The sequence below is a fragment of the Lysinibacillus sp. KU-BSD001 genome, assembly GCF_042920265.1.
Taxonomy (GTDB): domain Bacteria; phylum Bacillota; class Bacilli; order Bacillales_A; family Planococcaceae; genus Lysinibacillus_B.
Map to the genome: position 1 here is coordinate 1 of NZ_JBDQZI010000008.1, position 57,671 is coordinate 57,671.

The window sequence follows — 57,671 nt, forward strand, 5'->3', positions numbered from 1 at the left end:
TTAGAATACTCGAAGAGTACTTTTACTTAAAATAAGACTATAAAATACCCCTAAAAATATTAAAAATACAAAAGGCCTTCAGAATGAGACCATTCTGAAGGCCTTTTGTCGACAATCTGAAAGTTAGAAGGATAAACTACATTATCCTTCTAACTTTTTTATTACATGGGGAAGTAGCGTATCTTGTTGACCCGTTCTTTAACCAATAAATGAAATTCTCTTAATAATTTTTCAATAGGTTTCTTGAATTTAGCACGTGTAATAATTTGCTGTGCTTTTAAAAGATATGCTATATCATCATCTAGTTCTTTCGGTAATCCGACTTTAACCCAGATATCTGTTAAAGACCAATAATCTTTTTGAATATCAGATTCATCCAGACTTTTTAAAATATGAGTGAGTAGAAAGGTGGCTTTATTATGGTTATTAGATTTAATTAAATGAGCAAAGGCATTTATAAATTCATTAGGTGTTAGAGTCTTTTCTTGAATAATAGCATCTGCTAGTGTGCTATGTATTTCAATCAAGGTTTTCGCATTTATATTTTTTTCGCCTAAGTTTTTTACTAAAGGATTACAATTATACAAGTTTTCTATAGGTTCAATCCAGTAACCCTCTAAAGTACGGAATTTTTCAGGTTCATCACGAAAAGTCGGGGTTGTCATTAAAAATAGTACCCTCGACTGTGGTCGAGGGCAAATTTTCTTCATCGCTCATTCATTTTAAGGATTACTTTTTTTTGAAAAATCACTCCAAGTTATAGTGTTAAATAAAATAAATAGCCTTTATTTTTTAGGTTAATTTGAAATCTTTGTGTAAATATATTATTCAATAAACACTATCTGTATCTTGAGATATACCGACATAATACCAATAGGTACCGACACAATACTGACAGATACCGACACAATCCCGACAGATACCGACAATTTTACTGTCGGTTGTAATGTCGGTTGTACAAATGATAGACTCAGAGTACCTCGAGGGTAAATGAATTGCTATAGTAATAAACAGATTTGATAGTTTGTCTGGAAAACAATTAAGATATGTAAGTTTTCGCTACTATACTAAAATGCACAACTTTCAAATTCTTTATATGGTCAACCCCAAGTTACGGTGATGAACCTTTTAAAGATAATGGACAATATAATTTTCTCATTGCTGAGAGTTCACAAAACAGCGTTGTGTCACCATTTCTTTTAAAGAAATACATAAAGCAGAGCCTTAGGAGGTGATTAGGTAAGTGGATAATTAGCATTCTTTTGAATGCTCAAATTTTTTATATCACGATCTATATTTTTAACACTTTAACAATTATATCGGGAGGTAATTAAATGACTATGAATAAGATTATCAGTGGGATCGTAAGTAGTATGGTAATATTCACTTGCTTGATAATACCTTCAAATGCTTTCGCAAGTGGAGAACAATTGTTTGACAATACAGAGAGTTTCAAAGTTGTATACGATACAAATGCCGAAATTGAACAATTACAACCTGTTGAAATTAATTTATCAGAGGTGATAGACCAATCATCCTCAAATAAAAATTTTACAATTGAACATGAAATAAAAGAGAATGAGCATACACAGCTAAAATCCGCAAATACAAGAGCTTCTATAGATGGTAGTGTGAGTGATTATCTATTAGAAACCGGTGATGCAAAAATTTACAGTATAACAGTAAATCCATCTATTTTGTTACAAGCTAGATTAACACAGCCTAACAATAGTAATTTAGACTATGACTTATACATCTTTGATTCGACTGGAACAACCATTTTAGATGCTTCTGAAAATTACACGTACATAAATTCTGACGGTACATTAGATGAATCAGTGGGTGTAATTAACCAAAACAGCGCAGCAGAAACATATTATCTGTATGTGCATTCCGCTAAAGGTGGAAGTATTAATGAAGCTTTTACATTGGACTACGCTATTAGTTATCCATACGACAATTTTGAAGCAGATGAACACCCAAGTGTAGCTAAACATTTTACTTTTGGGATTGCAGGGGCATACATCGATTCAAGAAATATTAGTTCATCTATAGATAGTGATTGGTACGTTATCAATGTACCGTCAACTAGAAGTTATGATGAGATTAATTTAAGCGTATCCACGTTATCAAGTAATGACACTAAAGTTGAAGTATACACGGATCTCTCCAATGGAAACTTTCAAATGAAAAAGGTACTATCGAATGCAGGTAATTTGCCTGTTACTACAGGCAAATTCTACATTAAAGTTTCTTATGACGGAAGTAACTTTAATCAAAACGATGTGCAAAACTATACATTAAGCTTAACTCCAGTATTAACTCCGCAGGATATCGTAATTACTGGGTACAATTCGGAGATGGGTCCGAATGATTATCCATCTGGATATTATTATGGCAGGCATTACAGAGCAAAAGGTTTTTTAGATATGATTGGGTATGTAACGACTACTGATGCTGAGACCGGCATTGTATATGGAGTTCCGTATACAAACGTAACTGGTCATTATATAAACGAAGCATGGTCTGGTTCGGCGGCAAATAATATAAGAACCGGGACAAGTACGACAGATAGTACTGGTAAGTTTGTTGTTAACGTAGCATTACCTCCAGCAGTTGGTTCTATTTCCCAATACATCACAGTATCTACACATTACTATGATTACTGCGGAATTTTATTATATACTTCGAATAACTCGAGTATCCAAACACAAGACTTCATATACCACTTTGCATACTCAGCTCGATAATCGCCAAAAATATTGTTGCAAGTCTTCTGAGGACGGGCTAATAGTTAATAGTATAAACAATTACCATAAAAGTGCCGTTTCAACGTACACTGCTTTGAAAGCAGCTCAGAGTAGTCGTATTGCAAAAGAAGAAAAAGAAAATAAAGAGCTAGCGAAATCTATTGAAAATATTATTGTAGAATTATCAGAAGATACATTAGCGAAATCAAGAGAAAGTAAATTTCAAGTTTTAGATGGAGAGTGGGGACAACGGCTAGAAAGTTACCATCTTCAAAACCAAAATATTTGGGAATTCAGTTGAATGAAAGACTAGTAAATAGTCTGGACGGTTCAGATGGAAAAGTTATAGATGTTGCCCATAGTATCATCAATGACAATTTATTAATCCGCGATGGTGCCACAACTGAAGAAGAAAGAAAGGCGTTAATTTCCTTAGGGTTGGAGAAAGCAAAATACTTATAGGAAAACTATATGACAAAAGAAAAAGCAACCGATTTCCTGAGTGCTATGGAAGAAATCGCGAAAATTGCGGTAAATGGGGGCAAAAATCAAAACGGCGTCATTCAATATTATATTCCCCGGGGACCATTAGTAGGGGCGCCTAATGATAATATTAACGAATTTGACGTGATGAAAAAGAAAGATCCCGCGGCTTGGCATGAATACAGTAACTTGATGAATAAAGCGGTAAAAAGCGGCGATACAGAAGGCATGATTTCAGCCATGATGCATGCATTAAACTGGAGCAAAAAAACGCACAAAGAAAATCCTCAGATCTTTGATGAGCAGATCAAAAATTATTCGGATTGGAAAGAACAAGTTGCCAATAGTAAGATACCAGATTTATTTTCAGAAATAGATGGAACCACTAAAGAAAGCTTTTTGATCAGTGCTAATCAATTGAATAACTTCATAAAACAGGAGACACTCGAAAGGAATATAAAGGTGTTTTTCAATTACCTGAGTTAATTTTAATTCGAAAACTGTAATTGAAAATAGAATCTAAAAGAGTAATTTCAGGTTACCATATTGTCATAACAAATTAGTAAGACCTGAATATAAAGTGCATATCAGCAAAAATCCGTTGGCCTTTAAAAGACAGGCTAACGGATTTTTCATAACACGATTATATTGAATTCCTATGGGTTTTACTTTTTTCCTTTCGTATATTTAATTCCTCGGATTTCATTTCGTCATGGGTAACGGTTATTTTCTTCGTTCCCTGAAACCGTTTAATCTTTCCTTGCTCGCTCTCCAATACCGGTTTAAAATGACGCAATTCCTCTTTCCCATAAACATAAACACCGACCATATGATTTTCAGATTCAGCGACACGAAGAAACGAAGACTTTACCTCCCTGTTCTTTAACGATTTGTTCACTTTATATATGCATATATATAGAGTATTTTTACTAGGATTAGAAGGATATGTGTTATACTTACCTATACATGAACTAGAACAATAGAGGTGTTAACATGAAAATTTCGACGAAGGGTCGTTACGGGTTAACGATTATGATTGAATTAGCAAAACATTATGGAGAAGGACCGATTCCATTACGTCAAATTGCAGCAGAAAAAGAATTATCAGAAGCGTATTTAGAGCAGTTAGTATCGCCGCTTCGTAATGCGGGACTTGTCAAAAGTGTGCGCGGTGCATACGGCGGTTATATGTTAGCGAATGCACCTACGGAAATTACGGCAGCAGATGTCGTTCGTGTATTAGAAGGGCCGATTCAGCCAGTGGAAGGCATTGAAAATGAGGAAGCACCACAGCGCGAGTTATGGTTACGCATTCGTGATGCGGTAAAAAATGTATTAGATACAACAACACTAGAAGATTTAGCGAAGTATACGGACAATACAATCCACGAAGGCTATATGTTCTACATTTAAGGTCAGCATTAAAGGAGTTTATAAACAAATGAATACAATCTATCTGGATCATGCGGCAACAACACCAATGACACAAGACGTCATCGCTCGTATGACAGAAGCGATGGCGCATGTGTATGGCAATGCATCAAGCATCCATGCAGCAGGTCGTGAAGCGCGTAAGCATTTAGATGAAGCAAGAGCTGTGCTCGCACAATCCATTCATGCAAAGGCAAACGACATTATTTTTACGAGTGGTGGGACAGAAGCAGATAATATGGCGATCTTTGGTACTGCAGTTGCCCGCCAACAAGAGGGCAAACATATTATCACAACACAAATCGAACACCATGCCGTTCTCCACGCTTGTCAAAAGCTTGAAAAAGAAGGTTTTGATGTTACATATTTGCCGGTGGATCAATCGGGTTGTGTACGTGTAGAAGATGTGGCGTCTGCGCTTCGAGAAGATACGATTTTAGTGACAATCATGTATGGGAATAATGAGGTAGGGACGATTCAACCGATTCAAGCTATTGGCGAATTGTTAAAAAATCACCAAGCGACATTTCATACAGATGCGGTACAAGCGTACGGCATTGAACATTTAGATGTAGAAGCACTTGGTGTCGATTTATTAAGTGTTTCAGCCCATAAAATTAATGGACCAAAAGGGATTGGCTTTTTATACGTAAAACAAGGTGTGAAACTAGCCAATTTATTATTTGGTGGTTCACAGGAAAAAAAGCGCCGTGCGGGTACAGAAAATATCCCTGCAGCACTTGGTTTTGCGACGGCTATCCAGCTTCAAGTAGCAGCGCGTGAAGTAAATCGCGCGAAATATCAACGCTTTAAACAGCTGCTAATCAAACAATTTGACGAAGCGAAAATTTCGTATAAAGTAAATGGTGTACTAGATGATGCATTACCACATGTACTGAATGTTTCATTTGCGGGAACAGATGTGGAATCGTTTTTAATTAATCTTGATATGGCAGGCGTGCTTGTATCGAGCGGTTCTGCATGTACAGCTGGTTCTATTGATCCTTCCCATGTATTAGTCTCGATGTTCGGTGAAGGGGCAGAGGAATTACGTAGCTCTATTCGCTTTAGCTTCGGACAAAGATTAACAGACGAAGACGTCATAGAAGCAGGCAAACGAACAGCAAGCATTGTGAAGCGGCTCGTGAAATAATAAAATGTTTAGTAACAAAATAAAGACTGCGCGCCTTTTACGCGATTTTGTCTAAGAAAAGGTGAAGAAACAATGGTAGAAACAAGAGATCCGTCTCAAATTCGTGTCGTAGTAGGCATGTCGGGCGGTGTAGATTCATCTGTAGCGGCGTATTTATTAAAACAGCAAGGCTATGATGTAATCGGTATTTTTATGAAAAACTGGGATGATACAGACGAAAACGGTGTTTGTACAGCAACGGAAGATTATGAAGACGTCATTGCTGTATGTAACCAAATCGGTATTCCGTATTATGCTGTTAACTTTGAAAAACAATATTGGGATAAAGTATTTACGTACTTCCTAGATGAATATAAAGCGGGTCGCACACCAAACCCAGATGTCATGTGTAATAAGGAAATTAAGTTTAAAGCATTTCTAGAACATGCAATGAATCTTGGGGCAGATTATTTGGCAACAGGTCACTATGCACGTGTAGAAGAGCGTGACGGTGAAGTAGTCATGCTACGTGGTGTCGATAACAATAAAGACCAAACGTATTTTTTAAATCAGCTATCGCAAACACAGCTGTCTAAAGTGATGTTCCCAATCGGGCATTTACCGAAACCGGAAGTGCGTAAAATTGCGGAAGAAGCCGGTCTTGCTACAGCGAAGAAAAAAGACTCTACGGGCATTTGTTTTATTGGAGAGCGTAACTTTAAAGAGTTCCTCAGTCAATACTTACCGGCACAGCCAGGTAAAATGGAAACCTTTGATGGGGAAGTAAAAGGAACACATGACGGTTTAATGTACTATACATTAGGGCAGCGCCACGGCTTAGGGATTGGTGGTGACGGAGAGCCTTGGTTCGTTTTAGGCAAAGATTTAGAACGGAATGTCTTATATGTAGGACAAGGCTTCCATCATGATAAACTGTATTCTGAGGCGTTAACAGCAGTGAAGATGAGCTTTACATCAGATGAGCCAAAACCTGCGAAATTTAGCTGTACAGCAAAATTCCGTTATCGTCAAACTGATTCCCCAGTTGAGGTGGAAATGCGCGAAGACGGGACAGCACTGATTACGTTTGCGGAGTCTCAACGTGCTATTACGCCAGGGCAAGCCGTTGTCTTATATGACGGCGATGTATGCCTAGGTGGCGGTACAATTCATGAAGTAATCAAAAATAATGAAAAGCTTACGTATGTAGGGTAAATAGGAAAAAGACAAAGTCAAATTTGGCTTTGTCTTTCGTTATGAGGTGAACTAGATGGTAGTGGACTATAATGAAGTAGGAATTAAAGCATTTCAAGAAAAGCGTTATGAGGATGCAGCACAAGCATTTAACGATGCAATTGAACAAAACCCACATGATGCAGTAGGGTACATCAACTTCGGCAATTTACTTGCGACAATGAATGATGTGGAGCGTGCGGAGCGCTTTTTCCAAAAAGCGATCACGGTAGATGAGCAAGCAGCGACGGCTTATTATGGATTAGCGAATTTATATTACAATGCAGAACGCTTTGTGGAGGCAGCAAAGCTTTATCAAAAATCAATTGAGCATGGGATTGAAGGAGCGGATGCCTACTTTATGCTGGCGAAAAGCTTTGAGCGTGAAGGAAATCAGAAGTTAGCTTTACCATATATGCAACGCGCAGCCGAACTTGCGCCAAATGATGTGGAAATTCGTTTAGGTTATGGCATTTTACTTTGTACACTTGAAATATTTGAACAAGCAAAAACAGAGCTTGAATTTGTGATTGAGCAAGATATGAACAATGCGGATGCACACTACAATTTAGGTGTCCTTTATGCGGTATCGACCGATCAAATTGAGGATGCAAAGTATCATTTGAAGCAGGCGTATACATTAGCGCCAGAATTTGATCAAGCACGTTACATTTACGACATGCTGTGTCAACGTCAAAACTAGATTATATGTGTTGTGGTATCATAGTGAGTTTATACTAGAACAGGCTAAGCAGGAGGAGAGGTTTGGAAAGATTTTACTTTTCGGACCTCTCCTTTTTTAAGCTTATTTTTACAATTCTGTAACAATTTATTAGGGGATTATTGTAAAGATAATTGTTCAAATCATACTTTAATACTAAGGGAACGATTGTTTAAATTTAACAAATAGTTGATATATAGGCAATTTTAAGGAGTGTATACGAGATTTATATCAAGTGCAAAATAAAATATCAGTCTTTTCATTCAGGTAAATGTGACGGTTTATATTACAAAATTGTAAAGATTGCACTCGAATTGTTGAAAACAATACAAATTTCTAAAAGAATTTGTTACAATTTTTGAGGTTTAAATATAGCAAACATTATTTTTTCGGAGGCACAGTCCATGTTTAGTTCAAAAAGACAAGATCCATTTTTTACAGCGCTTCATAAAATTGCGTTAAATGTACAAGAGGGCGTTCACTACGCAGACAACTATCGCATCGATACGGTAGCAGATTTAAAAGAAATCTCAGTAAGAATGAAGGAATATGAAACAGCTGGCGATAAATTAATTCATGAGTTAATCGTCATGCTAAACAAATCGTTTATGACACCGATTGAGCGCGAAGATATTTTAGCTTTAGCTATTCGCATGGACGATATTTTAGATGAAACAGAAGGTACCGTTGCACGTTTTGATATGTATTCATTTACAGAAATTGATCAATCAATGCGTGATTTTTTAGGTTATATTACAAAAGCAACGGACGAAATTGTAAAGGCGATGGAGCTGTTAACAAAAAGAGAATTATTAGGTATGCGTGAGCATGCTATTTTAGTGAAGGATTATGAGCGTCAATGTGATGAAATCCAACGTTCATCCATTAAGCAATTATTCTTAAATGAAAAAGACCCGATTCGTTTAATCAAGTTTAAAGATTTATATGAGCGATTTGAAGAGATTGCAGATCACTGTCAAAACGTAGCAAATACGATTGAAACAATTATTATGCGTAACGCGTAATTAGCAGGAGACTTACGATATGGATACAATATTACTCATTACGATATTAGTTGTCATCTTTGCTCTAGCATTTGACTTTATTAATGGCTTCCATGATACAGCAAATGCGATTGCAACGTCAGTTTCGACACGTGCACTAAAGCCACGTGTGGCGGTGATGATGGCAGCAACAATGAACTTTATCGGCGCATTAACATTTGTTGGAGTAGCCAAGGCGATTGCTAGCGATATTGTGGACCCGTTTGCATTAAATGCATTTGAAGGCGATGTGACGGGCTCTATCGTTATTTTAGCCGCGTTATGTTCAGCGATTACGTGGAATTTACTGACTTGGTACTACGGGATTCCATCAAGTTCTTCCCATACATTAATTGGCTCCATTGCTGGTGCGGCCATTGGTGCTGCAGGCTTTGGGATTTTAAATTATGAAGGGTTCTTGAAAATTTTGCAGGCGTTAATTATGTCGCCGTTCATCGCTTTAGCGGTTGGTTTTTGTATGATGACGCTATTTAAAGTGCTATTTAAAAACATGCCTTTATACAAAACAAATAAAGGCTTCCGTACGATGCAAATTGGTACAGCGGCCCTACAATCCTTTACGCACGGTACAAACGATGCGCAAAAAGCAATGGGGATTATTACGATGGCGTTAATTGCTGGTGGTCTCCAATCGGGTGACGAAGTACAAAACTGGGTACGTGTAGCGTGTGCCTTAGCAATGGGACTTGGTACATCAGTCGGTGGTTACAAGATTATTAAGACAGTTGGCGGTAAAATTATGAAAATTCGCCCGATAAACGGAGCAGCTGCGGATCTTTCATCTGCAACGGTTATTTTCGGTGCGACATTAATTTCATTACCTGTGTCGACAACACATGTTATTTCTTCTGCTATTATGGGTGTTGGTGCAGCACAACGCGTAAAAGGTGTACGTTGGGGTGTTGCACGTAAAATGGTGTTCACGTGGATTATTACCATTCCGATTTCTGCTGTAATGGCAGCCATTTTCTACACGATTTTAAATTTGATCTTTTAATTAATCGGCTATTCTGTAAAGAACAATTACAGAATAGCCTTTTTCATTTTGTAAGTTAGAATGAACGCACTTCTTTATGTTGTTTGTACGACAGGTTCTTCTTCTGCAGTTGGTGGTTGATTGCCCGTAAGCAAAGACCCTTTTTTTAATGAAATCGTTAATGCCATGACCCCATAAATGACCCCGCAGCCGAGTAACATCCAAATTGCCCCTGTGTAAGACCCGTTCATTAAATCGACTAAGTAACCAATTAAAATCGGCGCGAAGAAACCGGCAATTTGTCCACCAGATTGTACAATACCAACCGCCGAGCCGCTTATTTGCTGAGAAAACACTTTAATTGGCAATGTGGTTACAAGGACAATAGCAGTACCTGTAAAAATCGGTAAAACGGATTGATAAAATACAAACATACCGGCGCTTGAAGCGTTAAACATGAAATAGACGATAATTGTTAAGCCTACTCCACAAAGGACGCCAAGTAATTTTTCTTTACCAACAAATACTTTGTCTACTAAATAGCCTGCAAAAATAATAAAAGCGATACTTGTGACAGCAGGGATCATTTGTAAAAGACCGAGTGAAGTTAAGTCTAACCCGTGTACAGATACTAAATAGGTCGGAACCCAAGAGGCAGTCCCCCAGTTAATGGCATATACAGCAAAGGATGCGATAAAGAGACTCCACAGTAGCGGTATTTTTAAGATTTGGCGATAAGGAATTTTTCCTTGTGATTTCCGATCTGCTGCCTCATGAACCGTTATGGGCTGCTCTGGATTATCGACATAAACAAATTTTGGTTTTAATAGGAAGTAGAATAAAGCCCCTACTGCTACACCGACTACCCCGAATGCATAAAACAGTGTACGCCAGCCTAAAGTTTGTAAAGCCGTTGTCGCAATAATGGGTGTAATGACCCCAGCAACTGCTGCGGCCGTTAATAAAAGTGACATCGCTCGTGAACGGTTTTCCATTGGGTACGACATCGATAACATCTTTGCACTGGCTGGAATAAAGGCCCCTTCGCCAAGACCGAAAATGAAACGAATGACTAATAAGGAAACGAGTGACCAAGCAAGACCGCTTAATCCTGTGAAAATAGACCATGCAATAATACAGCAAATTAATGTAATACGAGCCCCAAACTTATCTGCTAAAAAACCCCCAGGCATTTGCATTAAAGCATAGCCTAAAAAGAAAGCACTTAAGACAAATCCTGTTTGTGTAGCCGTTAAAGCTAAATCTTGCGAAATAGGTAAAATCGCGTAATTAATAAAAAACCGATCCATACTAGCCAAAATATATCCAACAAAAAGTAAAAATAAGATTTGCTTCCGATTCGTTGCAATTGTTTCTTTCATGTATTCATCTCCTTTTTCATTAATCGCTTGCCTTATATTCATAATTATTCTGAAAATTCAATCTATTGCAATGTAGGTTTTTACAAAAGTCAGCTTTGGAAAATAGATGTTTTTACACTGTATGCAGAGAAAAATTTTATAGGTATAGCAAATAGAAGTGAGAGGATGAGAAGAAGTCTATGACTAGTAAGAAAAGATGTAGTGATAGGGGTAGACAATAATTATTTAACGATCATAAAAACGCTATGCCCATTGTAGGACATAGCGCTCATTTTTATTTTGTAGCAATGGCAGCTGCCGCTTCTGTACTTTCGAATTCTTTCTCTGACTTAGAGACAACAACACAAGCAACACCGTTACCGATTAAGTTCGTTACAGCACGTGCTTCCGACATGAAGCGGTCAACGCCGATTAATAAGGCAATCCCTTCAACAGGTACCATTGGGAAAGCTGCTAGTGTAGCTGCTAATGTGATAAAACCAGAACCTGTTACACCAGCTGCCCCTTTAGAAGTAATCATTAATACGCCTAAAAGCGTTGCAATTTGAATCCAAGTTAGTTCAATACCATAGGCTTGTGCAATAAATAATGCAGCCATGGATAAATAAATGGATGTGCCGTCAAGGTTAAATGAATACCCTGTTGGTACGACTAAACCAACTACTTGCTTTGAACAGCCTAATCCTTCTAATTTACGCATCATAGATGGTAGAGCGGATTCAGAAGAAGATGTACCGATTACTAGGAAAATTTCATCTTTAATATAACCGATGAATTTAAAAATATTAAAACCGAAGTAACGAGCAATCGTACCTAATACAAATACGATAAATAAGAACATCGTAATATAGACAGCCGCCATTAGAAGACCTAACGATTTTAATGAACCTAAACCGAAGTTACCGATTGTGTAAGCCATTGCACCGAATGCCCCGATTGGCGAAACTTTCATCACAATACCAACAATTTTGAATAAAATTTCAGACACTTGCTCGAAAAATGTAATAACAGGTCGAGACTTTTCGCCAAGTGATGCTGCAGCAATACCAAATAAAATAGCTGCAAATAATGTTGGCAATAATTGTCCATCTGCTAATGCGCCGATGAAGTTTTCAGGAATGATATTATAAATAAACGCCATTAAGCCTTGATCTGTTTCTTCTGCTGCTGTTGTATATTTAGAAATATCTGCATCCGCTGCTTTTGACGTATCGATCCCTGCACCTGCATTCACGATGACAGCAACGGCAATACCGATAGCAAGGGCGATTGTAGAGACGATTTCGAAGTAAAGCAATGCTTTCCCTCCGATTTTACCGACTTTTTTCATGTCCCCCATACCACCAATACCAATCACAACCGTTAAGAAGATAATTGGGGCGATTAACATCTTGATTAGCTTGATGAACATATCCGCTAAGATTTTTAAGCTTGCGCCAAATTCAGGCCAAATTGTTCCGACGACAATCCCGAGAATGATTGCAAGGATTACTTGAACTGTTAAATTTTTAAGCCATTTCATGGATGGTAAATCTCCTTTTCTATTTGTTTTTAAATTTTCTATTTTGTTATCGCTTTCATGGGTCTATCATAGCGTAAAGTTTTCAGAAAAGAAGATTTAGTATTTAAGAATCATATCGTTTATTTTGTTCATTTCGCGGAGGGTTTTTGATAAAAGTTGATTTATCAACATTTATTCTGTTATGCAACGCTTTAAAAGCTTCAAATTTTGTTATAATACAATCGGAAAAAGAGAATAAAAAACTACACTTTCCGACAAAAAGTGTAGTTTTGTTCATTTTGTTTAATTGCTTAATTTCACTTGTTCTATTAATAATTGATAGTAAGAATCGTTTATTTCATGCTTGTAACTGTCATAAATCTGTCCCAGTGCATCTTTCCATATACGTCTTTCGGCTGCTGTTAAGGAATGAATGGAAATACCGTCTGTTTGTGCTAGTTCTTGAAGGCTGGCTGCGTTCATCTTTGTGCTTGTTTCAAACTGCCAGTCACTCATTTCTTCTAACGCATCTGTAATATGTTGCTGAATGTCTGGGTCTAAACTGTTCCAAAATGTTTCATTCATCATGATGGCATAGCCCATAATGCCGTGGTTCGATAGTGTAATATGCTTTTCATATTGATGAAAACCTTTTGAATACAAGTTTGATAGCGTATTTTCTTGTGCTTGGATGGCATTGTTTTCAATTTCGTAAAACACGTCACCAAATGTTGTAGTAATCGGTGTTGCACCAAGAAGGCTAAACTGACGATGAATCATATCGCTATCCATGACGCGAATACGCAAGTTTTGAAAATCATTCAGTTGAATAATGGGCGAGTCATTGGCGGCAATTTGCTTAAAGCCATTACTCCAAAAATGAAGCCCTTTGATATGCAATGGGGCAAGTTGGTCAAGCAGCTGGTCTTTTAGAGGACCTGTTAATACTTGTTGTAATTGTTGATCTGTTTCAATGATAAACGGTAAATCAAGTACTTGCCATGACGGTAAATAAGTTGTCATCTTTGAGAAGCTCGGTGCAATCATTTGAATATCATTGTTTTGCAATGCTTCAAATTCATTATCATCATTATATAGAATGCCATTCGGATACACTTGCACGATAACACGCCCATTTGTTTTCTCTTTGACAAGCTCAGCAAATTTTGTGGCAGCGAGCCCTTTCGGTGTGTTTTCAGCGACAACATGGCTAAAATGAATAATAATTTGCTCCTTTAATCCATTTTGCTCATCATCAAAAGGAAGTGTAGCGATATTCATCACATTTTGCCTGTGCCCTATAAAAGAGACTAGTATTACAACGGTTAAAATGACACCGGTAAAAAAATATTTCATTATGCATCACCATATTCATCAAGACTTTGTAAGAGCTCATAATGAGCAAATATTAAAATATATATTATGATTTAAGTAACCGTTGCTTTCCGCTCCGGCACTCGCTTTCCACGGGCGAGATCAAGCCTCCTCGTTGCTCATGCTTCGCTCCTGCGGGGTCTTGATTGTCTCGCTTTTCCCGTAGGAAGCTTTGCTCTGTAGCGAAAGGCCCATGCCGTCAGCTACACTCTCGCGCCTTCGCTACAAGCAACTATTGTTCAGTACAATAATTGTTGGCTCAAAAATAATGAAAAATCCTCATTAATTACAAGTAAAGGCTAGACGGACTATAATGTGCAAATGGAAAGAAAATAATCTCTTTTAGAGAAGAGAAATATTTTTCTAAAATATAGAGAAGTATTCACTTTTTGCCGTAGCGCGCCATCGCCACAGGAGCCAAGATTCTCTTTGCGACGAAAGCGTAAGCGTCAGGAACAGCAACAGGAGATCCAAACAGGCCGCGCCTGTTTTAGCTCCTGTGTAGGCTGTGGCAAAGCGCGGAGGCTACGATTATGCTTTCGTTTAATATCTGTTACTATCCTAATGGTATTTTTAGAATGTATTTTTGCTCATTACGAGTAACAGTATACCTTGCAACATTATAACAAAAAAGGGGAGAAATCGATGCGAAAGCTCACGATGAACACTAAAATTTTATTAATGACTTTCTTTATTATCATTGTTTCCTTTTTTATGGCAGGGATATTTGTGTTAAATAACTTATTAAGTGAACAAGAGGAAGACTATAGTCAGCGTGCGATGCTCATTGCACGAACAGTGTCAAATATGCCTGAATTAACGAATCAGCTCGTCAATGAAAACAAAGAACAGGCAATGAAAACCGTTAATCAGATTGTGGAAGAAATCCGCGTTATTAATAAAGCGGACTATATTGTTGTCATGGATATGGACAGAATGAAATATTCCCATCCATCACCAAATGAAATTGGTCAACGAAGCCAGTCAGAAGATTTAAATGCTGCATTTAATGAACACTATTATATGTCAAAAGCAAGAGGCGAACTCGGTACCATGATTCGTTCATTCGTCCCGATGCTGAACGAAGAAAAAAGACAAGTGGGTGTTGTGGTCGTAGGGTACCAAATGCCAACTTTACTACACATTTTTCAAGATTACTTTTTAGAGATGATCATTACGGTGTTATTATCGATTATTTTTAGTATGTGGGGCGCTCATTTACTAGGTCGTCATATTAAAAAGCAAATGTTTGGCTTGGAGCCAGAAGAAATTTCACAACTGTATGTAGAAAGACAGGAGACGTTCAACGCCATGCATGACGGCATTATTGCGGTCGATAATGAGATGAATATTACGATTTTTAATGAAAAAGCGAGTGAAATTTTAGGGGTAGATTGGCATTCGAGCAACTACATAGGTAAAAAAATTTATGAGGTATTCCCTGATACACGCCTCCCTGAAATTGTGGAAAGTGGTAAGCCCATTTACAACCAAGAAATCTATATTAATAAACATAGTATTTTAAGTACACGTATTCCGATCCAAGTAGCTGAAAAAAATGTAGGGGCAGTGGCCATTTTTAAAGACTTAACAGAAGTGAAACAGCTAGCAGAGGAATTAACAGGGGTAAAAGCATTTGTACAGGCACTTCGCGTACAAACACATGAGCATAAAAATAAAATCCATACGATTACAGGGCTGTTGCAATTAGGGCATATCAAACAGGCGATGGATTATTTAATGGAAGTAAAAGAAAATGAGGAATCATTAACGAAATTTTTGAATGAGCGTTTTCATAATGAAAATATTTCAGGTTTATTGCTTAGTAAAATAGGACGGGGAAAAGAGCTAGGCATTAAAGTAGAAATTGATGAAGAAAGTTATTTTAAGCGATTCCCCAAGCATTTAGATTATCATGATTTTGTTGTGTTATTTGGGAACTTAATCGAAAATGCTTTTGATGCGCTAGAAGGTGTATACCGTGAAGAAAAACATATTGGCATTTCAGTGGACGAGCATGATCATACACTTGCGATATTAGTAAACGATAACGGCATAGGGATGAGTGAGGAAGTACAAAAGCAAATATTTGAAAATGGTTTTTCCACCAAAGCAAAGGAAAACCGTGGGATTGGCTTGTATTTAATTCGTGAGATTGTGACAAAAGGGAACGGTACCATTGAAGTAACGAGCGAAGAAGGAAAAGGGACAAGCTTCTTACTATTATTTGAGTTAGGGGATGATGTAGTTGGGGATGATTAAAGTATTGCTTGTAGAAGACGATCCGATGGTGCGCGAGGTGAACCGCCAATTTATCGAACGTGTAGAGGGGTTTCACATTATCGCGATGGCAGCGAACGGGGTAGAAGGGTTTGAAAAAATTAAACAACTACAGCCTGATTTAGTATTGATGGATATTTTTATGCCTGAACAAAATGGTGTGGATACGTTGCGGAAAATTCGAAAGGAAAATATTCCGGTCGATGTGATTTCGGTGACGGCGGCAAATGATATGCCAACAATCCAAAATATTTTGCATCTAGGTGTATACGATTATATTATGAAGCCTTTTACATTTGAGCGAATGGAGCAAACGTTACAAAATTACCGCCAATTTAAACAAAAAGTAGAAAATACACAAGGTATGACACAGCAAGAGCTCGATGCATTGATGAGAAAAGGCAATGCGACAGAACGAGTAGAAGAACCCCAAACTGTACTGACTGAACTACCTAAAGGATTTAACCGATCCACATTAGATAAAGTGTTGAATTATATAAAAGAATGCGAGGCAGGTGCCTCCGCAGATGAGGTTGCGGCGGCTATCGGCGTAGCGCGTGTAACGGCTAGACGCTATTTAGATTTTATGGAAAAGCGTAATTTAATTAAAGTCGATGTTCAATACGGTAGTGTCGGTCGTCCGATTAATCAATACTTCGTTTAAACAAAACGAGCAGAGTCACAAAGACGCTGCTCGTTTTATCCGCTTTATTTACAATAATCGACTACGGCATTATAGGCTAAGTCACCGCCAAAAATATCGAGTGCGCTACCGATTGTGACGTGAAGTTTTCCACGCCCGATTTGCTCAAATTTTGTTAAGTCTTTAAGTGAACGGACACCGCCAGCATAAGTTGTTGGGATGGTTGTCCATTGTGCTAAATCCTGTACAAGCTCCTCTTGCATGCCGCTGCGTTTCCCTTCTACATCGACCGCATGAATTAATAGTTCGTCGCAATATTGTTCAATCATACGAATCGATTCCGCGTTCACTTCAAAGTCGCTGAATTTTGTCCACTTGTCTGTGACAACAAACCATTTATCATCGCGTTTTCGACAACTTAAGTCAATGACCAGTTGATTCTTTCCAACCGTATGCACGAGCTTTTCAAGACGTTCCATATCAAGGCGCCCATCATGAAAAATATACGATGTGACGATGACGTGTGAGGCACCTGCCTGTATATATTGGAGCGCATTATCCGCTGTAATCCCACCGCCAACTTGTAAGCCTCCAGGGTAAGCGTGGAGTGCTTGAAGGGCGGCTTGTTCGTTGCCAGATCCAAGCATAATGACATGACCGCCTGTTAATCTATCTTTCGCAAACATGTTCGCAAAATAAGATGAATCATGTTCTGATGTGAAGTTTTCGACAACCGCCACATCGGCGTGCCCTAGTGTACTGCCTACGATTTGCTTTACTTTGCCATCATGCAAATCGATACAAGGACGAAATTGCATACTTTCTCACCTCTTTTGCATAATTATTCTTTTTCTATCATAACATTGTTCCTTTGCAAAATGGGTAATAATTGTTGTAAACGGAAAGAATGCTTCAAATTTCAAGGACACATAGCAGCACGTATGATAAAATATGTACTCATAATGAGCAAAAATACATTCTAAATGTAGCGAAGGAAGTGGCTTGAGGCTCGCCCATGGAAAGCGCGTGACGTAACCAAATGTGCGGTCAAGTACACATTTTGGTGAAGAGCCAATATATAAGAAATTACGAAAAGGAGCGAGGATGGATGGCGCAAAACCTCGATTTGTTTGAAATCAATAAACTGTTTATTTTAGGCCGTCCAATCGTGTCGATTTTTCATAACCCATCCAATATGTATTCGATTGTGCGTGTGAAAATTCAAGAAACGAATATTGATTTTAAAGAAAAAGAAATGATCGTTGTCGGGTATTTCCCGCAACTAACAGAAGATGAAATGTACCGTTTTACAGGTGTGATGAAGTCACATCCAAAATACGGCTTGCAGTTTCAAGTAGAAACATTTCAAAAGGAAGTACCTGCAACAGAAACAGGCATTGTTCATTATTTATCGAGTGATTTATTCCCTGGCATTGGGCGTAAAACAGCAGAAACCATTGTAGAAAAACTAGGTGTTCACGCTTTGCAGACAATTATGGACGATCCGCAAGCATTGGACGTAGTGCCAAGATTATCTGCAGATAAAAAGTCACAAATTCGCGCGGCTGTCGAACAAAATCTTGGACTTCAGCGTGTCATGATTCAGTTAAATGAATGGGGATTTGGTCCACAGCTCGGTATGAAAATTTATCAAGCTTATCGCGAGGAAACCATTTTACTACTAACAGAAAATCCGTATCGATTAATTGAAGATGTAGAAGGAGTTGGATTTGGACGAGCAGATGAACTCGGGGCAAAGCTAGGGATTACGGGAAACCATCCTGACCGGATTAAAGCGGCTATTTTACATGTGTTGACGCATGCTGCACTATCAGAAGGGCATGTCTATTTAGATGCAGAGCATGTATTACCGAAAGTAAAAGAGATGCTTGAGCAAAGCCAACGAGTCGAAATCCCGTATGAAGCGATTTCCAAAGCCTGTATTGAAATGCGGGAAGAAAGCAAAATTTGTGGGGAAGAAACGAGGCTGTATCTTCCGTCCTTGTACTTTAGTGAAGTAGGGATCGCCTCTAAAATTCTTGATTTAGTGAAAGAAAATAACAAGCATGCGCACTTTTCAAAAGATGAAATCCGTAAAGCGATTGGCGAAGTAGAAGAACAATACAATGTTACATACGCTCCAACACAGGCACAAGCAATTGAAACAGCGCTTAACTCAGCTGTTATGATTTTAACGGGTGGACCAGGTACAGGAAAAACAACGGTGATTAAAGGGCTTGTAGAAGTATATGCAGAACTTCATGGGCTACCGCTGGATCCAAAATATTATGCACAAAAAGAAGAACCATTCCCGATTGTATTAGCAGCACCAACAGGACGTGCAGCGAAGCGTTTAGCCGAATCAACAGAACTTCCTGCCATGACAATTCACCGTTTACTCGGGTTTACAGGTCAAGAGGATAAAGATGAAGAAGCTGGTCGTGAGATTACAGGACGTCTCGTCATTATTGATGAGATGTCGATGGTTGATACATGGCTTGCTCATCAACTCATGAAAAGTTTACCTGAAGATGTACAAGTTGTGTTTGTAGGGGACCAAGATCAATTGCCGCCGGTTGGACCGGGACAAGTATTAAAAGATTTGCTTGCATCCAAGCAACTGCCCATTGTGGAATTGACCGATGTGTATCGTCAAGCAGATGGGTCTACCATTATCGAAATTGCCCATCAAATTAAAAAAGGGATTGTACCGGATACATTAACAACAAAAACAAGCGATCGCTCCTTTATTCAAGCGGGGGGTGAACAAGTCGCAAGCGTTGTCACACAAATTGTGAAAAGTGCCGTTAGTAAAGGGCAGACGATTCGGGATGTGCAAGTATTAGCACCGATGTATAAAGGGCCTGCTGGGATTGATGCGTTAAATAAGCAAATCCAAGAGCTTGTGAATCCGAATGACGGTACGCGGAAGGAACTCGTCTTTGGGGATACGGTGTACCGGATTGGTGATAAAGTGCTACAACTTGTTAATCAGCCTGAGAGTAATGTATTTAATGGTGATATGGGTGAAGTCATTTCGATCATTAAAGCAAAAGAGACGATTGAGAAGCAAGATTTACTCGTCGTCGATTTTGATGGAATTGAAGTAACGTATCAGCGAGCAGATCTAAATCAAATTACATTAGCGTATTGCTGCTCGATTCATAAGTCACAAGGATCTGAATTTCAGACAGTCATTATGCCCGTTGTGCGGGGCTACTCAAAAATGTTAAGACGCAATTTACTATATACAGGCATTACGCGAGCAAAAAGCTTTCTCATTTTATGTGGGGAGCCAGATGTGTTAGCAAATGGGTTAGCTCGAACGGATGATTTAACGCGTTTGACAAGCTTAAAGGCACGTCTTAACCCTATGACGATGGAGGAAGTGGAGGCTATAGTAGAAGAAAACGTAGAGAAAGCAACTGAAACGCAGCCGATTAAAGAAGTACAAAACACACTACAATTGCAGCCAGTGTTAAATGTAGAAACCGCACCATATATTCATCCGATGATTGGCATGGATGGTGTGTCGCCATATGATTTTATGGATGAAAACAGTTAGAGAATGGAGCAAAAAATTCGTCTAACTAAATGTGGTCTTATTTGATTATTCACAATAGAGTGTTTTGGGTTCGTTATTTTTAATTCCTTTAAATATACAGAAAAACAATTATGACCACTTGTCGTAATTGTTTTTTCTTTTTTAGGAGAGAATATGTTAATCGGTGTTGTGGAATGACTAAGTGACGTGTGTGAATAAGCTTTTTCTTAAATTAATTAACAGCATGAATATTCATTTTTGATAAATATTTTAGAATTCATTGTTATTTTACATCATTTTTTTGATTTGATAACATGGGTTGTAGGTCGTATGTTGTCGTATGTCAATATATTCAAAAATCAATTTAGTAAGAGAAGGTGGAACTATGAATATCATCTGGGGAATTGCAGGGATTCTCATTATTTTTGGAATCGCTTTCGCATTATCGAGTGATCGCCGATCCGTTAAGTGGCGTACAATTGTAGCGGGTTTAGCCATTCAAGTAACATTTGCATTCATCGTATTGAAATGGGAAACTGGTCGCCAAGCGCTCTTGTGGTTATCTGACGCTGTTCAAAAATTAGTGAGTTATGCCTTTGAAGGCGTCAATTTCGTATTTGGCAGTTTAGCTGATGTAGAGGCATTTGGATTTATTTTTGCGGTCAATGTACTAACCATTATTATTTTCTTTTCGTCCTTAATTTCAGTGCTTTATTACTTAGGGATTATGCAATTTATGATCAAATTAATTGGTGGTGGTTTATCCAAACTATTAGGAACGAGTAAGACGGAATCTGTCAATGCGGCAGCTAATATTTTTGTTGGGCAAACAGAGGCACCGCTTGTTATTAGACCATTTTTAGGAAGGATGACGAAATCGGAGTTATTTGCCGTTATGACAGGTGGACTAGCATCGGTATCTGGCTCCGTGTTAGTTGGTTATTCTTTATTAGGTGTACCACTTGAATATTTATTAGCGGCGTCATTCATGGCAGCGCCAGCAGGCTTAATATTAGCAAAATTAATGTTACCTGAAACAGAGGAAGTGGATCATACTGATTTTAAATTAGAGCGTGATGATGAGTCAGCAAACGTCGTGGATGCTGCTGCAAAAGGTGCAGGTGACGGATTAAAGTTAGCTGTTAATGTTGGGGCCATGCTACTTGCGTTTATTGCTTTAATTGCATTATTAAACGGTATTCTATCAGGTATCGGTGGTATATTTGGTTTAGAAAACTTAACGCTTGAAAATATTTTAGGGTATGTTTTTGCACCGCTTGCTTTTGCAATCGGTGTGCCTTGGGAAGAGGCTGTAAAGGCCGGTTCATTCATAGGCCAGAAATTAGTATTAAATGAGTTTGTCGCTTATTCAAACTTCGCACCTGTCATTGATACATTGTCTGCAAAAACAGCCATGATTGTGAGCTTTGCACTTTGTGGTTTCGCAAACTTAAGCTCCATGGCCATTTTAATTGGTGGTCTCGGCCAAATGGCACCAGAACGTCGATCAACAATTGCAAAACTAGCATTAAAAGCTGTCATCGCAGGTACACTTGCTTCCTTACTATCTGCTTCGATTGCGGGTATGTTTGTTTAATTCGCAACGGGACAAGCGGTGCTGATTTAGTTAGGTAGTAGATAAGATTGAAAAGAGTCTTGCTTTCGTTTATAGCAAGACTCTTTTCGTCGTTATTTAATGGGACCGTTATTAATAGTAGATAATACATCATTCACTGCAAAAATTTTACCACGAATATCCGTAATACCGAAACTTGTTAAGCGTGCGGAATGCATCGTTAAATACTTTTCTGCACTTTCCTTTGTTTCAAATAAATAAACGCCACCCGCTTCTTTTGCTGCAGCATCTTCTGTCCAAATCTTCCAAATAAGTCCTTCTTCCTCATTAATACTACGTGCTAAATCTTGAAAGGCTTGTGACATTTCTTCACCAAAAGGGCCGTCCATTTTAAAATCCACTTGTAATAAATAAGCCATACTAACACTCCTTTAGCCAAATTATTGATAGTATAACAGAAGTCAGCTGTTTTATAATATTAGTGTATATTTTTTTCTCTCTTTCATTGACACTATAAGTGCCATTTTATATAATCAAGAGCAGAATAATAATCAACACATTGATGGAAAAAGTACGTTGATGACACGTGTTTGAGAGAGAGGTTTCTTAGGCTGCAAAAACCTCCACAAGTCGCAACCGAAAGCTACTCCAGAGTGCAGCTAATTCCTGCCGTTCACTTACGTTACAAGTGCTAGAGATGCAAGGCGTTTGTCGTTTTGTGAACTAGGGTGGTACCACGTAGATATAATCATCTCCGTCCCTTATTTAGGGGCGGGGATTTTTTTTATTTGCGGATTGGAAAAATGTCATGGATATGCCTATCAAATCATCATATGTAGAAATTCAAGGAGGAAACAAACAATGAAAGCTTCAGAAATTCGTCGTCTGTATTTAGAATTCTTTAAAGAAAAAAATCATCATCATGAACCATCAGCACCACTTGTGCCAATTAATGACCCATCATTATTATGGATTAACTCAGGGGTTGCGACATTAAAACCATATTTCGATGGTCGTATCATTCCAGATAATCCACGTATTACAAATGCGCAAAAATCGATTCGTACAAACGATATCGAAAACGTGGGTAAAACTGCGCGTCACCATACATTCTTTGAAATGTTAGGGAACTTCTCAATCGGTGACTACTTTAAAAAAGAATCGATTCATTTTGCATGGGAATTTTTAACGGATAAAAAATGGATGGGCTTTGATCCAGAAAAATTATCGATTACATTACATCCAGAAGACCAAGAAGCGTACGATGTATGGCATAACGAAATCGGCATTCCAGAGGAGCGTTTAATTCGTTTAGAGGGGAACTTCTGGGATATCGGGGAAGGTCCATCTGGTCCAAACTCAGAAATTTTCTATGACCGTGGGGAAGAATACGGTGTAGGTACACCTGAAGAAGAAATGTACACAGGTGGTGAGAACGAGCGTTACCTGGAAATTTGGAACTTAGTATTTTCACAGTTCAACCATAACCCAGACGGCACATATACACCACTACCAAAGCAAAACATTGATACAGGGATGGGCTTAGAGCGTATCGTTTCTGTTGTACAAAACGTACCAACAAACTTCGATACAGATCTTTTCATGCCAATTATTGAAAAAACAGAAGAATTTGCAAATCGCAAATACAAACGTCCACATGAAGTGAACTTATCTGAAATTTTTGGTTCAACAGAAGATATTAACACACCATTTAAAGTGATTGCAGACCACATTCGTACAGTGGCATTTGCTATCGGTGACGGTGCCCTTCCATCAAATGAAGGGCGCGGCTACGTATTACGTCGTTTACTGCGTCGTGCAGTACGTTATGCAAAACAAATCGGCATCGAAAAGCCATTTATGTTTGAATTAGTGCCAACTGTTGGTGAAATTATGCAAGACTTCTACCCAGAAGTAACGGAAAAGTGTGCGTTCATTCAGCGTGTCATTAAAAACGAAGAAGTACGCTTCCACGAAACACTTGATGGCGGTCTATCTATTTTCAACGAAGTAGTAGAAAGCCAAAAAGCGAAAGGTGAAACAGTGATTCCAGGTACGGATGCATTCCGTTTATACGATACGTACGGTTTCCCAATCGAGTTAACAGAAGAATACGCAGAAGAAGTAGGCATGACAGTTGACCATGAAGGCTTTGAAGTAGCAATGGAAGCACAGCGTGAACGTGCTCGTAATGCACGTGCAGATGTTGACTCAATGCAAGTTCAAAGTGAAGTGCTTGCGAACTTAAAGCAAGAATCAACTTATATTTATAATGCAATGGAAGCGCGCGGTACAATCGCGGCAATCGTTGTAGGTGGTCAAGAAACGAACACAGCATCTGAAGGTGACGAAGCATTAGTCATTTTATCGAACACACCATTCTATGCGGAGATGGGTGGTCAAATCGCGGATACAGGTGTCATCGAGGCGGATGGCTTTAAAGCAATCGTTAAAGATGTACAAAAAGCACCAAATGGTCAGCCTCTTCACACAGTTGTAGTGGAATCTGGTGAAATGCACGTTGGTGACGAGATGACAGCATCTGTTGATCGTGAAAAACGTACGTTAATCCTGAAAAATCATACAGCAACTCACCTGATGCACCGTGCATTAAAAGATGTGTTAGGTGACCATGTTGCACAAGCGGGTTCATATGTAGGTCCAGACCGTTTACGTTTCGACTTCTCTCACTTCGGTCCAGCGACAAAAGAGGAGCTGGCACAAGTAGAGCGTGCGGTAAACGAAAAAATTTGGGAAGATATCGAAGTAATCATTCGTGAAATGCCAATCGACGAAGCGAAAGCGATGGGCGCAATGGCGCTATTCGGTGAGAAATACGGGGATGTTGTGCGTGTCGTAGCAGTATCGGATTACTCCATCGAGCTTTGCGGTGGTTTACACGTAGCACGCTCATCTGAAATTGGCTTCTTTAAAATTGTATCTGAAGGTGGTATTGGCGCAGGTACTCGCCGTATCGAAGCGGTTACAGGTAAAGCAGCTTACTTCGCTGTAAAAGAAGAAGAAGCAATTCTTGCTGAAGCGGCAAGCCTATTAAAAGCAAACCCTAAAGATGTAGCGACTCGTGTAGCTAGCTTACAGGCGGACTATAAAGAATTACAACGTGAAAATGAATCCTTGTCACAAAAAATTGCGAATGCACAAGCGGGTGCAGTGCTAGATGCAGCACAAAAGATTGGTGATGTCACAGTACTTGCGACAAAAGTAGAAGCAAAAGACAACAATCAACTTCGTCAAATGATGGACGATTTAAAAGAAAAAATGGAAAAAGCGGTTATTGTATTAGGCGCTGCTGCAGATGATAAAGTAATGCTTTGCGCTGGTGTAACGAAAGATATCGTCGGCGGTGATTACCATGCGGGGAATATCGTGAAATCAGTGGCAGAACAATGTGGCGGTAAAGGTGGCGGTCGTCCCGATATGGCGATGGCTGGTGCAAAAGAAGCGTCAAAACTTGAAGAAGCATTAAATTCTGTGTATGATTACGTTAAATCCATTTAATTAAGGGAAAAGTTCGGTTATAATGAGAATAAGTGGAGATGGATGTATGCATGTATGTCCATCTCCTTATTTCTGAAAGCGAGGTGCGGATTCTTGAGTTCTTTTGATCAAACAATGAAATTTAATTTTCCAGAAGAATCAATGGAAGAAGAAGTAAAACAAGTTATGTTAAAGGTGTATTCGGCACTAGAGGAAAAAGGGTATAATCCAACCAATCAAATCGTCGGTTATTTATTATCTGGTGATCCGGCATACATCCCTCGCCACCAGGACGCACGTAATTTAATTCGCAAGCTCGAGCGTGATGAGATTCTTGAAGAGCTCGTAAAATTTTATATTAAGAAGAATACCGAGGCGAACAAATGAGAATTATGGGATTAGACGTTGGCACGAAAACTGTCGGCGTTGCAATTAGCGATGCGCTTGGCTGGACAGCTCAAGGAATCGAAACTGTGAAAATTGATGAAGAAGCAAGCGAATTTGGCATTGAACGCATTAAAGCGCTTGTAAAGGAGTATGCTGTAACAGAGTTTGTTGTCGGCTATCCGAAAAACATGAATAACACAGTGGGCCCGCGCGGTGAAGCTTCTGAAAACTATAAAAAGCTTTTAGAGGAAACGTTTGGGCTACCAGTAAAGCTTTGGGACGAGCGTTTAACAACAATGGCTGCAGAACGTATGCTAATTGAAGCAGATGTTAGTCGTAAAAAGCGCAAACAAGTCATTGATAAAATGGCTGCTGTCATGATCCTCCAAGGATACCTTGACAGTAAAAACTAAATTGATTGAGCAGGCTCAATCAATTTAGTTTTATGCCCTGAAAACGAAGTGGCAGGGGTAAAAGTTTTATGCTCCGAAAGCGGAGTGACACGGGCGAAAATTTTCTGTGCCGAAAGCGAAGCGACAGGCACCAAAACTAATATGAAAGAGGTTTTACTGTATGACACAACAACCTGAAGAACGTTATTTAACAGTAGTAGATGAAAATGGCGAGGAGCAATTATGTGAGATTTTAGACACAGTTTATTCTGAGCGCTTTGATAAAAACTACGTATTATACTCATTAGTAGGTTCTGAAGACGAAGATGGCTTTGTCGAAATCCATGCGTATGCATTTGTACCATCTGAAAATGGTGAAGATGGGGAATTACTACCGATTGAAACAGATGAAGAATGGGAGTTCGTCGAAGATTTCTTAGCGCAACGTGAAGATGAGTTAGGCGAAGAAGACGCAGAATAATAAGATGTAGGGGGAGAGGGGCACTCTCCTCCTTATTTTTTCAAAAGATAAGAAAGTATAAATTTTTCTAGTTTAAAGAGTGTCTAGCGCAAGCGGACCAGCCCCTCGTGACGTTTCGAAAATCTCTTCGTGTGGCAAACACACTGTGAGCCTTTCTCCAACGCATGTCGGGGCTAGAGTGGGCGCTTGCGCTTTTCTTATTTAAGGAGGTTTTTTATATGGATGAACAAATTTTTATTTTAACAAATGACGCAGGCGAAGAGCAGCGCTGTCGTGTCGTATTTAACTTTGAAACGGATGAGCATTCCTATGTGCTATTTACATTAATTAATGAAAATGGTGAAAGTACTTCAGATATAACAGCACTACGTTACGAATTAGATGAAAATGGCGAGATGGCTAGTTTCGAGGATTTAGAAACGGAAGAAGAGTGGGCGATGGTAGAGGAAGTATTAAATACACTTGTCGCTGAGTTTGACCAAGATCAATTAAACTTCTTCACAGTAGCTGGTGAAGACGGAGAAGATATTGTATGCCAAGTGCTTCATCGCTTTGAAGCAAACGGCAAAAACTATTTATTTTATGGATTAGCAGATGATGAAGAAAAAACAGAAATTTTCGCCTCGGCTTATGAAGCAGATGAAAACGGTATGATTATCGACCTTGTACCAATTGAAACGGAAGAAGAATGGGCAATGGTAGAAGAAATGCTTACTTCTTTAACGGATAAAGAACAATAAATTGTATAGCTTGATCATACTAAAAAGCGTAGCTCAGCAGTTTGGAGCTACGCTTTTTTTATATTAATTTATAATGAGTAAATATCCAAATATATATTACCATTTGAGTAACCGTTGCTTTTCGCTCCGGCACTCGCTTTCCACGGGCGAGATCAAGCCTCCTCGTCGTTCGTACCTCACTCCTGCGGGGTCTTGATTGTCTCGCTTTTCCCGTAGGAGTCTCGCGCCTACACTACAAGCAACTAGTGTTTCATAAATAATCGGTTGCTAAAAATAAAGAAAGATGCTCATTCATTAAGGTAGAGGCTAGCAATTATACTTGCAAATAGAAAGAAATTGATTTCTTTTAAAGAAAAGAAATGTTTCCCAGTATATCGAGAAGTAATCATTTTTTGCCGTAGCGCGCCATAGCCACAGGAGCCGAGATTTTCTTTGCGACGAAAGCGTAAGCGTCAGGAGCAGGAACAGGAGCTAAAACAGGCCCCGCCTGTTTTAGCTCCTATGTAGGCTGTGGCAAAGCGCGGAGGCTACCATTATACTTTAGTTTTATCATACTAGTATTTTTAGAATATATTTTCCTCATTACGAGTATGAACTTATGTTTTATTTGTCTCTCTACTAAAAATCTTGTATCATATTGAAAGGGAAAAAGGGGGGGAACCCGTGGATAATGAAGCAAAAAAACAAGAAATGCTTGAAAAAATGAGAGAGCGCAAAAGCGAGGTTAAAATCGTGCGTAAAATTGTATCAATTGTAGCACTTATCTTTTTATTAATTGTAGCGATTGGCGGCTTTGCGGCTTATAGCTATATTACATCAGCGCTTAAACCACTTGATCCAGAATCAACAGAAGAAATTGCCGTTGAAATTCCAATGGGGTCAGGGGTCACATCCATATCCGAAGTTTTAGAGAAAAATGGCATTATTAAAGATGCACGTATTTTTAAATACTATGCAAAGTTTAAAAATGAATCACAATTTCAAGCTGGTAACTATCAAATGACAAAGGCGATGACACTAGATGAAATTATCGAAAGCTTAAAAACAGGAAAGGTTTATCGTGAGCCGCTTTTTGCGATTACGATACCTGAAGGGTTAAACCTGGAGCAAATAGCTAATGTGATTGAGAAAAAAACAGATTTTACAGCAGAAGAGTTTATGACAAAAGTAACCGATAAAGCCTTTATTGAAATGATGATGGCGGAGTATCCGAATTTATTAACAACAGATATTTTAGGTGAAAATGTGCGTTATCCACTGGAAGGGTATTTATATCCAGCGACATATCCTTTCTATGAGGAAAAACCAACAATCGAATCCATTATTGAAACGATGATTGCTGCGATGGATACGATGGTGATGAATTATAAAGCGGGCTTTGAGGGACTGGGCATGTCTGTGCATGAGTTTGTGACATTTGCTTCTTTACTCGAGGAAGAGGCGACAGCTCAAACGGACCGTGAAACGATTGCGAGTGTATTTTACAATCGTTTAGATATTGATATGCCTCTGCAAACAGACCCAACTGTGTTATATGCTTTAGGTGAGCATAAAGATCGTGTGCTATATGCAGATTTAGAAGTAGAGGATCCGTATAATACGTACAAGCATAAAGGTTTAACGCCAGGGCCAATTTCTTCACCAGGGAAAATATCGCTAGAAGCAGCGATTAGTCCAAGTGATACACAATATTTATATTTCCTTGCAGATAAAGAAGGGAATAACCATTTTGCGAAAACGTATGAAGAACATTTAAGCAATGTAGCGAAATATATTCAATAGCACCCAATTGGAAATAGAAGGAGTCGAGTAAAGATTATTCGCATTCCTTCTATTTTCGTGCTATTATTAGTAATGATTTTTTTAGATATCTAGGTATTCGTATTAGCCGTATGTCGTTATGGCTACGTCGACTGTGCTTTTCTTAGTGGATTAGAAAGTATAAATTTTTAAGGGAATCCATATAAGAAAGAATACGCTGTTGACTAGTTTAATCGACAGGTGTCTTTCTAATTAAACTACTGTATCGATTGTCTTGAAGCAATGGAGCAGGGTAGTCTTGATTTCTTCGCACAATGTGAACCTATCACCAGAAAAGGTCCTTTTATTGGTCCTTCTTTTTGTATGCCTACCTCTCTCATCTTCAACAATCCCTACAAACTGTCAAAGTGAATGGTAAGGAGTTTTTGGATGGAATTATCAGATGCTTATATTCATTCCTTCATTCAACCACGTAATGCACTACTGCTCGAAATGGAGCAGTTTGCAGCAGCACATCATGTACCGATTATGCAGCTCTCTGGTATTGAAGCGTTAAATCAATTATTGCGTATTCAACAGCCAAAGACGATATTAGAAATTGGTACAGCGATTGGTTATTCAGCGATTCGGATGGCACAAGCTTTGCCAGATGTGCAAATCGTCACAATCGAACGTGATGAGGCACGTGTAGCGCATGCCCGTGAATTTATTGCCCGTTCTGAAGCAGCTGAGCGTATTACGGTGATTGAGGGAGATGCGTTAGAAGTAGATGTTGAACAAGTTCAGTCTACGTATGACGCGGTTTTTATTGATGCAGCAAAAGGGCAATACCAAAAGTTTTTTGAGAAATATGCACCGCTTGTACCATCGGGCGGGGTATTATACATTGACAATATGTATATGCACGGTTTATCTGATTTAGATATAAAAGAAGTGCCGAGAAGAAAAAGAACAATGATTCGCAATTTAAAGACGTTTACCGATTGGATTATGCAGCATCCGGACTACACGAGCGCATTTTTCCCCATTGGTGACGGCTTGCTAATTTGTTTGAAGAGGTGACAACAGTGAAAAAACCTGAATTATTAGTAACACCGCAATCTGTTGAACATATCCAAGACTTACTAAAAGCTGGAGCAGATGCGTTTGTAATTGGTGAACAACAATTTGGCTTACGTTTAGCTGGAGACTTTACCGTAGCCCAAGTAGAAGAAGCAACAAAAATCGTGCACGAAGCTGGAAAGAAAGTGTACGTAGCCGTGAATGCTTTATTCCATAACGACCGCTTAGAGGCGTTAGATAGCTATTTAAAAGAAATGCAACGTATCGGTGTTGATGCGTTATTATTTGGTGATCCGGCTGTTGTGATGGCAGTACGTGAGTTAGGTATTACGATTCCGCTTCACTGGAATCCAGAAACGATTGCAACAAACTGGTTCCAAGTAAATTATTGGGCGGAGCGTGGCGCAACACGTGCGGTACTTGCCCGTGAATTGTCATTTGAAGAAGTAACCGAAATTAAAGAAAATGCCAAGGCGGAAATCGAAGTACAAGTACACGGCATGACTTGTATGTTCCAATCAAAGCGTTCACTTTTAGGGAACTATTTCTTATATCGTGATCAAGCGATGGAAATCGAAAATCGCAAAGAAAATAAAAACATGTTTTTACATGATAAAGAGCGTAAAAACAAATACCCGATTTACGAAGATTTGAACGGTACGCATATTTTTTCACCAAATGATATGTGTATCATTGACGAGTTGGGCGAATTATTTGAAGCAGGCATCGATTCTTTAAAATTCGATGGCGTATTGCAGTCGTATGACTACATTGTTAAAGTAACAAGCTTATATCGTCAAGCGATCGATGCGTATTTCGATCAAGGCGAAGAAGCATACGAAAATATTAAAGACGATTTACTTTCACAAATTGAAGAAATTCAACCAGCATTACGCCCGCTTGATACTGGCTTTATCTTCAAGGAAACAGTGTACTAGAAAGGAGCGGCGAATATGTTACAGTTAATTCAAAACGAAAAAATTCGTGAAACAATTGATGGCAAGACAGTCATTACGAAAAAGCCTGAGCTTTTAGCGCCTGCTGGAAGTCTTGAAAAATTAAAAGTAGCCGTTCATTACGGTGCTGACGCTGTATTTATTGGTGGTCAGGAATTCGGTTTACGCTCGAATGCGGATAACTTCACAATCGAAGAGATGGCTGAAGGTGTGGAGTTTGCGAAAAAATATGGTGCGGTCGTATACGTGACAACAAATATTTTCGCGCATAACGAAAACATGGAAGGTCTGGAAGAGTACCTACAAGCAATTGAAGGAGCAGGCGTAACGGGCATTATCGTAGCGGATCCACTAATTATCGAAACATGCCGTCGTGTTGCACCAAAGCTTGAAATCCATCTTTCAACACAGCAATCACTATCCAACTGGAAAGCGGTAAAGTATTGGAAGGATGAAGGTCTACACCGTGTTGTACTCGCACGTGAAGTCGGTGCAGAGGAAATGCGCAAAATGAAAGAGGAAGTCGATATTGAAATCGAGGCATTCGTACATGGTGCGATGTGTATCGCTTACTCTGGCCGTTGTGTACTATCCAACCATATGACAGCGCGTGACTCGAACCGTGGTGGTTGCTGTCAGTCTTGCCGTTGGGACTATGACTTATATGAAAATAAAGACGGTGAGGAAGTAGCGTTATTTACTGAAGGCGATGCACCGTTTGCGATGAGTCCAAAAGATTTAAAATTAATTGAATCGATTCCACATATGATTGAGCTTGGTATTGATTCGTTAAAAGTGGAAGGGCGTATGAAATCCATTCACTACGTAGCAACAGTTATTTCTGTTTATCGTAAAGTGATTGATGCATACTGTGCAGACCCTGAAAACTTCCAAATTAAAAAAGAGTGGTTAGAAGAATTATCGCGCTGTGCCATCCGTGCAACAGCTTCTGCATTCTTTGAGTCTGAGCCAAGTTATAAGCAGCAAATGTTCGGTTTCCATGCATCAAAACCAAAATGGGATTTTGCAGGACTTGTGCTTGATTATGATGCTGCAACACAGATGGTAACAATGGAACAACGTAACTACTTTAAGCCGGGCGATACAGTGGAGTTCTTTGGTCCAGATATCGAAACATTCCAAATGACAGTAGGCCAACTTTGGGATGAAGAAGGCAATGAGTTAGATGTCGCGCGTCATCCACTACAAATTTTAAAATTCAAAGTAGATCGACCGCTTTCGAAATTTAATATGATGCGTAAGGAGAACAAAAAGTAATGAGTAAGCGTCCAGTAGTCATTGGCATTGCCGGTGGATCATGTTCAGGAAAGACAAGTGTGACGCGTGCCATTTATGAAGTGTTCCGTGATCATTCCGTTGTCGTGATTGAGCAAGATTATTACTATAAAGATCAAAGTCATATGACATTTGAAGAACGTTTAAACACAAATTACGATCATCCGTTAGCGTTCGATACTGACTTATTAATTGAGCATATTCATACGTTATTAAATCGTCAACCAATCGAAAAGCCGGTATATGATTATGTGCAGCATACACGCTCTACAGATGTGATTAATGTTGAACCGAAAGACGTGATCATCATAGAAGGAATTTTAGTATTAGATGATGAGCGCCTTCGGGAATTGATGGATATTAAACTATTTGTAGATACGGATTCCGATTTACGTATAATTCGTCGGATTGAGCGGGATATTAAAGAGCGAGGACGTACAGCAGATTCCGTCATTGAACAATATTTAACAGCCGTTCGTCCAATGCATAATATGTTTATTGAACCGACAAAGCGTTATGCAGATGTCATTATCCCTGAAGGTGGAGATAATGGTGTGGCAATCGATTTAATGGTTACAAAAATTAAAACAATTCTTGAAACTGATTCGAATGTATAATATGATGGATTGGTATTGACATTATTTTTCATTTCATTATATTTGTATAAAGACAAAGTAATGATTCATAAACATACACATAAAATTCGATTACAAGCATGAAACATAACGCATGTCTTTTTGGACGTGCGTTATCATATACATAGCTAGTAGTCGGGTTTTATGCTTATGTAGACGACTATTTTAAAAAGAAAACGATTGCATTTTAAAATTTAAGGTGTATAGTAATGTTTTCAAGCATGATGAAGGAGTGAGTATTTTGTCGAACGAAAAACAATACCCAATGACGTTAGACGGGAAAGCAAAATTAGAAGAAGAATTAGAATTTTTAAAAACGGTTAAACGTAAAGAAGTAGTAGAGCGTATTAAAATCGCACGTTCTTTCGGTGACCTTTCAGAGAACTCAGAGTACGATTCAGCTAAAGAAGAGCAAGGTTTTGTAGAAGGTCGTATTTCAACGATTGAATCGATGCTTCGTAATGCCTTAATCATTTCTGACGAACAAAATGATGATACAGAGCTTTTAGTATCACTTGGTCGTACGGTAACATTTGACGTATTAGAAGATGGCGAACCAGAGGGCGAGCCAGAATCATATAAAATTGTCGGTTCTGCAGAAGCAGATCCAGCAGAAGGCCGTATCTCAAATGACTCACCAATGGCAAAAGCATTAATGGGTCATAAAGTCAGCGACAAAGTAAAGCTGACAACACCAGGCGGAGATATGGAAGTAGTTATTTTAGAAATTAAATAATAGTAAAAAGTTGTTTCTGTCGTTAAGCAGGAACAACTTTTTTAATGCTTGATAGGAGCAATTATTTTCAGTAGGAGAGTTAAGCTTTCTAATAGGCAACAGTTGTGAGTATTGATAAAATAGTGAGATGTAAGGGGGAGCTACATGGATAAAAAGGAAATGAAGTATTTAAACCGTTCTCAAGAAAATACACGTACGAAGAGACGGAAAGAAGATAAAATGAACCGTGTTTTAAATTATTTAATTGCACTTGTTTCGGCGCTAATTGTGATTAGTTTATTTATAATTTTTACAATGCAGGATGATGATGAGGTAGTTGAAGAAGTACAAACGGAGGAAACGTCTTCAGAAACAGAAAACGAATCTTCTAGCGTAGTAGATGAAACGGAAGAAACAACGAAAGAGCCATCAGAGCCAAGTAATGTGGATGAACCAGAAGTGCAAGAAGAAGAGACGTTAGAAAATAATCCCCAATCAAACGTCGTCAATGCATCAGACAATCCACTTGTTGATGAAGTCTGGACAAGTGAAACATGGCAGCCATATGCGACGGCACAAACAGGTGAGCATCGTTCGACTTTTGACACAAATGATATTGACTATCAAGAAAAATTAGGGGCTATTTTTTCCGTTGTACCGATCAACGAACAAGAAGCAATCATTTGGTCGGTCAAAAATAATGGGAATGCACAATCCGCTATCGCTGTCATTTCATCAAATGATAAAGTGCAAAAATACCGCGTGGCGATTGAATGGGTAGAGCAACAAGGTTGGAAACCAATACAAGTTGAGGTGCTAAATACGCTCGATGGGACATATTAACTTGACATAGTTTGCTTCGATTGATTATGTTAAGTAGAGTGTTTTGAAATGGAGGAAATGACGAATGAAAATTGCTGTAATCGGTGCAATGGAGCAAGAAGTAGAGCTTCTACGTAACACACTAACAAATACAGAAACGCAAACAATTGCAAATAGCGAGTATACAACAGGTACTTATGAAGGAAAAGAAGTCATTCTTCTTAAAAGTGGAATTGGTAAAGTGAATGCAGCCATGTCTACAACAATTTTACTGGATACATTCAAGCCAGATGTTGTCATCAATACAGGCTCAGCAGGGGGCTATGATCCAGCGTTAGAAGTAGGGGCTGTTGTGATTTCAGATGAGGTACGTCATCATGATGTCGATGTCACAATTTTCGGCTATGAGATGGGGCAAGTGCCTCAACTGCCGGCTGGTTTTCAAGCGGATGCAAAATTAATGGAAGTCGCGAAAGAGGCGGTTATGGAAGTAGGGGAGCACCAATATGGTGTTGGTTTAATCTGTTCGGGTGACTCATTTATGAATGATCCTGTCCGTGTTGAGAAAGTACGCGAATACTTCCCACAAATGAAAGCGGTTGAAATGGAAGCAGCGGCAGTGGCCCAAGTTTGCCATCAGTTTGGCACGCCGTTCGTTGTGATTCGCGCATTATCTGATATTGCGGGCAAAGAGTCCAACATTAGCTTTGACGAGTTTTTACCAGTCGCAGCGAAGCACTCCACAGCGATTGTATTAAAAGCGATCGAAAAGCTTTAGGTAAGAAAGGTAAAGTGTTAAAAAACTCACAGTCTTTTTTTCTCTGACATGATACGATGATATCAATTACTGCGCCATAAAGCGGGATAAAATGAGTGCGTGGAGGAGGCATAAAGCATGGTTTTTTTAATGACAATAGCAATGGGAATTACAGCCGTACTAATGTTACTCATTACGGCAGATGTAGCAGAAAGTAAATATTAAAAAAAAGCGCGTTTAAAGCCAAAGCTTTAAATGCGCTTTTTAGGTTTGTTGATGCTTAAATTGTTGATACAGTTTGACAAGTGCTCGTTTTTCAATACGAGATACATAGCTTCTTGAAATAGAAAGCTGATTAGCAATTTCTTTTTGTGTTAACGGTCTGATGTTGTTTAACCCGTAACGTAACTTAATAATTTCAAGTTCTCGCGCATCCAATACTTGTAAATATTTATAGAGTTGTTGATGGCGTTCGCGTTCTTCGATTTGTTCAATCGTTGGTTTTTCATCGAATTGAAGTAAATCTCGAATTTGCAATGCTTGCCCGTCTTTATCTATACCAATAGGCTCGAATAAAGACACATCTTTTTGTACTTTTTTCTGTGCACGTAAATGCATTAAAATCTCATTTTCGATACAACGTGCAGCATAAGTGGCGAGCCGTGTTTTTTTGTTTGGCGTAAAACTAGCTACGGCTTTCATTAAGCCAATTGTGCCGATTGAAATATAGTCATCTAATTGCTCATGCGGCGGGTGGAACTTTTTTACAACGTGTGCAACAAGTCGCATATTGCGTTCGATCAATTCAAGTCGTGCTTGCTCGTCGCCTGCTAAAAAACGTTCAAGTACTTGCTGTTCTTCTTCGCGTGTGAGCGGTTTAGAAAATGCCTGCCCCTTTAAATAACCAACAAGTGAAGGGAAGTCTAGCCACAGCTGAAGAAGTGAAAGCATGATGCCCACAACAGCCATCCTTTCCTTTTTTTCAGTATATGTCGAAAGGTGGCGTAAAATGAAAGAAGCCGTCTAAAAGACAATTTAAGACGGCTTTTTTGCGACGAAGATGGTGTCCGAACAGTCTTCACTTTCTGAACACCTCTTCCTATTAGACTTTCTTTAATGTGAATGTACTAATCATTAGGATAGCTAAAACCGGGAAGAAAAACATGTAAAAGACCGGTGACACAACATGTGCAAAGAAGAATGAAAAGGTAAGCAGTGTACCAGCAGCGGTAATAGGTAAACCGACAAAATAGCCAGTCGATTCCATTACGTTAAAGCGAGCTAAGCGAAGCGCACCACAAGCGATGTATAAAATCGTCATAAACATTCCGGCAACACCAAAATCCATTAATGCGATTTCATACATTAATAGGGCTGGGGCTACACCGAACGATATAATATCGCCCATCGAATCAAGCTGTTTTCCTAATTCGGATTCTTGATTATATTTTCTTGCTACTTTGCCATCATAGCGGTCTAAAAACGCGGCAATAAAAATAAATAAAACACTATAACTATACAACTCGTTTAATGTGGCCATAATGGCAGCTCCACCAAACGACATGTTTAATATTGTAATTAAATTGGCAACGTTTGATTTAATTTTCTTCAAGGTGACATCGACCTTGTGGAGAAGAAACATAGGAAACACTCCTTTGCACTTTACTATTATTTTATTATACTCTGAAATGAACAAAGATGGAAAGCGGATCTCTATCAATTATAAGAAAACTACTTTTCATCACATGAAATAACATTTATAATTACTTTTTATTATATCATGGGGGTACTTGGATGAAAGAAAGAATTTATCAAGGGATGATTGAACTTACTAACGGCAGGGGCAGCTCAGCCTTCTTGAAAAAAATTGCAACATCACCATATAGTAAAAAGCTTATTCGTAGCTACAGTAAAGTATACGAGATTAACATAGATGAGGTTTCAAAAAATATAGAGAGTTTTACAAATCTGCATGAATTTTTTACCCGTTCATTAAAGCTAGACGCACGTCCCATTGCCCAAGGTGCAACGGTATTTGCGAGTCCCGTCGATGCAAAAATTGAGGCGTTTGGTGATATTATTGATAGTATGACATTAACGGTAAAAAATAAACCTTATTCGCTCGTCGATTTACTTGGCAGTGAACGAATGGCAGCGAACTACCGAGACGGAAAATATATTGTGTTTTACTTAAGTCCAGCTGATTATCATCGTATTCATAGCCCAATTGATGCGGAAGTAGTTCGGCAATATGTGTTAGGACAAAAATCGTATCCGGTCAATCGACTTGGCTTAACGTACGGCAAGAAACCGATTAGCCATAATTATCGTATGATTAGTGAGCTGGCATATTCCCCGCATCGCCAAGCCGCATTCATTAAAGTGGGTGCTACGTTTGTCAATTCCATTCAGTTAACAAATGTAACAGACGTTTGGACAAAGGGCGAAGAGGTTGGGTATTTTACATTTGGTTCAACAGTTGTCATGTTATTCGAAGAAAATGCAATTGAGTTTCATGAAAATGTTGTACAAGGCTATCCTATTCGTATGGGTGAAGCGTTTGCAAATATGTTATAATGTTAAATTATGAACGTAAGGGAGATTTTGGTTTGTATAATTTCTTATTGCCAGATGAATTTGTATCGACAGTATACGAAATAACACCTGAAAAGCTAAAAGCACAAGGAATACGCGGCGTAATTACAGATTTAGATAATACACTAGTCGAGTGGGATCGTGCCGACGCGACAGAAGAACTTGCAGCGTGGTTTAAAATGATGCAAGAAGCTGGTATTCGTATTGTGATTGCATCCAATAATAACGAGGAACGTGTAAAAAGCTTTGCGGAGCCTTTAGGTATTCCGTATATTCATCGAGCGAAAAAACCACTAGGCAGTGGCTTTTACCAAGCACTTGTAAGCTTAAAATTAAAGCGTGAAGAAGTCGTGATGGTAGGCGATCAACTATTAACAGATGTCATGGGTGCAAAACGTCAAAAACTGTACACGATTTTAGTCCGTCCGGTTGCCCAGTCGGATGGCTTTGTGACGCGCTTCAATCGTTTTGTCGAGCGTCGTGTGTTTAATGATTTAAAACGAAAAGGGATTAAAACTTGGGACAAATAAGAAGTAGTATTTTGTTATTTGTCCATAAGTGAGGACAGCATTTTGCGCCATTTGGCACAAGATGTGTGTTACTAAGGAGGATTTACAATAATGAACGAAATGCCAAATTGTATTGGCTGTGGAGCAGTAATTCAAACAGAAGATCAAACGGCGGTAGGGTATGCGCCTGTCTCATCCCTCGAAAAAGAAACAGTGATTTGTCAACGCTGTTTTCGTTTAAAAAATTACAATGAAATTCAACCAGTTAGCTTAACGGATGACGATTTTTTACGCATTTTAAACGGCCTTGGACAGCAAGAAGGCTTAATCGTAAAAATTGTTGATATTTTTGACTTTAATGGTAGTTGGTTGCCGGGACTTCACCGCTTTGTAGGGAAGAATCCTGTATTGCTTGTTGCCAATAAGGCAGACTTATTGCCGAAATCAGTAAAAGCAAATAAAGTGATTAACTGGTTAAAACGTGAAGCAAAAGCGCTTGGTTTAAATCCAGTAGATGTCATGCTTGTGTCAGCGCATAAAGGCAAAGGGATGGCTGAAGTCGTCGATGCCATTGAATCGCATCGTAATGGGAAAGATGTATTTGTTGTAGGCTGTACAAATGTGGGGAAATCCACATTTATTAACCGCATTATTAAGCGTGCGACAGGGGAGGGCGAAGTCATTACGACGTCTCATTTCCCAGGCACAACGCTTGATATGATTGAAATCCCACTTGATGATGGATCAGCGCTGTATGATACACCGGGCATTATTAACCATCACCAAATGGCACATTACTTAGATGCGTCTGAGTTAAAATATATTATGCCGAAAAAAGAAATTAAACCAAAAGTGTATCAGCAAAATGAGGGACAAACATTATTTATCGGTGCACTTGCCCGTTTTGATTTTGTAAAGGGCGAGCGTTCGGCATTTACAGTACATGTAGCAAATGATTTACCAATTCACCGAACAAAGCTTGAAAAGGCAGATACTTTATATGCAGAGCATAAGGGTGAGCTGTTAGCACCACCGACAGCACAGCATATCGATCAACTACCAGAGCTTGTTCGCCATGAATTTTCGATTAAAGAGGGAAAAACAGACGTTGTATTCTCTGGGCTTGGCTGGATTACGGTGCAACATGCCAATGTTGTCGTGGCCGCTTATGCACCAAAAGGCGTACAAGTATTCATTCGCCCGTCGTTAATTTAATTGTAAGTTGTACAAGTCATGTGAAAAGGATGAGTGTAGATGAAAAAATGGTTTGCGGTGATTGGAGATCCGATTGCACAATCTAAATCTCCAGACATGCATAATGCATGGTATATGGAAGCAGGTGTGGACGCGGCGTATATTCCCGTTCATGTGAAACCTGAACATTTAGAGCAGGCGGTGGCATCGTTTAAGCTACTTGGCACAAGTGGCTGGAACGTTACGATTCCCCATAAACAAACAATCATTCCATTTTTAGATGAGTTAGACGAGTTAGCAGAGAAAATGGGCGCCGTGAATACCGTTGTACGGACAGCAGAAGGCAAATTAAAAGGCTACAATACAGACGGTGTAGGTTTTGTTCGGTCGCTAGAAGAAGCGGTCGGGACAACTCATCGTGATGAGCCTTTGCTGTTAATCGGTGCTGGTGGTGCGGCGCGCGGGATTGCGTTTGCGCTGCAACAAGCAGGCTATACAAAGATTACGATCGCCAATCGTACAGTCGCAAAAGCGCAAGCGATTATTGATGAGCTGCAAACAGGTCATGCAATATCGATGCAAGAAGCAGAAAGTGCGCTTCATACATTTAAAATATTTGTGCAAACAACACCAGCAGGGATGACAACAGGGGATTTTGACTTACCATTTTCCCTTGAAAAGTTCCCGACAGGCGCAATTGCGGCAGATATTGTGTATAATCCATTAATGACGCCTTTTTTACTCGCGGCTGAGGAAAAAGGGGCGAAAATTGTGAACGGACTTGGTATGTTCGTGCACCAAGGGGCGATAGCGTATGAGCATTGGCTCGGCTCGTCCCCAAATACAAATGCAATGATTGCTCATCTGACAGAGCAATTAGGAGGAAAATAATTTTTATGTTAACAGGTAAACAAAAACGTTTTTTACGTGCTGAGGCACATCATTTAGATCCGATTTTCCAAGTAGGGAAAGGTGGCGTAAACGATGCGATGTTACGCCAATTACATGACGTATTAGAAGTACGTGAATTAATTAAAGTGCGTATTTTAGATAATTGTGAAGAAGATAAGCATGATGTAGCGCAAGAATTAGCTCGTGGCACGCGTGCCGAATTAGTTCAATTAATTGGTTTAACAGTCGTGCTGTATAAAGAATCGCGCAATAACAAAAAAATCATACTACCAAAAGCAAATAAAAAGTAAGGTGAGGCTAGATGAAAAAGGTCGGTATTTTAGGTGGTACATTTAATCCACCGCATATCGGACATTTAATGATGGCAAATGAAGCTTATCATGTATTAGGGTTAGATGAAGTGCGCTTTATGCCGAATGCCGTTCCACCACATAAGGAATCGAGCGGGGCAACAGACGAACAGCGGAAAAAAATGGTGACGCTTGCGATTGCGGACGTGCCGTATTTTGTACTGGAAACGTTTGAACTGAGGCGAGGTGGTTTATCGTATACATATGATACGATGCAGGCACTGACAAAATCTGAACCGAATGTGCAATTTTATTTCATCATCGGCGGTGATAGTATTGATTCTCTTCACACATGGTACTGTATTGATCAATTGGTACACATTGTACAATTTGTCGGGTTTAAGCGACCAGGAAGTGAAGGAACGACACATTATCCGATGACGATGGTGGATGCACCTCAAATCGACCTTTCATCTACTTTACTGAGAGAACGTCTCGCTCGTGGCGGTACGGTTCGTTATGTAGTACCGAAGCAAGTAGAGGCATTTATTCGAAAGGAAGGGTTATATGGAGCGAGAACATTTGCTTGATTATATCCGTCCACGAATGCCAGAAAAGCGTTATATTCATACGCTTGGTGTGATGGAAACAGCGATAGCGCTGGCAAATCGCTATGGTGAAGATGTTAAAAAAGCTGAAATGGCAGCGATTTTACATGACGTAGCAAAATTTGAAGATGAAGAAGGCATGCGCGATATTGTGCGTCACAATGGGTTAGATGGGCACTTAATTCCATGGGGTGCTGAAATTTTACATGGCCCCATTGCCGCGTATCGTGCAGAGCATGAGTTAGGCATTCAAGATGAAGATGTATTAAATGCGATGCGTTACCATACGACGGGACGAGTAAATATGAGCAAATTAGAGCAAATTATTTATATTGCCGATATGATTGAACCGAATCGCAAATTTAATGGGGTAGAGGCGTTACGTGAAGTAGCGAAGGAAGACTTAACAAGAGCAATGCGTGCATGCATTTATCATTCTGTGAAGTTTTTAGTCGATACGGAACAAGCGATTTATCCGCTATCAATTGAGTGTTATAACCACTATTTAGGAGAGGAACTTTAATATATGAACGAAACGTTATTACAAATTTCTTATAAAGCAGCAGACGATAAACACGCGGAGGATATCGTGGTGCTAAACATGCAAGGGATTTCTTTGCTAGCAGATTATTTTATCATCTGTCACGGGAATTCTGACCGTCAAGTACAAGCGATTGCACGTGAAATTCAAGAAAAAGCAGAAGAGAATGGCTACGAAGTAAAACGTGTGGAAGGGCTTGATTCAGCTCGCTGGGTGTTAGTTGACCTTGGAGATGTAGTGGCACACGTATTCCATAAAGATGAGCGTGGATTCTACAATTTAGAACGTTTATGGGGAGACGCACCTCAGTTAGAAGTGCCGGGAAATGAATGAGTAGCTACGAACGTTTTGCCTATGTGTATGACGAACTCATGACAGATATTCCATATGATGAATATGTTGAATGGATTCAATTGCATGCACCGATCACAGAATATCCGACACTATTAGATATCGGCTGTGGAACAGGTACGCTAACAATGAAGCTATATGACGCAGGGTATAAAGTGAGTGGCATTGACCTTTCGGAGGAAATGTTATCCGTTGCACAAGCACGTGCGCAAGAAAATGGAAAAGCCATTCCTTATTTTGCGATGTCTATGGATAAGCTAGAAGGTTTTCATGCATTAGATGTAGCAATTATTCCGATCGATTCTATTAATTATGTAACAGAGGAAGTTGCTGTTTTTGAGACATTAAAACGTACTTATGAGGCATTGCGTCAAGGTGGGCAACTATTTTTTGATGTGCATTCCTTATTTAAAATGGACGAAATCTTTTTAGATGGTCCGTTTACATATGATGATGGGCGTGTGACGTATATTTGGCATACGGAACCAGCAGAGCATGAACACTCCGTCTATCATCAAATGAGTTTCTTTGTGGAAACGGAAAACGGCTTATACGAGCGTTTTGACGAGGAACATTTACAGCGTACATTTTCCGTAGAACAATATGTCAAGTGGCTACAAGAACTTGGTTTTACTGAAGTACATGTAACAGCCGATTGGTCATTCGAAGCACCTGAAGAAGAAAGTGAACGTATTTTTATCCGAGCAGTAAAATAATCGAGAATGGGGGTGTCCAAACAGTTTTTACTTTCTGGACACGCCCGTTTTTTATTTACAGTCAGTTCATCTTCTAGCAGAGCGATTGACTGTAAAATCGGACGGAGCTTACATTTTGACGGGAAAATGTAGGCTTTTGCCCGGATGTGGTAACTTTATGCCCGTATGCTCCGACGTTATAATAAGAAATTAGCTAATTCCCCCTTTTAAAAAGACGGAATATTTTGTATATTAAAAGAGACTCCATATGATGTTGCCTTCTAGATGAAAGGGTGTTTGCGTTATCCAGAATCTAATTGCAAAGTATGGAAAAAGAGTGCTGCTGCCTAGCATTCTTTGTGTCACTGGTATTATCGCATTTACATTTTTACGTGAAGAGGAAGAACCTTCTTTTGAATTCATTACTGAAGTGGAACAGGAGCCGATTGAAGTCGTTGCACAAGAAATAGAAGTGGAACAGCAACCACAGCGCATTTTAGTCGATGTGAAAGGCGCAGTGAACTATCCCGGGGTGTATGAATTGACGGAAGCAGATCGCGTTGTCGATGCTATTAAGCTAGCGGGTGGCTATGTAGACGGTGCAAATGCGCAGCTTATTAATCATGCACAAAAGCTGCAAGACGAAATGGTCATTTATATTCCGCTTGAGGGACAAGACACGGAGCTAGACATGCAACAGTTTATTAGTAGTGCTAGTAGTTCCAGTGCTGACAGCTCTAGTAGTGGGAAAGTAAATATTAATACAGCGGATGAAACGCAACTGACAACGCTCCCTGGAATTGGACCTGCTAAAGCAAAGGCCATTATCGCTCACCGAGACGAGCACGGAAAATTTCAGGCAATCGACGGATTAAAAAATGTTACAGGAATTGGGGATAAAACATTTGAACAGTTGAAAGATTTGATTGACATAAAGTAAAACGGCAATTAGCGGGCGTTTTACTTGCCCGTTCATGCAGGATATAAATAGTAATTGAAAAATTGAGACATTGCCACGCGCGCACATTTTGACTAAACTATCAATAAGACAACATTGGAGGTAGTCATATGGAGCGAATTACATGGGATCAATTTTTCATGGCACAAAGCCATTTATTAGCATTACGAAGCACATGTACGAGATTAGCAGTTGGTGCAACGATCGTGAGGGAAAAACGTATTATTGCCGGCGGTTATAATGGCTCCATTTCGGGTGATGAACACTGTATCGATCAAGGGTGTTATGTAGTCGATAATCATTGTGTGCGCACAATTCACGCTGAAACAAACGCCTTATTACAGTGTGCCAAATATGGTACACCAGCGAACGGTGCAGATCTTTACGTTACACATTTCCCATGTCTACCGTGCACGAAAACGATTATTCAAGCGGGTATTAAAAATGTGTACTATGCGAAGGATTATAAAAACAATCCATATGCCCTAGAGCTATTCCAAAAAGCAGGGGTGCATGTCGTACATATTCCGTTTGACGATGCCAAAATTGACTTTTTAAAAGATGAAAAGTTCCAATTAGCGCTCGACATGCTGCAAAAAATGCGTGAGCTTGGTGTTTCGGTAGAAGAATTGGCCCCTTATGAGGAGAAGGTGAACCAATTATTTGGTAAATTGCTTAAAGCATAAGTGGATGTACTATGCCTTATCGGTTTTAGTTGCTGCAGTAGCAGCACATGAATCGGTAGGGCTTTTGTGTTTTTTAGGGGGAATAAGTGCTTGGTGTTGGTACCGAGGGTTTCAAAAAGTGCATGTCGTTGCAGTAATCGTGACGGGGCTACTGACATGTAGTTATGTTAGCTGGCAGTTAGCAAAGTTAGAAAAGCCGCTAGTATTTCCGACAACTATGATATTTACAGATACGTACAGTATAAACGGAGCCACGTTAAGGGGGCTGATGAAAGATGAGCAGGGACGGCTCGTATATATGGTGTACACATTTCAAACAGAAAGTGAGAAAAAAGCATATGAAAATACGCCGCTTGCTCGCACGGTCTTTTATGTAGAAGGAAGCATAGAGGAGCCGAGTAAACGCGCGCATCGCTACCATTTTGATATGAGCGACTATTTAAAAAGCAAAGGGGCAATTGGGATTGTAGACGTGTCAACGCTTCAACCGATTGGGCAGAACAAATCGGTTGTGCAGCGCATTTACGAGCAACGATTTATACTAAGTGGGCATATTGAGAGTGTGTTTCCAGCGTCACTAGCGGCAGAAGCACAAGCATTAATCGTTGGTGTGAAAGATCAAGTAGATCATAATATCAATCGCGCCTATCAGAAACTCGGGATTACCCATTTATTTGCGATTTCAGGTTTGCATGTAGCACTGTTATCACTACTATTTTTCCAAGGGATGCTAAGGCTACGTATAAGGCGCGAGTTTGCGACGCTTGCTTTAATTCTTATTTTACCGATATATGCTTTGCTCGCGGGCGGGGCGCCGTCTGTGTGGCGTGCTGTATCGGTCGTAGAATTTGTTATGTTGGCCCGCTATTTGAACTGGCGCCTGCCAATAGACGATGCATTAGCGATTAGCTTTATTGTATTCGTCATACTCCAGCCAGGCACGATTTATCAAGTCGGCTTTCAACTGTCTTATTTAGCGACGGCTAGCTTAATCTATTCGGGCCCTATTTTAGCGAGAGCAAGCTCGTGGTGGATGCAAGGATTTTTGATGACGTTTGTTTGTCAGCTCTTAACGTATCCGATTTTACTGTCTCATTTTTATGAGCTGAGCTTATCGTCATTTCTAGCGAATATTGTATTTGTGCCACTTTTCTCTGTTGTCGTATTACCTATAAATATCGCATTGCTTGTCATTTCCTTTATACCAGGTCCCTTTGCTAGTTGGTGCTTTGCCTTGTATGAGCCGGCGCGTTCATGGCTAACAGAAGTCATTTTATTTTTGCAAAATATCCCGTACCAAATGTGGGTAGCAGGGAAACCTTCAATCTTTTGGGTCATGATTTTATATAGCAGCGTTTTTGTGACATTTCTATTATTAACGAAAGGGGCGAGGCTTTGGAAAGTAGGCGGTGCTTTATTAATCCCTGCGCTCTTGTTTCAGCTGAGTCATTATGTAGAGCGAGATGTAATCGTCACGTTTATCAATGTTGGACAAGGGGACTGTATTTTAATTGAGCTGCCACACCGTCAAGCGATTTATATGGTGGATACGGGGGGCGTGCTGCGTTTTCAGCAAGAAGCGTGGAAGCAGCGAAATAATGCCTATGAGGTCGGTACGCAAATTGTACTCCCGTATTTAAAAGGAAAGGGCATTGCATCGCTCGATACATTGATCATTACACATGCAGATACAGATCATGTGGAAGCAGCAGAGGAAATTGTAAAAGAAATACGCATCGGAGAAATTCATATTACACCAGGGTCTCATACGAAAGAAGTCATGCGTGATTTGCTCAGTGAAGCGCAACGAAAACGTATACCGATTCAAGAACAAATAGCAGGCGCGGGTTGGCAAAAGGGAGAGGTAGTATTTCGTTATATATGGCCGATCGAGACACATTATGAAGGGAATAATGACTCCCTTGTTTTATTTATGCAGTATAAGGCGTTTACAGCGTTATTTACGGGTGATTTGGAGAAAGAGGGGGAACAAGACCTCCTTGTACGTGAAGGGGCTGAAATCGCCAATATAGACGTATTAAAAGCAGGGCATCATGGTAGTAAAACATCGAGTAGTGAAACATTTGTTGCACATGTGAATCCACGGTTAACGATTTTTATGGCGGGGCAAAATAATCGGTACGGGCATCCGCACGCAGAAGTCGTAGAACGATTCCGATCGCGCAATTTGCGGTATGTCGTCACAGGGGAGGAAGGGACGATAGAAGTGAAGGTGAATCAAAAGGGAATGAGTGTGCGTAAACAATAATGAAATAGTAAAAGGGCGTATCTTAAAAGATGTTGTTTTAAGATACGCCCTTTCGGATAAGTAAAATTAACGCATAGCTACTTCTACGATCATCGCGATGACGAACATAGTAACGAAGAAACCAGTTGACACGGCGAAACCGATAGCTGCATCAGGGAAGTCGTTGCCTTGCATTGCACGACCGCGGCCTTCGAATGGATTTTCAGTTACGTAATTTGGATCAGAATGTCCTGCCATAATTATCCCTCCTACTCTTGTTCAATTATAAGTCAATGCCTAGTAAAAAGCTATATACAAAGCGATAATTTCACGACTAGTCTGATAGCGATTTTGCCTTAAAATATTCACATTCCTCACGGTTAACGTGTATACTAGAACTTACAAAAATGAGAGGGGGCTCTGTCCGTGAGTTTTACAAAAGTATGGCAAAATATAAAGAGCGGGCAAATCGCACCTGTATATTTACTCGTTGGCGAAGAATCTTATTTCATTGATGAAACGGTCAAGCGTTTAAAAAAAGCAATGGGCAATGAAGAAGAAGCCGATATTATTCAATTTGATTTAGAGGAACAGCCGCTCGATTATGTCATCGATGAAGCAGACACGATTCCGTTTTTCACAGATCGTAAACTTATTATCGCCAAAAACGCCTCGTTTATGAAGGCAACGGAAAAAGGAAAAGAAAAAATTGACCATAATGTGGCGCGGCTTGAAACATGGCTCAGTAATCCAAGTGATACAGCCGTCACGGTATTTATCGCGCCGTATGAAAAATTAGATGAGCGAAAAAAAGTAACAAAGTTAATGAAGTTAAAAGCGCTAACGCTTGAAGCCGTCACGCCGCAAGAAAATGATTTATATGTATGGCTTCAAACAGAGGTACAAGCATACGGCAAAACGATCACAGAAGAAGCATCTGTGAAGCTTGTGGAGATGGTTGGGGCAAACATGCTACAGCTGCAAATGGAAATCGAAAAACTGGCGCTGTATTTAGGCGAAGAAGTAGAAATTGATGTCGCACTTGTGGAAGACTTAGTCGCGAAGACGCTTGAACATGATGCCTTTAAAATGCTGAAAGCGTATTTAGCTCACAATCAGGCAGAAGCTTTGTCGATTTATCACGATTTACTCCGTCAAAAGGAAGAGCCGATTGCATTAGTCGGTTTACTGGCCTCTAATATTCGAACGATGAGCAATGTGTTTTATTTAAGTAAAAAAGGCTACGCACAGCATCAAATTGCCAAGCATTTAAAAATCCACCCGTACCGTGTCAAAATGATGCTAGAGCAACGTCAGAAGCCGTCAGAGCATCGACTATTGCAAGCTTTATACAGTTTAGCAAACGTTGATTTACAATTAAAATCAGTAAGCGGCAATCGGGAACGTTTCCTTGAAATGTTTTTAATGAAGCCGTTATAAAGCCTCGAAAGCTTACAGAAAGATACCCCTTTCTGTAGGCTTTTTTTGAAAGATAAGAAAGTATAAAATTTTTCTAGTTTAAAGAGTGTCTAGCGTAAGCGCCCAGCCCCTCGTGACGTTTCGAAAGTCTCTTCGTGTGGCAAGCACACTGTGAGCCTTTCTCCAACGCATGTCGAGGCTAGAGAGGGCGCTTGCGCTTTTTCTTACATGTAAAAAGGTCGGATGCAAATGCATTCCGACCTTAAGCTTCATTATTAAGCTTTTTTAGCTAAACGTGATTTTTTACGAGAAGCTGCGTTTTTGTGGATAAGACCTTTAGAAACAGCTTTATCAAGAGCTTTAGAAGCAGCAACTACTAATTCTTGTGCGTTGTCAGCACCAGCAGCGATTGCTAGTTCAGCTTTCTTCACAGTTGTACGCATAGCAGACTTCGCTTGAGAGTTTGCTTCGTTTGCTTTAGCAGCAACTTTAACGCGTTTGATAGCAGATTTAATGTTTGGCATAACTTTCACCTCCTAATTATAGGTACGAGATGAGTATTTTCTCACTTATTTCATGTGTCAATACAACAAAAATCATTCTACCAAACGATAACGAGAATTGCAACACATAAATGCAAAGAATATTTACTTGACAGTTAGAACATACTAAAATTTGAGGTGAGAATATGACAGAAATCAACTGGAGTAGAACCGATTTAATCGATGAATCTGAGCAAGTTGTTGCCCATCAAACCCAGAAAAACAAGCGTACGCTCGAGGAAACAGCGGGTGTTATTTTAGAAGAATGGGATGAACAACGCGTCAAAGTGACGAGGGTGACAGTAAATGAGGAAGGCAGTAAGCAAATTGATAAAAAAGTGGGAACATATATCACATTATCTATTCCCTCTTTGACAGTAGACGATACAGACGGCTTACAGCAACTCGAAAAGGTGCTGTCAAAACATTTAAAATCTCTACACGAACCGCTAAAAATCGGTAAACAAGATCGAGTTTTAGTGATTGGTCTTGGCAATAAAACGATTACACCAGACGCCATCGGACCATTTGCTATTGATGCAATGCAAAGGCAATTTGAAGACGAGCGCAACGAACAATTTATTATGTATGCACCTGGTGTCACAGGACAATCAGGATTCGAAACGAAGGAGTTTGTCGAAGCGCTCGTCAATAAAATCAATCCGGCGCTCGTCATAGTGATTGATGCATTAGCGACTCGCTCAAGCGAACGACTATGCCGAACAATCCAAATAACAGACACAGGGATTCACCCAGGCTCTGGTGTAGGAAATGAACGAGCAGAAATTTCAAAGGAATCGCTCGGAGTGCCTGTCACGGCAATCGGTATTCCAACCGTGGTCGAGGCGACCGTACTATTAGCGGATGCCATTGATACGGTATTCCGTACAATTGCTGGGAAGATTGCAGAAAAAAATGCGCCTTCTAGTAAATTATCTGTCACATCATGGCAACCAAGTGCTTCTACCCCGATCGATTATGAACTAGTAAAACCTATTTTTGGTGAATGGTCCACTTGGACAAAAGCAGATCGTGTGCAATTATTGCAAGAAGTTTTTCATAGTCGAGAGCGTCTCATTGTCACACCGAAAGAATGTGATATTTGGTTGACACACTACGCTTTGCTCGCAAGCAATAGTTTATTTAGATGGATTAAAGCGACGTAAAAAATCGTTCTAAACGCATCATCTTCTCCATAGGATAGGGGGAGGAGATGGTGCTATGAATAATATAAAAGGATTTATACTATTTCTGTCGTTGCTATTTTTAATGCCCATCATTATTGGGCAATTGCCATTCCCGAATAATGAACATCTATCAGCCCCAGTACAAAAGGAACAAAAGCTTGTGTATGCTTCTACGAATCCGAGTCCTAGCCCTAATCTAGCTACTACCCCGACAGATAAACGTATTTTACTAGTATTTACACACTCCCATGAATCTTATAAGCCGATTGTGAAAGCAAACAGTGGCACGGAAGCCAATTATGATGAACAATTTAATATTTTTTCACTCCGTCAACAAATGGAGCAGTATTTTTTAACGCAAGGCATTGAGGCGAAAAGTTTAGAAGTCGACTTAATGGCAGAAAATTTAGCACAAGGCAAGAAAATTGCGCAAGCTTATCACACAGCGCGCCCGTTTATTGAAAAGGCGATTGCAACGGAGCCGTATGATTTAGTCATTGATTTTCACCGAGATTCAGTAGGGAAAAAGGGCACAACATTAGTGAATGGTGATACGAGTTATGCAAAAATAGCGTTTGTTGTCGGGATGGAACATGAAAATTATCGTTGGAATTTATCCCAATCTGAAAAGCTGCACGCCCATTTAAATGAACTCATGCCAGGCATTTCACGCGGTGTAATGAAGAAAGAAGGCGAAGGGGTAGATGGTGTCTACAATCAAGATTTAGCGAAAGAAATGATTTTAGTCGAGTTAGGTGGCATCGACAATACGGAGCAAGAATTAACACAAACACTCGATGTCTTGACAGAAGCGGTAGGGAAATTACTAGCGAGTGAGTAATTTTGTCTGCGAACAGAGAAAATGCTTTCATAATATAGAAATTCGTACATGTTTTGTACACTCCAACATTGCTAAAATGGGGTTTTCATTGCTATAATTCAGTATAGTTTAAATTCGTTCAGCCAAATGTTCACTGAGACAGCAGTGAAACGTAGAGCCTTTTAGCTCTTTTGGTGAGTTTAAGTACTTGCTGAATGAAGAGGGCGCCTTTGGTAATCAGTCTAGCGTGTTGCACCATGTACGTAGACATCTTAGCCGAGGCGGAATTGATATAGGAGTGGAACAAATACATGAACCGAGAAGAACGTTTAAAGCGTCAAGAGAATATCCGTAATTTCTCTATTATTGCGCATATTGACCACGGGAAGTCAACATTAGCTGACCGTCTTTTAGAATCAACAAAATCCGTTACACAACGTGAAATGAAATCGCAACTGCTCGATTCCATGGACTTAGAGCGTGAACGTGGAATTACGATCAAATTAAATGCTGTACAACTAAAATATACAGCAAAAGACGGGGAAACTTATACGTTCCACTTAATCGACACACCAGGACACGTCGATTTTACGTATGAAGTATCACGTTCATTAGCTGCTTGTGAAGGGGCTATTTTAGTCGTTGACGCTGCACAAGGCATTGAAGCGCAAACATTAGCGAACGTCTACTTAGCGCTTGATAATGACCTTGAGATTTTATCGGTCATTAACAAAATCGACTTACCAGCAGCAGATCCAGAGCGTGTACGCCAAGAAGTGGAAGATGTGATTGGGCTAGATGCATCAGAAGCAGTGCTTGCCTCTGCCAAAGCAGGTATCGGGATTCAAGACATTTTAGAGCAAATCGTAGAAAAAGTGCCTGCGCCAACGGGAGACCCAGAGGAGCCGCTACAAGCGCTGATTTTCGACTCTGTGTACGATGCGTATAAAGGGGTTATTATTTCGATTCGTATTATGAACGGTACAGTAAAAGCTGGCGATAAAATTAAAATGATGGCAACGGGTGCTGAGTTTGAAGTAATCGAAGTGGGTATCCACACACCAAAAGCGACACCGCAAAAAGAGTTAACAGTTGGGGACGTAGGGTACTTAACCGCATCGATCAAAAACGTAGCCGATACACGTGTGGGTGATACTGTTACTTCTGCTGTAAAACCAGCTGCAGAGCCGCTACCAGGTTATCGTAAATTAAACCCAATGGTATACTGCGGTCTATATCCAATCGATACAGCGAAGTACAACGATTTACGTGAAGCATTAGAAAAGCTAGAGTTAAATGACTCCGCGCTACAATACGAGCCAGAAACGTCTCAAGCACTAGGATTTGGTTTCCGTTGTGGTTTCTTAGGCTTATTACACATGGAAATTATCCAAGAGCGTATCGAGCGTGAGTTTAATATTGACTTAATTACAACGGCGCCATCGGTAATTTACGAGGTGCATATGACAGATGGTAGTTCGATTAAAATCGATAACCCTTCGATGATGCCAGATCCACAAAAGATTGATCGTATTGAAGAGCCTTATGTAAAAGCAATCATTATGGTGCCAAACGATTATGTTGGAGCGGTTATGGAGCTTTGCCAGCTGAAGCGCGGTAACTTCATTGGTATGGATTATATTGATACAACACGTGTGAGCATTCAATATGAAATGCCATTAGCAGAAATCGTCTATGATTTCTTCGATTATTTAAAATCAAATACAAAGGGCTATGCTTCATTTGATTACGAATTAATCGGCTACAAGCCATCGAAGCTTGTGAAAATGGATATTTTACTAAACGGTGAAACAGTCGATGCACTCAGCTTCATCGTGCATCGCGACTTCGCATATGAGCGCGGTAAAGTCATCGTAGAAAAACTAAAAGAACTAATCCCTCGTCAACAATTCGAGGTACCAGTGCAAGCGGCGATCGGTCAAAAAATTATTGCTCGCTCAACAATTAAATCAATTGGTAAAAACGTATTAGCAAAATGTTACGGCGGTGACATTTCGCGTAAACGTAAATTACTTGAAAAGCAAAAAGCCGGTAAAAAACGCATGAAGCAAGTAGGATCGGTTGAAGTTCCACAAGAAGCATTTATGGCTGTATTGAAGATGGATGATACGAAGTAAATTCAAGCATAGAGTATTGCAATGGTGCAATGCTCTATGTTTTTTTGTGTAAAATTTTGAAAATAACCTGAACTACGAAAACATAAAATGATTTTCAGCTAAAATAAAAAGCCTGTTTATGCGATTTGGCGAAATCGATATACAACATATTTAAAAATAAGTGCCAGAACAGGACTATTTACCTGATTTGGCGCTTATTTAAGATTAAGTTGTATGTCAAAATCGATGAATGGAGATTTTGGTGTTTTTTAATGTGGAGGGTAAATGTTTTTTGGTAAAAAATTTTGAGTTGGAATTAAATTTTGTTGTGAACGATAGGAATGTATTATTTTTGGGAGCAGCTGTATGAAAAGGTATGTACAGGTCATTTTTATTGGCGACTTATTTTGAGCGAAAAAGGTTTGATTATGTTTGTTTTTTATTCGAATTGGAGGCGTATTCGTACAATTCTCGACCTTTACAGTAAAAACTTTTAGTGAAATTATGTTTTATTTGTTACAGAAGTTCTGTATATTGAGCCTATTTTTTAATGAAAATGTGCATTTTTGGGGCTAAAATCCATGTAGGAATAGTTGATATGATAGTGTTTAGATATAGGTTTTTATTTAAACCTCGAGAATTAAAAAAATTCTTTACAAGCTTTACGCACACAAAGAACACAATTTTCCCTAGCCAAATGAACATTCCCTTTACCACTATACGTATCCCTTCAACTTTTTCAAACGTAAAAATGGCGCATACTAGGCGAGTCGCGAGCAATCATCGGTATAGGTAGCTGAAAATATTGGTGAAATTACAGGCTATACAAATTGAATTAAAGGACATTTATTATGATAGATTAACAAGCAAGATTCACACGCATTTGGGCCTAAAAAATAGCGCATTTTAGAGAGGCATGTCTTCCCGTAAAGAGGTGGAGACATGTCTTTCTTATGTGGTTGTTCATATAAAATTACATGTTCCTATTCATCAAGAATCAGACCCGTCCCTTTTGACATGGATCTATTTTGTGAAACGGCATAATCAGCAAGTAAAGAATCCCTCGTTCATTGGACTAGGGGAGGCGAGTGCAGCTGTCAGTTATGGCCCACCGAAAAGCGCCTAGTCGGAACAATTTTCAGGCTGAATTGTTGTTTATATTAGTACACACAAAATTAAGAAAATTTTGTAAATTAATTATAAAATTTGTTATATTATACATAGCGCGATGAAGGGTAATAGATTCCTATTTCTATTTGTTTTAACTTATTCCCCTATATAAGTAGTGAAATAAGCATGACTTTAAGTAACTGTTCCGCGCTTATTCCAACACATGCTCCTGCACCGCTTCGTCGCCAATAAATTCGCTGAAAAGAAGTACAAGTCTCTGGCTGGCACCGTGACGCCGGGGCGTAAATGATGGTGAGGTGAATGATGATGCTACCAATAATTCAATACGAATATTTAAAGCAGATTTATGAGCACATGCAAGACGGCATAATCATTATGAAGGAATCGAGAGAAATTATTATGCTAAATCCAGCGGCGAAAAAGTTAACGGGCTGGCAAATCGGTGAGGATGTACCATATTGCTCTTTTTGTATGACGCGGAACAATCGTGTAGAAAAGCCTTCTTGCTATTTAATCGCAAACAATGAGGTACCTGCATTTTTATCCCAAATGCCGACATATCATGGCAAAGAAATTGATGTAGAAATGAGCACAGCGGTCATTTATCCAAATAGCGAAACGGGAGAAACGGAATATTTATTAGTGCTACGTGATCATGCAGTGAGGCAGCAGGCACATGAGGCAGCGCTTAATAAAAAGAGGATAGGCGAGCTGATAGAGGCGAAAGAATCTGAACATAAGCGGCTCGCGCAGGAATTACATGACGGTGTAGGGCAGTCTTTGTTTTCTATGTCTGTTGCACTGGATGCCATCGAATCATACGTCCATGAGAATGAAAAGCTGACGAATTATATTGGTGAAGTGAGGCAGGAGCTTCAAAAAGTAATGGGCGACGTAAATGCCTATGCCCATCAATTAAGACCGCATAGTTTGGACCAGCTAGGGCTAAAAGCAACACTCGAAATATTAATTGAAAAAATCCAGAAAAATGTACCTGAACTTTTCATTGAACTAACAACACAAGGACTTGATCGTTGTGATCCCGCTGTTGAAATTAACCTTTATCGCATCGCACAAGAGGCGCTGCATAATATTACGAAATATGCCAAAGCATCTGTAGTAAAAATCCATATTTTAAAAAACAATAAACAAATTTTCATGAAAATCGAGGATGATGGCATCGGGTTTGACCGAAAGCAATTGCGTAGTGAAGGGCTTGGGCTGAAGCATATAGAGGAAAGGGTCAATCAATTAAATGGGACATGTGTAATTCAATCAGCAATGAATGAAGGAACGAGTATTGATATAGTTATTCCACGATGGAGGCCAAATACATGATGAAAGTATTACTTGTAGATGACCATGTGTTAATTCGAAAAGGGATTACGTTATTACTTGAGCAGTATCATAATATCGAAGTGGTTGGAGAGGCAAGTGATGGGGAAGAGTGTTTTCAGCTCATTTATCAAGTGAAGCCTGATGTCATTTTGCTCGATATTTCGATTCCAAATGGCATGGATGGATTGGCGGTTACGCAAAAAGTGAAAAAGGATTTTCCAACGATAAAAATTGTCATACTAACGATGCATAATGAAATAGCGTATGTACAGAGGGCCATTGATATGGATGCAGACGGTTATATATTGAAAAATAGTAAGGGCAATCAAGTGTATGAAGCAATTCGGGCTGTTTATGACGGAAGGACATACTATGATGTCGGGATTCCTGGGGAGCAATTAGAGAAATTGTTTAAGAAAAAAGGTAAAAATAACGCGGATATTTTATCAAACCGCGAGCAGGAAATTGTTCGGTTAACGATTTTAGGGTATACGAATTTACAAATTGCCGATAAGCTATTCATTAGCTCAAAAACAGTTGAAAATCATAAGTCGAATATTATGCAAAAGCTCAACTTAAAAAGTAAGGCGGAACTCATTCAATATGGGATTACAAATAAATACATCCTGTATTCCTAGCGTTACATCTTGTTCTCAAGAAAAAATGAAGAGTCAAAGCAGTTGACAATATACCTAACGGGGTATATATTGAATATAAATAAAGATAGTCAGCCGATTGTAAACTTACTCGGCTATATATTTTTACTTAAAATAATACCCATAGAGGTAAATTGATAGCTTGAAATCACATGACGAGGAGAGAACATGATGAAAGAAATGACAGCAACAGAAGTACAGCAACGTTTAGAAGCAGGCGAAAAGTTAAATTTAATCGATGTACGTGAAGTAGCAGAAGTGCAAGCAGGGCATATTCCTGGCATTGTGAATATCCCATTAGGTTTATTAGAGTTTCGCATGCATGAATTAGACAAAAATACACCTTATATTATGGTTTGTCGCTCAAGTGCACGTAGCGGCCAAGCAACAGCCTTCTTAGCAGCACAAGGTTATGACGTAGCGAATATGGTTGGGGGGATGCTTGCTTGGGAAGGGCAAGTAGAATAAGGTTTTATACCTATAGGGGTAAAAACGAGCGGAATGTAGGCTTTGAAAATAGATTGTTATTGTAAGAGGAGAATGAATGAGTATGAGTATTAAAATTGAAATTTTTTCAGATTTCGCTTGCCCATTTTGTTATATTGGCAAAAAGCGTTTAGAACAAGCAATCGAAGAACTAGGATTCGAACAGGAAGTGGACATTGAGTATAAAACATACTTATTAGATCCTGAAGCTTCGAAAGAGGAGACAAAACCGTTTTATGAAGCGATGATGGAGAAATATGAATCTTCACGTGAAGATGTACAGTTAATGGCATCCTCTATCCAACAGCGAGCAAATGAAGTTGGGTTAACATACGACTTTGAAAAAATGCAAATCGGGAATACGGAAAATGCGCATCGTCTAGCAAAATGGGCACGTCAGTTTAATAAAGAAGCAGCATTGATCGACGCTGTGATGGATCGCTATTTTACAAAAGGGTTAAATGTGAATGATTCGGAAGCATTACTTGCGATCGTAGAGGCGCTTCACTTACCGATAGAAGAAGCGAAAGCAGTGCTTGAAAGTGAGCAATATGCAGAAGACATTGCGAAAGACCGCTATGACATCCAGCAACTTAATGTGACGAGCGTTCCGTTTTTCGTATTTGAAAATAAATACGGGATTATCGGCGCTGAGCCAATCGAAGTGTTTACAAAAACATTAAAGCAAGCACAAGAAGTGGCAGCGCAAAAGTTAAACATTGCGGGCGGCACAGATGTTTGCGGTCCAGATGGTTGTAAATTATAAATTAAGGGGGAAGTAAGATGAAGAAAATCG

At 39.4% G+C, this 57,671-nt stretch carries 57 protein-coding genes (1 of these 57 running past the window's edge); 47 read left to right on the top strand and 10 right to left on the bottom strand.

Annotation, left to right across the window (positions count from 1 at the left end; translation table 11 throughout):
- Positions 1 to 161: 161 nt before the first annotated feature.
- Positions 162 to 665 carry a hypothetical protein gene (locus AAGS61_RS12485; RefSeq protein ID WP_391372222.1) on the bottom strand — a complete coding sequence of 168 codons (504 nt, stop codon included), beginning with the start codon at positions 663 to 665 and terminating at the stop codon, positions 162 to 164.
- Between the two features lie 669 nt (positions 666 to 1,334).
- Here AAGS61_RS12485 and AAGS61_RS12490 point away from each other — a divergent pair.
- The 9 genes from AAGS61_RS12490 (at position 1,335) to AAGS61_RS12530 (ending at position 9,811) form a co-directional block, all read left to right on the top strand.
- On the top strand, positions 1,335 to 2,750 hold the full coding sequence (locus tag AAGS61_RS12490) for a hypothetical protein (RefSeq protein ID WP_391372225.1): 1,416 nt from the start codon (positions 1,335 to 1,337) through the stop codon (positions 2,748 to 2,750).
- A gap of 94 nt (positions 2,751 to 2,844) precedes the next feature.
- A complete protein-coding gene (locus AAGS61_RS12495; RefSeq protein ID WP_391372227.1) occupies positions 2,845 to 3,051 on the top strand; it encodes a hypothetical protein in 207 nt (68 codons plus the stop codon).
- Positions 3,052 to 3,221: 170 nt separating this feature from the next.
- The gene (locus AAGS61_RS12500) at positions 3,222 to 3,719 is read left to right on the top strand and encodes a hypothetical protein (RefSeq protein WP_391372230.1); all 498 of its coding nucleotides are present in this window, start codon (positions 3,222 to 3,224) and stop codon (positions 3,717 to 3,719) included.
- 507 nt (positions 3,720 to 4,226) lie between these two features.
- Complete coding sequence (gene cymR / locus AAGS61_RS12505; protein ID WP_391372232.1) at positions 4,227 to 4,646, top strand: cysteine metabolism transcriptional regulator CymR; 420 nt, start codon at positions 4,227 to 4,229, stop codon at positions 4,644 to 4,646.
- 28 nt (positions 4,647 to 4,674) lie between these two features.
- Positions 4,675 to 5,817, top strand: a complete 1,143-nt coding sequence (locus AAGS61_RS12510; protein ID WP_391372235.1) for a cysteine desulfurase family protein — start codon at positions 4,675 to 4,677, stop codon at positions 5,815 to 5,817.
- A gap of 72 nt (positions 5,818 to 5,889) precedes the next feature.
- Complete coding sequence (mnmA, locus tag AAGS61_RS12515) at positions 5,890 to 7,011, top strand: tRNA 2-thiouridine(34) synthase MnmA (protein WP_391372238.1); 1,122 nt, start codon at positions 5,890 to 5,892, stop codon at positions 7,009 to 7,011.
- 61 nt (positions 7,012 to 7,072) lie between these two features.
- Positions 7,073 to 7,732, top strand: coding sequence for a tetratricopeptide repeat protein (locus AAGS61_RS12520; protein ID WP_391372686.1), 660 nt, complete (start codon positions 7,073 to 7,075; stop codon positions 7,730 to 7,732).
- A gap of 422 nt (positions 7,733 to 8,154) precedes the next feature.
- Positions 8,155 to 8,775, top strand: coding sequence for a DUF47 domain-containing protein (locus tag AAGS61_RS12525; protein WP_391372241.1), 621 nt, complete (start codon positions 8,155 to 8,157; stop codon positions 8,773 to 8,775).
- A gap of 19 nt (positions 8,776 to 8,794) precedes the next feature.
- Complete coding sequence (locus tag AAGS61_RS12530) at positions 8,795 to 9,811, top strand: inorganic phosphate transporter (RefSeq protein ID WP_391372244.1); 1,017 nt, start codon at positions 8,795 to 8,797, stop codon at positions 9,809 to 9,811.
- A 74-nt stretch (positions 9,812 to 9,885) separates the two neighbouring features.
- On the opposite strand, the gene AAGS61_RS12535 is transcribed toward AAGS61_RS12530, so the two are convergent.
- The 3 genes from AAGS61_RS12535 to AAGS61_RS12545 all read right to left on the bottom strand — a co-directional run bounded on the left by AAGS61_RS12535 (position 9,886) and on the right by AAGS61_RS12545 (position 14,029).
- Positions 9,886 to 11,172 (bottom strand): MFS transporter, encoded by a 1,287-nt coding sequence (locus AAGS61_RS12535; RefSeq protein ID WP_391372247.1) that lies wholly within the window; start codon positions 11,170 to 11,172, stop codon positions 9,886 to 9,888.
- 274 nt (positions 11,173 to 11,446) lie between these two features.
- Complete coding sequence (gene dctA, locus AAGS61_RS12540; protein WP_391372250.1) at positions 11,447 to 12,694, bottom strand: C4-dicarboxylate transporter DctA; 1,248 nt, start codon at positions 12,692 to 12,694, stop codon at positions 11,447 to 11,449.
- A 282-nt stretch (positions 12,695 to 12,976) separates the two neighbouring features.
- Positions 12,977 to 14,029 carry a DctP family TRAP transporter solute-binding subunit gene (locus AAGS61_RS12545; RefSeq protein ID WP_391372252.1) on the bottom strand — a complete coding sequence of 351 codons (1,053 nt, stop codon included), beginning with the start codon at positions 14,027 to 14,029 and terminating at the stop codon, positions 12,977 to 12,979.
- 663 nt (positions 14,030 to 14,692) lie between these two features.
- On the opposite strand from AAGS61_RS12545, the gene AAGS61_RS12550 reads away from it, so the two are divergent.
- Together AAGS61_RS12550 and AAGS61_RS12555 are read left to right on the top strand one after the other, a co-directional pair.
- The gene (locus tag AAGS61_RS12550) at positions 14,693 to 16,309 is read left to right on the top strand and encodes an ATP-binding protein (RefSeq protein ID WP_391372255.1); all 1,617 of its coding nucleotides are present in this window, start codon (positions 14,693 to 14,695) and stop codon (positions 16,307 to 16,309) included.
- Positions 16,296 to 16,991 carry a response regulator gene (locus AAGS61_RS12555; RefSeq protein WP_391372258.1) on the top strand — a complete coding sequence of 232 codons (696 nt, stop codon included), beginning with the start codon at positions 16,296 to 16,298 and terminating at the stop codon, positions 16,989 to 16,991. Before AAGS61_RS12550 ends, AAGS61_RS12555 begins: the two co-directional genes overlap by 14 nt.
- Positions 16,992 to 17,035: 44 nt before the next feature.
- On the opposite strand, the gene hisA is transcribed toward AAGS61_RS12555, so the two are convergent.
- Positions 17,036 to 17,788, bottom strand: a complete 753-nt coding sequence (hisA, locus tag AAGS61_RS12560) for a phosphoribosylformimino-5-aminoimidazole carboxamide ribotide isomerase (protein WP_391372260.1) — start codon at positions 17,786 to 17,788, stop codon at positions 17,036 to 17,038.
- A gap of 290 nt (positions 17,789 to 18,078) precedes the next feature.
- On the opposite strand from hisA, the gene recD2 reads away from it, so the two are divergent.
- Both recD2 and AAGS61_RS12570 read left to right on the top strand, forming a co-directional pair.
- Positions 18,079 to 20,535, top strand: a complete 2,457-nt coding sequence (gene recD2 / locus AAGS61_RS12565; protein ID WP_391372263.1) for an SF1B family DNA helicase RecD2 — start codon at positions 18,079 to 18,081, stop codon at positions 20,533 to 20,535.
- Between the two features lie 364 nt (positions 20,536 to 20,899).
- The gene (locus tag AAGS61_RS12570; RefSeq protein ID WP_391372266.1) at positions 20,900 to 22,111 is read left to right on the top strand and encodes a NupC/NupG family nucleoside CNT transporter; all 1,212 of its coding nucleotides are present in this window, start codon (positions 20,900 to 20,902) and stop codon (positions 22,109 to 22,111) included.
- A gap of 92 nt (positions 22,112 to 22,203) precedes the next feature.
- On the opposite strand, the gene AAGS61_RS12575 is transcribed toward AAGS61_RS12570, so the two are convergent.
- Positions 22,204 to 22,509, bottom strand: coding sequence for a monooxygenase (locus AAGS61_RS12575; RefSeq protein ID WP_391372269.1), 306 nt, complete (start codon positions 22,507 to 22,509; stop codon positions 22,204 to 22,206).
- Between the two features lie 442 nt (positions 22,510 to 22,951).
- Between AAGS61_RS12575 and alaS the strand changes: the two genes are divergently transcribed.
- The 13 genes from alaS (at position 22,952) to mtnN (ending at position 35,613) form a co-directional block, all read left to right on the top strand.
- A complete protein-coding gene (alaS, locus tag AAGS61_RS12580) occupies positions 22,952 to 25,609 on the top strand; it encodes an alanine--tRNA ligase (protein ID WP_391372271.1) in 2,658 nt (885 codons plus the stop codon).
- Positions 25,610 to 25,702: 93 nt separating this feature from the next.
- Complete coding sequence (locus tag AAGS61_RS12585; RefSeq protein WP_391372274.1) at positions 25,703 to 25,975, top strand: IreB family regulatory phosphoprotein; 273 nt, start codon at positions 25,703 to 25,705, stop codon at positions 25,973 to 25,975.
- Positions 25,972 to 26,388, top strand: a complete 417-nt coding sequence (gene ruvX / locus AAGS61_RS12590) for a Holliday junction resolvase RuvX (protein WP_391372276.1) — start codon at positions 25,972 to 25,974, stop codon at positions 26,386 to 26,388. The genes AAGS61_RS12585 and ruvX overlap by 4 nt, the downstream gene beginning before the upstream one ends.
- A gap of 160 nt (positions 26,389 to 26,548) precedes the next feature.
- Positions 26,549 to 26,848, top strand: a complete 300-nt coding sequence (locus AAGS61_RS12595; RefSeq protein WP_391372279.1) for a DUF1292 domain-containing protein — start codon at positions 26,549 to 26,551, stop codon at positions 26,846 to 26,848.
- Positions 26,849 to 27,066: 218 nt separating this feature from the next.
- The gene (locus AAGS61_RS12600; protein WP_391372282.1) at positions 27,067 to 27,588 is read left to right on the top strand and encodes a DUF1292 domain-containing protein; all 522 of its coding nucleotides are present in this window, start codon (positions 27,067 to 27,069) and stop codon (positions 27,586 to 27,588) included.
- Between the two features lie 663 nt (positions 27,589 to 28,251).
- Complete coding sequence (gene mltG, locus AAGS61_RS12605) at positions 28,252 to 29,370, top strand: endolytic transglycosylase MltG (RefSeq protein ID WP_391372285.1); 1,119 nt, start codon at positions 28,252 to 28,254, stop codon at positions 29,368 to 29,370.
- Positions 29,371 to 29,778: 408 nt separating this feature from the next.
- Positions 29,779 to 30,411: an O-methyltransferase gene (locus AAGS61_RS12610; protein WP_391372287.1), complete on the top strand. Its 633-nt coding sequence runs from the start codon at positions 29,779 to 29,781 to the stop codon at positions 30,409 to 30,411.
- Positions 30,412 to 30,416: 5 nt separating this feature from the next.
- Complete coding sequence (locus AAGS61_RS12615; protein ID WP_391372290.1) at positions 30,417 to 31,349, top strand: peptidase U32 family protein; 933 nt, start codon at positions 30,417 to 30,419, stop codon at positions 31,347 to 31,349.
- Between the two features lie 15 nt (positions 31,350 to 31,364).
- Positions 31,365 to 32,645, top strand: a complete 1,281-nt coding sequence (locus AAGS61_RS12620; protein ID WP_391372292.1) for a peptidase U32 family protein — start codon at positions 31,365 to 31,367, stop codon at positions 32,643 to 32,645.
- Complete coding sequence (gene udk / locus AAGS61_RS12625) at positions 32,645 to 33,280, top strand: uridine kinase (protein WP_391372295.1); 636 nt, start codon at positions 32,645 to 32,647, stop codon at positions 33,278 to 33,280. The genes AAGS61_RS12620 and udk overlap by 1 nt, the downstream gene beginning before the upstream one ends.
- A 259-nt stretch (positions 33,281 to 33,539) precedes the next feature.
- Positions 33,540 to 34,034: a transcription elongation factor GreA gene (greA, locus tag AAGS61_RS12630; protein WP_391372298.1), complete on the top strand. Its 495-nt coding sequence runs from the start codon at positions 33,540 to 33,542 to the stop codon at positions 34,032 to 34,034.
- Between the two features lie 144 nt (positions 34,035 to 34,178).
- Positions 34,179 to 34,856: a YrrS family protein gene (locus AAGS61_RS12635; RefSeq protein ID WP_391372301.1), complete on the top strand. Its 678-nt coding sequence runs from the start codon at positions 34,179 to 34,181 to the stop codon at positions 34,854 to 34,856.
- A 64-nt stretch (positions 34,857 to 34,920) separates the two neighbouring features.
- Entirely contained in the window at positions 34,921 to 35,613 is a 693-nt protein-coding gene (mtnN, locus tag AAGS61_RS12640; protein WP_391372304.1) for a 5'-methylthioadenosine/S-adenosylhomocysteine nucleosidase, read from the top strand.
- A 243-nt stretch (positions 35,614 to 35,856) separates the two neighbouring features.
- Here mtnN and sigK read toward each other — a convergent pair whose 3' ends face one another.
- Together sigK and pssA are read right to left on the bottom strand one after the other, a co-directional pair.
- On the bottom strand, positions 35,857 to 36,543 hold the full coding sequence (sigK, locus tag AAGS61_RS12645) for an RNA polymerase sporulation sigma factor SigK (RefSeq protein ID WP_391372689.1): 687 nt from the start codon (positions 36,541 to 36,543) through the stop codon (positions 35,857 to 35,859).
- Between the two features lie 151 nt (positions 36,544 to 36,694).
- Positions 36,695 to 37,234 carry a CDP-diacylglycerol--serine O-phosphatidyltransferase gene (pssA, locus tag AAGS61_RS12650; RefSeq protein WP_391372307.1) on the bottom strand — a complete coding sequence of 180 codons (540 nt, stop codon included), beginning with the start codon at positions 37,232 to 37,234 and terminating at the stop codon, positions 36,695 to 36,697.
- Positions 37,235 to 37,386: 152 nt separating this feature from the next.
- On the opposite strand from pssA, the gene AAGS61_RS12655 reads away from it, so the two are divergent.
- The 12 genes from AAGS61_RS12655 (at position 37,387) to AAGS61_RS12710 (ending at position 47,200) form a co-directional block, all read left to right on the top strand.
- On the top strand, positions 37,387 to 38,169 hold the full coding sequence (locus AAGS61_RS12655; protein ID WP_391372310.1) for a phosphatidylserine decarboxylase: 783 nt from the start codon (positions 37,387 to 37,389) through the stop codon (positions 38,167 to 38,169).
- Positions 38,169 to 38,717: a YqeG family HAD IIIA-type phosphatase gene (locus AAGS61_RS12660; RefSeq protein ID WP_391372313.1), complete on the top strand. Its 549-nt coding sequence runs from the start codon at positions 38,169 to 38,171 to the stop codon at positions 38,715 to 38,717. The genes AAGS61_RS12655 and AAGS61_RS12660 overlap by 1 nt, the downstream gene beginning before the upstream one ends.
- A 90-nt stretch (positions 38,718 to 38,807) precedes the next feature.
- Complete coding sequence (gene yqeH, locus AAGS61_RS12665; protein ID WP_391372316.1) at positions 38,808 to 39,911, top strand: ribosome biogenesis GTPase YqeH; 1,104 nt, start codon at positions 38,808 to 38,810, stop codon at positions 39,909 to 39,911.
- Positions 39,912 to 39,950: 39 nt separating this feature from the next.
- Entirely contained in the window at positions 39,951 to 40,781 is an 831-nt protein-coding gene (gene aroE, locus AAGS61_RS12670) for a shikimate dehydrogenase (RefSeq protein ID WP_391372319.1), read from the top strand.
- 5 nt (positions 40,782 to 40,786) lie between these two features.
- Positions 40,787 to 41,092 carry a ribosome assembly RNA-binding protein YhbY gene (gene yhbY, locus AAGS61_RS12675; RefSeq protein ID WP_391372322.1) on the top strand — a complete coding sequence of 102 codons (306 nt, stop codon included), beginning with the start codon at positions 40,787 to 40,789 and terminating at the stop codon, positions 41,090 to 41,092.
- Positions 41,093 to 41,103: 11 nt separating this feature from the next.
- A complete protein-coding gene (locus AAGS61_RS12680; protein WP_391372324.1) occupies positions 41,104 to 41,682 on the top strand; it encodes a nicotinate-nucleotide adenylyltransferase in 579 nt (192 codons plus the stop codon).
- The gene (gene yqeK, locus AAGS61_RS12685) at positions 41,660 to 42,223 is read left to right on the top strand and encodes a bis(5'-nucleosyl)-tetraphosphatase (symmetrical) YqeK (protein WP_391372327.1); all 564 of its coding nucleotides are present in this window, start codon (positions 41,660 to 41,662) and stop codon (positions 42,221 to 42,223) included. Before AAGS61_RS12680 ends, yqeK begins: the two co-directional genes overlap by 23 nt.
- A 3-nt stretch (positions 42,224 to 42,226) precedes the next feature.
- Positions 42,227 to 42,574: a ribosome silencing factor gene (rsfS, locus tag AAGS61_RS12690; RefSeq protein ID WP_391372330.1), complete on the top strand. Its 348-nt coding sequence runs from the start codon at positions 42,227 to 42,229 to the stop codon at positions 42,572 to 42,574.
- Positions 42,571 to 43,308 (top strand): class I SAM-dependent DNA methyltransferase, encoded by a 738-nt coding sequence (locus tag AAGS61_RS12695; protein ID WP_391372332.1) that lies wholly within the window; start codon positions 42,571 to 42,573, stop codon positions 43,306 to 43,308. Before rsfS ends, AAGS61_RS12695 begins: the two co-directional genes overlap by 4 nt.
- Before the next feature lie 316 nt (positions 43,309 to 43,624).
- Complete coding sequence (locus AAGS61_RS12700; protein WP_391372335.1) at positions 43,625 to 44,227, top strand: helix-hairpin-helix domain-containing protein; 603 nt, start codon at positions 43,625 to 43,627, stop codon at positions 44,225 to 44,227.
- A gap of 128 nt (positions 44,228 to 44,355) precedes the next feature.
- On the top strand, positions 44,356 to 44,931 hold the full coding sequence (locus tag AAGS61_RS12705; RefSeq protein WP_391372338.1) for a ComE operon protein 2: 576 nt from the start codon (positions 44,356 to 44,358) through the stop codon (positions 44,929 to 44,931).
- Entirely contained in the window at positions 44,909 to 47,200 is a 2,292-nt protein-coding gene (locus AAGS61_RS12710) for a DNA internalization-related competence protein ComEC/Rec2 (protein ID WP_391372340.1), read from the top strand. The genes AAGS61_RS12705 and AAGS61_RS12710 overlap by 23 nt, the downstream gene beginning before the upstream one ends.
- Positions 47,201 to 47,266: 66 nt before the next feature.
- Here the strand turns inward: AAGS61_RS12710 and AAGS61_RS12715 are convergent, their stop codons facing one another.
- Positions 47,267 to 47,437, bottom strand: a complete 171-nt coding sequence (locus AAGS61_RS12715; protein ID WP_391372343.1) for a YqzM family protein — start codon at positions 47,435 to 47,437, stop codon at positions 47,267 to 47,269.
- A gap of 168 nt (positions 47,438 to 47,605) precedes the next feature.
- Here AAGS61_RS12715 and holA point away from each other — a divergent pair, with 168 nt between their 5' ends.
- Positions 47,606 to 48,619, top strand: coding sequence for a DNA polymerase III subunit delta (gene holA / locus AAGS61_RS12720; RefSeq protein WP_391372346.1), 1,014 nt, complete (start codon positions 47,606 to 47,608; stop codon positions 48,617 to 48,619).
- 254 nt (positions 48,620 to 48,873) lie between these two features.
- On the opposite strand, the gene rpsT is transcribed toward holA, so the two are convergent.
- Positions 48,874 to 49,122, bottom strand: a complete 249-nt coding sequence (gene rpsT / locus AAGS61_RS12725) for a 30S ribosomal protein S20 (RefSeq protein WP_391372348.1) — start codon at positions 49,120 to 49,122, stop codon at positions 48,874 to 48,876.
- A gap of 164 nt (positions 49,123 to 49,286) precedes the next feature.
- Between rpsT and gpr the strand changes: the two genes are divergently transcribed.
- From gpr to AAGS61_RS12765, 8 genes are all read left to right on the top strand, one after another.
- Positions 49,287 to 50,306 carry a GPR endopeptidase gene (gene gpr, locus AAGS61_RS12730; protein ID WP_391372351.1) on the top strand — a complete coding sequence of 340 codons (1,020 nt, stop codon included), beginning with the start codon at positions 49,287 to 49,289 and terminating at the stop codon, positions 50,304 to 50,306.
- A gap of 55 nt (positions 50,307 to 50,361) precedes the next feature.
- Positions 50,362 to 51,168, top strand: a complete 807-nt coding sequence (gene spoIIP / locus AAGS61_RS12735; RefSeq protein ID WP_391372353.1) for a stage II sporulation protein P — start codon at positions 50,362 to 50,364, stop codon at positions 51,166 to 51,168.
- Positions 51,169 to 51,458: 290 nt separating this feature from the next.
- Positions 51,459 to 53,285 (top strand): translation elongation factor 4, encoded by a 1,827-nt coding sequence (lepA, locus tag AAGS61_RS12740; protein ID WP_391372356.1) that lies wholly within the window; start codon positions 51,459 to 51,461, stop codon positions 53,283 to 53,285.
- A gap of 1,413 nt (positions 53,286 to 54,698) precedes the next feature.
- Positions 54,699 to 55,733, top strand: coding sequence for a PAS domain-containing sensor histidine kinase (locus AAGS61_RS12745; RefSeq protein ID WP_391372359.1), 1,035 nt, complete (start codon positions 54,699 to 54,701; stop codon positions 55,731 to 55,733).
- Positions 55,730 to 56,371, top strand: a complete 642-nt coding sequence (locus tag AAGS61_RS12750; protein WP_391372362.1) for a response regulator — start codon at positions 55,730 to 55,732, stop codon at positions 56,369 to 56,371. Before AAGS61_RS12745 ends, AAGS61_RS12750 begins: the two co-directional genes overlap by 4 nt.
- Positions 56,372 to 56,560: 189 nt before the next feature.
- The gene (locus tag AAGS61_RS12755; protein ID WP_391372365.1) at positions 56,561 to 56,857 is read left to right on the top strand and encodes a rhodanese-like domain-containing protein; all 297 of its coding nucleotides are present in this window, start codon (positions 56,561 to 56,563) and stop codon (positions 56,855 to 56,857) included.
- Positions 56,858 to 56,939: 82 nt separating this feature from the next.
- The gene (locus AAGS61_RS12760) at positions 56,940 to 57,641 is read left to right on the top strand and encodes a DsbA family oxidoreductase (RefSeq protein WP_391372368.1); all 702 of its coding nucleotides are present in this window, start codon (positions 56,940 to 56,942) and stop codon (positions 57,639 to 57,641) included.
- Between the two features lie 17 nt (positions 57,642 to 57,658).
- Positions 57,659 to 57,671, top strand: the beginning of a protein-coding gene (locus AAGS61_RS12765; protein WP_391372371.1) for an FAD-dependent oxidoreductase. 1,679 nt of this gene lie beyond the right edge of the window; only the first 13 of its 1,692 coding nucleotides appear in the window; it begins with the start codon at positions 57,659 to 57,661; its stop codon lies off the right edge, out of view.

What these genes read in the sequence shown, in the direction of transcription:
- AAGS61_RS12485 (WP_391372222.1), bottom strand. Translation starts at nt 665, where the DNA reads ATGACAACCCCGACTTTTCGTGATGAACCTGAAAAATTCCGTACTTTA.
- AAGS61_RS12490 (WP_391372225.1), top strand. Translation starts at nt 1,335, where the DNA reads ATGACTATGAATAAGATTATCAGTGGGATCGTAAGTAGTATGGTAATA.
- AAGS61_RS12500 (WP_391372230.1), top strand. Translation starts at nt 3,222, where the DNA reads ATGACAAAAGAAAAAGCAACCGATTTCCTGAGTGCTATGGAAGAAATC.
- cymR (WP_391372232.1), top strand. Translation starts at nt 4,227, where the DNA reads ATGAAAATTTCGACGAAGGGTCGTTACGGGTTAACGATTATGATTGAA.
- AAGS61_RS12510 (WP_391372235.1), top strand. Translation starts at nt 4,675, where the DNA reads ATGAATACAATCTATCTGGATCATGCGGCAACAACACCAATGACACAA.
- mnmA (WP_391372238.1), top strand. Translation starts at nt 5,890, where the DNA reads ATGGTAGAAACAAGAGATCCGTCTCAAATTCGTGTCGTAGTAGGCATG.
- AAGS61_RS12525 (WP_391372241.1), top strand. Translation starts at nt 8,155, where the DNA reads ATGTTTAGTTCAAAAAGACAAGATCCATTTTTTACAGCGCTTCATAAA.
- AAGS61_RS12530 (WP_391372244.1), top strand. Translation starts at nt 8,795, where the DNA reads ATGGATACAATATTACTCATTACGATATTAGTTGTCATCTTTGCTCTA.
- AAGS61_RS12535 (WP_391372247.1), bottom strand. Translation starts at nt 11,172, where the DNA reads ATGAAAGAAACAATTGCAACGAATCGGAAGCAAATCTTATTTTTACTT.
- dctA (WP_391372250.1), bottom strand. Translation starts at nt 12,694, where the DNA reads ATGAAATGGCTTAAAAATTTAACAGTTCAAGTAATCCTTGCAATCATT.
- AAGS61_RS12545 (WP_391372252.1), bottom strand. Translation starts at nt 14,029, where the DNA reads ATGAAATATTTTTTTACCGGTGTCATTTTAACCGTTGTAATACTAGTC.
- AAGS61_RS12550 (WP_391372255.1), top strand. Translation starts at nt 14,693, where the DNA reads ATGCGAAAGCTCACGATGAACACTAAAATTTTATTAATGACTTTCTTT.
- hisA (WP_391372260.1), bottom strand. Translation starts at nt 17,788, where the DNA reads ATGCAATTTCGTCCTTGTATCGATTTGCATGATGGCAAAGTAAAGCAA.
- recD2 (WP_391372263.1), top strand. Translation starts at nt 18,079, where the DNA reads ATGGCGCAAAACCTCGATTTGTTTGAAATCAATAAACTGTTTATTTTA.
- AAGS61_RS12570 (WP_391372266.1), top strand. Translation starts at nt 20,900, where the DNA reads ATGAATATCATCTGGGGAATTGCAGGGATTCTCATTATTTTTGGAATC.
- AAGS61_RS12575 (WP_391372269.1), bottom strand. Translation starts at nt 22,509, where the DNA reads ATGGCTTATTTATTACAAGTGGATTTTAAAATGGACGGCCCTTTTGGT.
- alaS (WP_391372271.1), top strand. Translation starts at nt 22,952, where the DNA reads ATGAAAGCTTCAGAAATTCGTCGTCTGTATTTAGAATTCTTTAAAGAA.
- ruvX (WP_391372276.1), top strand. Translation starts at nt 25,972, where the DNA reads ATGAGAATTATGGGATTAGACGTTGGCACGAAAACTGTCGGCGTTGCA.
- AAGS61_RS12595 (WP_391372279.1), top strand. Translation starts at nt 26,549, where the DNA reads ATGACACAACAACCTGAAGAACGTTATTTAACAGTAGTAGATGAAAAT.
- AAGS61_RS12600 (WP_391372282.1), top strand. Translation starts at nt 27,067, where the DNA reads ATGGATGAACAAATTTTTATTTTAACAAATGACGCAGGCGAAGAGCAG.
- AAGS61_RS12610 (WP_391372287.1), top strand. Translation starts at nt 29,779, where the DNA reads ATGGAATTATCAGATGCTTATATTCATTCCTTCATTCAACCACGTAAT.
- AAGS61_RS12620 (WP_391372292.1), top strand. Translation starts at nt 31,365, where the DNA reads ATGTTACAGTTAATTCAAAACGAAAAAATTCGTGAAACAATTGATGGC.
- udk (WP_391372295.1), top strand. Translation starts at nt 32,645, where the DNA reads ATGAGTAAGCGTCCAGTAGTCATTGGCATTGCCGGTGGATCATGTTCA.
- AAGS61_RS12635 (WP_391372301.1), top strand. Translation starts at nt 34,179, where the DNA reads ATGGATAAAAAGGAAATGAAGTATTTAAACCGTTCTCAAGAAAATACA.
- mtnN (WP_391372304.1), top strand. Translation starts at nt 34,921, where the DNA reads ATGAAAATTGCTGTAATCGGTGCAATGGAGCAAGAAGTAGAGCTTCTA.
- sigK (WP_391372689.1), bottom strand. Translation starts at nt 36,543, where the DNA reads ATGCTTTCACTTCTTCAGCTGTGGCTAGACTTCCCTTCACTTGTTGGT.
- pssA (WP_391372307.1), bottom strand. Translation starts at nt 37,234, where the DNA reads ATGTTTCTTCTCCACAAGGTCGATGTCACCTTGAAGAAAATTAAATCA.
- AAGS61_RS12655 (WP_391372310.1), top strand. Translation starts at nt 37,387, where the DNA reads ATGAAAGAAAGAATTTATCAAGGGATGATTGAACTTACTAACGGCAGG.
- AAGS61_RS12660 (WP_391372313.1), top strand. Translation starts at nt 38,169, where the DNA reads ATGTTAAATTATGAACGTAAGGGAGATTTTGGTTTGTATAATTTCTTA.
- yqeH (WP_391372316.1), top strand. Translation starts at nt 38,808, where the DNA reads ATGAACGAAATGCCAAATTGTATTGGCTGTGGAGCAGTAATTCAAACA.
- aroE (WP_391372319.1), top strand. Translation starts at nt 39,951, where the DNA reads ATGAAAAAATGGTTTGCGGTGATTGGAGATCCGATTGCACAATCTAAA.
- yhbY (WP_391372322.1), top strand. Translation starts at nt 40,787, where the DNA reads ATGTTAACAGGTAAACAAAAACGTTTTTTACGTGCTGAGGCACATCAT.
- AAGS61_RS12680 (WP_391372324.1), top strand. Translation starts at nt 41,104, where the DNA reads ATGAAAAAGGTCGGTATTTTAGGTGGTACATTTAATCCACCGCATATC.
- yqeK (WP_391372327.1), top strand. Translation starts at nt 41,660, where the DNA reads ATGGAGCGAGAACATTTGCTTGATTATATCCGTCCACGAATGCCAGAA.
- rsfS (WP_391372330.1), top strand. Translation starts at nt 42,227, where the DNA reads ATGAACGAAACGTTATTACAAATTTCTTATAAAGCAGCAGACGATAAA.
- AAGS61_RS12695 (WP_391372332.1), top strand. Translation starts at nt 42,571, where the DNA reads ATGAGTAGCTACGAACGTTTTGCCTATGTGTATGACGAACTCATGACA.
- AAGS61_RS12705 (WP_391372338.1), top strand. Translation starts at nt 44,356, where the DNA reads ATGGAGCGAATTACATGGGATCAATTTTTCATGGCACAAAGCCATTTA.
- AAGS61_RS12715 (WP_391372343.1), bottom strand. Translation starts at nt 47,437, where the DNA reads ATGGCAGGACATTCTGATCCAAATTACGTAACTGAAAATCCATTCGAA.
- rpsT (WP_391372348.1), bottom strand. Translation starts at nt 49,122, where the DNA reads ATGCCAAACATTAAATCTGCTATCAAACGCGTTAAAGTTGCTGCTAAA.
- gpr (WP_391372351.1), top strand. Translation starts at nt 49,287, where the DNA reads ATGACAGAAATCAACTGGAGTAGAACCGATTTAATCGATGAATCTGAG.
- spoIIP (WP_391372353.1), top strand. Translation starts at nt 50,362, where the DNA reads ATGAATAATATAAAAGGATTTATACTATTTCTGTCGTTGCTATTTTTA.
- lepA (WP_391372356.1), top strand. Translation starts at nt 51,459, where the DNA reads ATGAACCGAGAAGAACGTTTAAAGCGTCAAGAGAATATCCGTAATTTC.
- AAGS61_RS12745 (WP_391372359.1), top strand. Translation starts at nt 54,699, where the DNA reads ATGATGCTACCAATAATTCAATACGAATATTTAAAGCAGATTTATGAG.
- AAGS61_RS12750 (WP_391372362.1), top strand. Translation starts at nt 55,730, where the DNA reads ATGATGAAAGTATTACTTGTAGATGACCATGTGTTAATTCGAAAAGGG.
- AAGS61_RS12755 (WP_391372365.1), top strand. Translation starts at nt 56,561, where the DNA reads ATGAAAGAAATGACAGCAACAGAAGTACAGCAACGTTTAGAAGCAGGC.
- AAGS61_RS12760 (WP_391372368.1), top strand. Translation starts at nt 56,940, where the DNA reads ATGAGTATTAAAATTGAAATTTTTTCAGATTTCGCTTGCCCATTTTGT.